This window comes from Trichococcus alkaliphilus, from assembly GCF_003008695.1.
GTDB classification, from domain to species: Bacteria; Bacillota; Bacilli; order Lactobacillales; family Aerococcaceae; genus Trichococcus; species Trichococcus alkaliphilus.
Map to the genome: position 1 here is coordinate 1 of NZ_PXZT01000017.1, position 55,805 is coordinate 55,805.

At 46.5% G+C, this 55,805-nt stretch carries 51 protein-coding genes, 1 tRNA gene and 1 pseudogene; 43 read left to right on the forward strand and 10 right to left on the reverse strand.

From position 1 onward, the window contains the following. Positions 1-190: 190 nt before the first annotated feature. The gene (locus C7R73_RS11900) at positions 191-553 is read right to left on the reverse strand and encodes a DUF4828 domain-containing protein (protein WP_161525939.1); all 363 of its coding nucleotides are present in this window, start codon (positions 551-553) and stop codon (positions 191-193) included. Between the two features lie 212 nt (positions 554-765). Between C7R73_RS11900 and C7R73_RS11905 the strand changes: the two genes are divergently transcribed. After that, entirely contained in the window at positions 766-2,127 is a 1,362-nt protein-coding gene (locus tag C7R73_RS11905) for an aspartate kinase (protein WP_106450716.1), read from the forward strand. A gap of 81 nt (positions 2,128-2,208) precedes the next feature. On the opposite strand, the gene C7R73_RS11910 is transcribed toward C7R73_RS11905, so the two are convergent. Together C7R73_RS11910 and C7R73_RS11915 are read right to left on the reverse strand one after the other, a co-directional pair. Further along, on the reverse strand, positions 2,209-4,152 hold the full coding sequence (locus C7R73_RS11910) for a heavy metal translocating P-type ATPase (protein ID WP_106450717.1): 1,944 nt from the start codon (positions 4,150-4,152) through the stop codon (positions 2,209-2,211). A 260-nt stretch (positions 4,153-4,412) separates the two neighbouring features. After that, positions 4,413-5,234, reverse strand: coding sequence for an undecaprenyl-diphosphate phosphatase (locus C7R73_RS11915; RefSeq protein ID WP_106450760.1), 822 nt, complete (start codon positions 5,232-5,234; stop codon positions 4,413-4,415). Positions 5,235-5,452: 218 nt separating this feature from the next. On the opposite strand from C7R73_RS11915, the gene C7R73_RS11920 reads away from it, so the two are divergent. Next, positions 5,453-5,962 (forward strand): PTS sugar transporter subunit IIA, encoded by a 510-nt coding sequence (locus tag C7R73_RS11920; protein WP_106450718.1) that lies wholly within the window; start codon positions 5,453-5,455, stop codon positions 5,960-5,962. 157 nt (positions 5,963-6,119) lie between these two features. Here C7R73_RS11920 and C7R73_RS11925 read toward each other — a convergent pair whose 3' ends face one another. From C7R73_RS11925 to C7R73_RS11935, 3 genes are all read right to left on the reverse strand, one after another. Then, positions 6,120-6,737, reverse strand: coding sequence for a flavin reductase family protein (locus C7R73_RS11925; RefSeq protein ID WP_106450719.1), 618 nt, complete (start codon positions 6,735-6,737; stop codon positions 6,120-6,122). A 4-nt stretch (positions 6,738-6,741) separates the two neighbouring features. After that, positions 6,742-7,644: a VOC family protein gene (locus tag C7R73_RS11930; protein WP_161525940.1), complete on the reverse strand. Its 903-nt coding sequence runs from the start codon at positions 7,642-7,644 to the stop codon at positions 6,742-6,744. Between the two features lie 184 nt (positions 7,645-7,828). After that, on the reverse strand, positions 7,829-8,860 hold the full coding sequence (locus C7R73_RS11935) for a lactonase family protein (RefSeq protein WP_106450721.1): 1,032 nt from the start codon (positions 8,858-8,860) through the stop codon (positions 7,829-7,831). A 174-nt stretch (positions 8,861-9,034) separates the two neighbouring features. Here C7R73_RS11935 and C7R73_RS11940 point away from each other — a divergent pair, with 174 nt between their 5' ends. The 6 genes from C7R73_RS11940 (at position 9,035) to C7R73_RS11965 (ending at position 14,100) form a co-directional block, all read left to right on the forward strand. Beyond that, complete coding sequence (locus C7R73_RS11940; protein ID WP_161525941.1) at positions 9,035-9,394, forward strand: PTS glucitol/sorbitol transporter subunit IIA; 360 nt, start codon at positions 9,035-9,037, stop codon at positions 9,392-9,394. Between the two features lie 11 nt (positions 9,395-9,405). Next, positions 9,406-10,605: an AI-2E family transporter gene (locus C7R73_RS11945; RefSeq protein ID WP_106450723.1), complete on the forward strand. Its 1,200-nt coding sequence runs from the start codon at positions 9,406-9,408 to the stop codon at positions 10,603-10,605. A 25-nt stretch (positions 10,606-10,630) separates the two neighbouring features. Next, complete coding sequence (gene sppA, locus C7R73_RS11950) at positions 10,631-11,671, forward strand: signal peptide peptidase SppA (protein ID WP_106450724.1); 1,041 nt, start codon at positions 10,631-10,633, stop codon at positions 11,669-11,671. After that, on the forward strand, positions 11,671-12,237 hold the full coding sequence (locus C7R73_RS11955) for an RDD family protein (protein WP_239992633.1): 567 nt from the start codon (positions 11,671-11,673) through the stop codon (positions 12,235-12,237). Before sppA ends, C7R73_RS11955 begins: the two co-directional genes overlap by 1 nt. Positions 12,238-12,575: 338 nt before the next feature. Continuing rightward, entirely contained in the window at positions 12,576-12,977 is a 402-nt protein-coding gene (locus C7R73_RS11960; protein ID WP_106450725.1) for a GntR family transcriptional regulator, read from the forward strand. Next, positions 12,964-14,100: a DUF1648 domain-containing protein gene (locus tag C7R73_RS11965; RefSeq protein ID WP_106450726.1), complete on the forward strand. Its 1,137-nt coding sequence runs from the start codon at positions 12,964-12,966 to the stop codon at positions 14,098-14,100. Before C7R73_RS11960 ends, C7R73_RS11965 begins: the two co-directional genes overlap by 14 nt. 58 nt (positions 14,101-14,158) lie before the next feature. On the opposite strand, the gene C7R73_RS13775 is transcribed toward C7R73_RS11965, so the two are convergent. Further along, a complete protein-coding gene (locus C7R73_RS13775) occupies positions 14,159-14,821 on the reverse strand; it encodes a type 1 glutamine amidotransferase (RefSeq protein ID WP_192875267.1) in 663 nt (220 codons plus the stop codon). Beyond that, the gene (locus C7R73_RS13780) at positions 14,822-16,174 is read right to left on the reverse strand and encodes a Mur ligase family protein (protein WP_192875268.1); all 1,353 of its coding nucleotides are present in this window, start codon (positions 16,172-16,174) and stop codon (positions 14,822-14,824) included. Positions 16,175-16,548: 374 nt separating this feature from the next. Between C7R73_RS13780 and C7R73_RS11975 the strand changes: the two genes are divergently transcribed. From C7R73_RS11975 to C7R73_RS12060, 18 genes and pseudogenes are all read left to right on the forward strand, one after another. After that, positions 16,549-17,121, forward strand: a complete 573-nt coding sequence (locus C7R73_RS11975; RefSeq protein ID WP_106450727.1) for a thymidine kinase — start codon at positions 16,549-16,551, stop codon at positions 17,119-17,121. A gap of 42 nt (positions 17,122-17,163) precedes the next feature. After that, positions 17,164-18,243 (forward strand): peptide chain release factor 1, encoded by a 1,080-nt coding sequence (prfA, locus tag C7R73_RS11980; protein WP_106450728.1) that lies wholly within the window; start codon positions 17,164-17,166, stop codon positions 18,241-18,243. Beyond that, positions 18,230-19,078 (forward strand): peptide chain release factor N(5)-glutamine methyltransferase, encoded by an 849-nt coding sequence (gene prmC, locus C7R73_RS11985; protein WP_106450729.1) that lies wholly within the window; start codon positions 18,230-18,232, stop codon positions 19,076-19,078. The genes prfA and prmC overlap by 14 nt, the downstream gene beginning before the upstream one ends. 116 nt (positions 19,079-19,194) lie before the next feature. Further along, on the forward strand, positions 19,195-20,223 hold the full coding sequence (locus C7R73_RS11990; RefSeq protein WP_106450730.1) for an L-threonylcarbamoyladenylate synthase: 1,029 nt from the start codon (positions 19,195-19,197) through the stop codon (positions 20,221-20,223). 149 nt (positions 20,224-20,372) lie between these two features. Next, positions 20,373-21,611 (forward strand): serine hydroxymethyltransferase, encoded by a 1,239-nt coding sequence (gene glyA / locus C7R73_RS11995; RefSeq protein ID WP_106450731.1) that lies wholly within the window; start codon positions 20,373-20,375, stop codon positions 21,609-21,611. A gap of 342 nt (positions 21,612-21,953) precedes the next feature. Continuing rightward, positions 21,954-22,589, forward strand: a complete 636-nt coding sequence (gene upp / locus C7R73_RS12000) for a uracil phosphoribosyltransferase (RefSeq protein WP_106450732.1) — start codon at positions 21,954-21,956, stop codon at positions 22,587-22,589. A 601-nt stretch (positions 22,590-23,190) separates the two neighbouring features. Beyond that, positions 23,191-23,907, forward strand: coding sequence for a F0F1 ATP synthase subunit A (gene atpB / locus C7R73_RS12005; RefSeq protein ID WP_106450733.1), 717 nt, complete (start codon positions 23,191-23,193; stop codon positions 23,905-23,907). 61 nt (positions 23,908-23,968) lie between these two features. Next, positions 23,969-24,181 (forward strand): F0F1 ATP synthase subunit C, encoded by a 213-nt coding sequence (gene atpE, locus C7R73_RS12010; RefSeq protein WP_086627433.1) that lies wholly within the window; start codon positions 23,969-23,971, stop codon positions 24,179-24,181. Positions 24,182-24,220: 39 nt separating this feature from the next. Continuing rightward, positions 24,221-24,724 carry a F0F1 ATP synthase subunit B gene (atpF, locus tag C7R73_RS12015; protein ID WP_161525942.1) on the forward strand — a complete coding sequence of 168 codons (504 nt, stop codon included), beginning with the start codon at positions 24,221-24,223 and terminating at the stop codon, positions 24,722-24,724. After that, on the forward strand, positions 24,717-25,244 hold the full coding sequence (locus tag C7R73_RS12020; protein WP_106450735.1) for a F0F1 ATP synthase subunit delta: 528 nt from the start codon (positions 24,717-24,719) through the stop codon (positions 25,242-25,244). The genes atpF and C7R73_RS12020 overlap by 8 nt, the downstream gene beginning before the upstream one ends. 22 nt (positions 25,245-25,266) lie before the next feature. Continuing rightward, positions 25,267-26,778, forward strand: coding sequence for a F0F1 ATP synthase subunit alpha (atpA, locus tag C7R73_RS12025; RefSeq protein WP_106450736.1), 1,512 nt, complete (start codon positions 25,267-25,269; stop codon positions 26,776-26,778). A gap of 37 nt (positions 26,779-26,815) precedes the next feature. Continuing rightward, on the forward strand, positions 26,816-27,736 hold the full coding sequence (locus tag C7R73_RS12030; protein WP_106450737.1) for a F0F1 ATP synthase subunit gamma: 921 nt from the start codon (positions 26,816-26,818) through the stop codon (positions 27,734-27,736). 18 nt (positions 27,737-27,754) lie between these two features. Beyond that, positions 27,755-29,188: a F0F1 ATP synthase subunit beta gene (gene atpD, locus C7R73_RS12035; RefSeq protein WP_106450738.1), complete on the forward strand. Its 1,434-nt coding sequence runs from the start codon at positions 27,755-27,757 to the stop codon at positions 29,186-29,188. Between the two features lies 1 nt (position 29,189). Continuing rightward, positions 29,190-29,615, forward strand: a complete 426-nt coding sequence (locus C7R73_RS12040; protein WP_106450739.1) for a F0F1 ATP synthase subunit epsilon — start codon at positions 29,190-29,192, stop codon at positions 29,613-29,615. A gap of 274 nt (positions 29,616-29,889) precedes the next feature. Next, positions 29,890-30,126, forward strand: a complete 237-nt coding sequence (locus C7R73_RS12045) for a DUF1146 family protein (protein WP_239992634.1) — start codon at positions 29,890-29,892, stop codon at positions 30,124-30,126. Between the two features lie 120 nt (positions 30,127-30,246). After that, positions 30,247-31,560, forward strand: a complete 1,314-nt coding sequence (gene murA, locus C7R73_RS12050) for a UDP-N-acetylglucosamine 1-carboxyvinyltransferase (RefSeq protein ID WP_106450740.1) — start codon at positions 30,247-30,249, stop codon at positions 31,558-31,560. Positions 31,561-31,624: 64 nt separating this feature from the next. Then, a pseudogene (gene mreB, locus C7R73_RS12055) lies at positions 31,625-32,596 on the forward strand (rod shape-determining protein MreB); the annotation flags it as partial. Between the two features lie 81 nt (positions 32,597-32,677). Further along, the gene (locus C7R73_RS12060; RefSeq protein ID WP_233436832.1) at positions 32,678-32,866 is read left to right on the forward strand and encodes a DNA-directed RNA polymerase subunit beta; all 189 of its coding nucleotides are present in this window, start codon (positions 32,678-32,680) and stop codon (positions 32,864-32,866) included. 387 nt (positions 32,867-33,253) lie between these two features. Here C7R73_RS12060 and clpP read toward each other — a convergent pair whose 3' ends face one another. Beyond that, positions 33,254-33,901: an ATP-dependent Clp endopeptidase proteolytic subunit ClpP gene (gene clpP, locus C7R73_RS12070; RefSeq protein ID WP_275658100.1), complete on the reverse strand. Its 648-nt coding sequence runs from the start codon at positions 33,899-33,901 to the stop codon at positions 33,254-33,256. 254 nt (positions 33,902-34,155) lie between these two features. Further along, positions 34,156-34,227 (reverse strand) — tRNA-Arg (locus C7R73_RS12075). Positions 34,228-34,461: 234 nt separating this feature from the next. On the opposite strand from C7R73_RS12075, the gene C7R73_RS12080 reads away from it, so the two are divergent. The 17 genes from C7R73_RS12080 to carB all read left to right on the forward strand — a co-directional run. After that, positions 34,462-35,547, forward strand: coding sequence for an RNA polymerase factor sigma-54 (locus tag C7R73_RS12080; protein ID WP_239992636.1), 1,086 nt, complete (start codon positions 34,462-34,464; stop codon positions 35,545-35,547). Positions 35,548-35,914: 367 nt separating this feature from the next. Continuing rightward, entirely contained in the window at positions 35,915-36,952 is a 1,038-nt protein-coding gene (locus tag C7R73_RS12085; protein ID WP_106450745.1) for a sugar-binding transcriptional regulator, read from the forward strand. A 39-nt stretch (positions 36,953-36,991) separates the two neighbouring features. Further along, on the forward strand, positions 36,992-37,993 hold the full coding sequence (gene gap, locus C7R73_RS12090; RefSeq protein ID WP_106450746.1) for a type I glyceraldehyde-3-phosphate dehydrogenase: 1,002 nt from the start codon (positions 36,992-36,994) through the stop codon (positions 37,991-37,993). Between the two features lie 110 nt (positions 37,994-38,103). Next, complete coding sequence (locus tag C7R73_RS12095; protein WP_106450747.1) at positions 38,104-39,294, forward strand: phosphoglycerate kinase; 1,191 nt, start codon at positions 38,104-38,106, stop codon at positions 39,292-39,294. Between the two features lie 27 nt (positions 39,295-39,321). Further along, on the forward strand, positions 39,322-40,077 hold the full coding sequence (gene tpiA / locus C7R73_RS12100) for a triose-phosphate isomerase (RefSeq protein WP_106450748.1): 756 nt from the start codon (positions 39,322-39,324) through the stop codon (positions 40,075-40,077). Further along, the gene (gene gpmI, locus C7R73_RS12105; protein ID WP_106450749.1) at positions 40,077-41,609 is read left to right on the forward strand and encodes a 2,3-bisphosphoglycerate-independent phosphoglycerate mutase; all 1,533 of its coding nucleotides are present in this window, start codon (positions 40,077-40,079) and stop codon (positions 41,607-41,609) included. Before tpiA ends, gpmI begins: the two co-directional genes overlap by 1 nt. A 94-nt stretch (positions 41,610-41,703) precedes the next feature. Further along, the gene (eno, locus tag C7R73_RS12110; RefSeq protein ID WP_106450750.1) at positions 41,704-43,002 is read left to right on the forward strand and encodes a phosphopyruvate hydratase; all 1,299 of its coding nucleotides are present in this window, start codon (positions 41,704-41,706) and stop codon (positions 43,000-43,002) included. Positions 43,003-43,326: 324 nt separating this feature from the next. Further along, positions 43,327-44,412: a 3-phosphoserine/phosphohydroxythreonine transaminase gene (gene serC / locus C7R73_RS12115; RefSeq protein ID WP_106450751.1), complete on the forward strand. Its 1,086-nt coding sequence runs from the start codon at positions 43,327-43,329 to the stop codon at positions 44,410-44,412. Continuing rightward, positions 44,412-45,581, forward strand: a complete 1,170-nt coding sequence (locus C7R73_RS12120) for a phosphoglycerate dehydrogenase (protein ID WP_106450752.1) — start codon at positions 44,412-44,414, stop codon at positions 45,579-45,581. Before serC ends, C7R73_RS12120 begins: the two co-directional genes overlap by 1 nt. Before the next feature lie 309 nt (positions 45,582-45,890). After that, positions 45,891-46,130 carry a preprotein translocase subunit SecG gene (secG, locus tag C7R73_RS12125; protein WP_068561081.1) on the forward strand — a complete coding sequence of 80 codons (240 nt, stop codon included), beginning with the start codon at positions 45,891-45,893 and terminating at the stop codon, positions 46,128-46,130. Between the two features lie 181 nt (positions 46,131-46,311). Further along, on the forward strand, positions 46,312-47,070 hold the full coding sequence (locus tag C7R73_RS12130) for an alpha/beta hydrolase (RefSeq protein WP_106450753.1): 759 nt from the start codon (positions 46,312-46,314) through the stop codon (positions 47,068-47,070). Between the two features lie 2 nt (positions 47,071-47,072). After that, the gene (gene rnr, locus C7R73_RS12135) at positions 47,073-49,439 is read left to right on the forward strand and encodes a ribonuclease R (protein WP_106450754.1); all 2,367 of its coding nucleotides are present in this window, start codon (positions 47,073-47,075) and stop codon (positions 49,437-49,439) included. Positions 49,440-49,464: 25 nt separating this feature from the next. After that, entirely contained in the window at positions 49,465-49,923 is a 459-nt protein-coding gene (smpB, locus tag C7R73_RS12140; protein ID WP_106450755.1) for an SsrA-binding protein SmpB, read from the forward strand. Between the two features lie 455 nt (positions 49,924-50,378). Next, entirely contained in the window at positions 50,379-52,364 is a 1,986-nt protein-coding gene (locus C7R73_RS12145; protein ID WP_106450756.1) for a fructose-1,6-bisphosphatase, read from the forward strand. 127 nt (positions 52,365-52,491) lie between these two features. After that, complete coding sequence (locus tag C7R73_RS12150) at positions 52,492-53,217, forward strand: histidine phosphatase family protein (RefSeq protein WP_319995894.1); 726 nt, start codon at positions 52,492-52,494, stop codon at positions 53,215-53,217. Between the two features lie 343 nt (positions 53,218-53,560). After that, positions 53,561-54,661: a glutamine-hydrolyzing carbamoyl-phosphate synthase small subunit gene (gene carA, locus C7R73_RS12155; protein WP_106450758.1), complete on the forward strand. Its 1,101-nt coding sequence runs from the start codon at positions 53,561-53,563 to the stop codon at positions 54,659-54,661. Continuing rightward, the coding region (gene carB / locus C7R73_RS12160) for a carbamoyl-phosphate synthase large subunit (protein ID WP_106450759.1) at positions 54,654-55,805 on the forward strand (1,152 nt) is incomplete at its 3' end. The genes carA and carB, both read left to right, overlap by 8 nt.

Here is a 55,805-nt window from a genome sequence, read left to right on the forward strand (position 1 = left end):
ATTTTTGTTAATCCTTTTATGTTATCTAAGCTACTTTTTCAGCAGCCTCAATAGGTTTTGGCGGGGTATCTCGTGTTGCCCTTGGACATTTTACCCCGCCAAATAGATTTTGACGGGGAATCTCTGAGCATACATTCAATTCCAAAAAAAAAGCCCTGATCAGGGGCGTCGGTGTGGCATTAACGATTCGTTATTTGTCGGTTTCGCGCTTGAAGTAGAATTCTTGCTCTTCCGCTTCATCGTAGAGGGTCAGCGTAGGCGATGTATCTTTTTTCAGTATCAGGTAATAGCCGAAATGGTCGCGGAAGACCAGTTCGTTGGGTTTGGCTTCTTCAAGGGTTGCTTTTAATTTTTTGTTGTTCAGGAGAATCTCCAGATTATCAGTAATTTCAACCTTCAAGGACTGTGCGTCGTTTTTCCATGTGCCGATGTAAGGGGTATACGATGTTGATTGGCTCTTACCGGCATTGCGATTTGACTTGAACAAAGCAGAGCTGATGCTTGCGATTACGGATAATCCGACTACGATCCTCCAAGGATTATTTTTTTTCACTGATTTGAAACCTCCCACATTAAGTTAACTCATAGTATATTCCTTTTTTTGCAAATGGCCATAGCATTAACAATACAAATATGTTACAAATGATGTAAAGTTTGAAAAGGTAATTGCCATAGCCATGATATGATGATATTCTAAAGCATAAATGAAAATACAATTACAAAATTAAAAAAAGATTAAAGAAATCAAGTGAGGAAGTGTTCGGTTTGAAGGTTATCAAATTTGGCGGGAGTTCCCTTGCGAATGGGACTCAATTGAAAAAAGTATTGCAGATTGTGAAAGATGACGCAGACAGAAGAATTGTGGTCGTTTCAGCACCCGGAAAGCGCAACGACTCGGACGAGAAGGTTACCGATCTGCTGATCAAGCTGGCCGATGAGGTACAAAATAAAGAAGATCACCAAAAAACCCTGAAGACGATCCTGAAAAGATATCAAGATATCGTCGATGAATTGGAGATCGATCCGAGCGTCATGGACATCATTTCCAAAAACTATAAGAAATTGATCCAGACGAAATTCTACAACGAATTGTATGCGCTGGATGCGTACAAAGCAAGCGGTGAAGACAACAGCGCCATCCTTGTAGCTGCATTTTTCAACAAAGAGGGAATCCCCGCCAAATACGTCAACCCGAAGGATGCAGGCCTTTTGGTCAGCGACAACCCAGGGAACGCACGCGTATTGCCGGAATCTTTCAAGAATCTATATGCATTGCGGGATTCGAAAGAAATCATCGTTTTCCCAGGATTCTTCGGTTATACGAAGGATGGACAATTACTTACCTTCTCAAGAGGGGGATCGGACATCTCCGGCGCAATCGTCGCAAATGGTGTCAAGGCCAGCCTGTATGAAAACTTTACGGACGTGGATGCCATTTATGTGGCAAACCCTAAAATGGTCAAACACCCGAAAAAAATCAAGCAATTGACCTATCGTGAAATGCGTGAATTATCCTACAGCGGATTCTCAGTCTTTCATGATGAAGCTTTGCAGCCGGCTTTCAGCGCCGGAATCCCTGTGGTCGTCAAAAACACAAACAACCCGGCTGCACCCGGTACGAGCATCACAAGAACGAAGCCTGAAAACAAACAGATCGTTTCCGGTATCGCAAGTTCGACCGGCTTCATGAGCATCTACATCGGCAAATATCTGATGAACCGAGAAGTCGGTTTCGGCCGCAGAGTGCTGCAGATCTTCGAAGATTTCAACCTGAACTTCGAGCACATGCCATCCGGTATCGACGATTTGTCGATCATCTTGCGCGCCAATCAGATGACGATGCAGCAGGAACAAGAGTTGCTGTATCGCTTGAAGAACGAATTGGAAGCGGACGACGTAAATGTCAAGGGCGGTATCTGCTTATTGATGATCGTCGGCGAAGGCATGGTCAATTCCGTCGGGACAGTAGCGAAAGCCTGTACCGCTCTAGCTGAAGCGGACATCAACCTGGAAATGATCAACCAAGGTTCATCAGAAGTCAGCATCATGTTCGGGATCGACGAAAAGGACGAAGCCAGAGCAGTCAAAGTGCTGTATGACGCATTCTTCCCAGCAAAAAAAGACTAGCATGAACAGAACAGGCATCGATGAATGACATCGATGCCTGTTTTTTTGTTTTGTTTTCAGCTGCCACTAGCATGAGCAAGATTATTTTTCGTTCACGAGTCCGGTGCTCGAAGTCTTTCCGTCCGATTTGGCAGTGCCCTGAAAGTGGTGGGTAGGTATGTTCGCCAACAGCCTCAAACTGTTCATGATAACCAGTATCGTGCTGCCTTCGTGTCCGACCACCCCGAGCGGAAGGTTGATGAGTTGGAACAGATTTGAAACGATCAGAATGAGAATGACGGTGATCGAAAAGATGATATTCTGCATGGTGATTTTTTTCAGCTTCTTCGACAATCCATAACAATATTCCAGTTTGTCCAGTTCACTCTTCATCAGCACCACATCTGCCGTTTCCATGGCGATGTCCGTTCCTTCTCCCATAGCGATGCCAATGTCGGCGTTTGCCAGTGCAGGGGCGTCGTTCACGCCGTCTCCGACCATGCCGACCAGTTTATATTTCTCCTGAAGATCTTTCAGGATGGTAGTCTTATCTTCGGGAAGACAATTTGCGCGGATTTCATCCACACCCAATTGATTACCGATCGTTTGCCCGGTTGCTTCATTGTCACCAGTAATCATGATTGTATGGACACCATTGGCTTTGAAAAAGGCGATCATATCTTTTGCCTCTGACTTAGGCGTATCCAATAAAGCGTAATAGGCCACGACCTTATCATCCTGCGAAACGTAAATGACGGTCTTTCCTTCGTTCTGGAGCGCGAAAGCCTCCTTCACGAACGACGGCTCGTTCAGTTCATCGGATACGACGAAGGTCTTTTTGCCGATTTTCCATTGGCTTCCGAATGCTTCACCGGCCAACCCGTAACCGGTAAGGTCCTGGATTGAATCCATCTGGGACTTCTCATATTCCTTCGTATCGAGATGTTGGACCAACGCGGAAGCGATCGGGTGGGTTGAAGAGTGCTCTAACGCATAGACAACGGACATGATGTGTTTTTCATCGGTGCCTGCCAGGTAGATGGCTTCCGTCACTACAGGTTTGCCTTCCGTCAGCGTGCCTGTTTTGTCGAATGCGATGCAATCCATGGCCGAGAAGTTCTCGATCGCGATGCCGCCTTTGAACAGGATGCCGCGCTTGGCTGCATTGGAAATGGCGGAAAGGACAGCAGGAGTGGCCGAAGCCACCAATGCGCAAGGGGAGGCGACCGTCAACAGCACCATGCCGCGATAGAATGATTCATTCCAACCCCAATCCAGGAGGAAATAAAAAACGGCGATCATGACCGGCACAAAAACGAGAACGATTTTGACATAGGTGTTTTCGATGCGGTTGATGAAGCTTGCCGTCTTCGAAGGGGTCTTTTGCGCTTCTTCCACCATGCGGATGATCTTGGCGAACAGGGTATCCTTGGATTCCTTCGAGACAGTCATGGTCAGCGCTTCGCTCAAGTTGATTGTGCTGCCGAAGATATCATCGCCAACAGTCTTTTCGACAGGGACGGATTCGCCGGAAATGGCGGCTTCATCAATCAGGCCTTGGCCCGATGCGATCGTGCCGTCGATAGGGATGCTGGCGCCTTTAGGTACCATTAATGTATCGCCGACTTTCAGATCCTTGACTGCAACGTCTTCGATTGAGCCATCCGGATTGATGCGTTTTGCGATTTCAGGGACAATGTTCATCAATGCTGTGATCGCTTGGGTACTTTTCTCGGTCGCATATTCCTCAAGTGAACCGGAGAGCGAGAAGATGAAGATGAGCAGTGCGCCTTCCATCCAGTAGCCGATCAGTGAGGCGCCTACTGCGGCAAGCACCATCAAGATATCGACGTTCAAGTGTTTATTTTCAACTGTATCGATGAAACCTTCTTTTGCTTGTTTATAGCCGCCTATGATGAATGATAACACGAAAATGATGGCTGCAGCTGTATCAAAGTTTTGCCATTGCAACACAATGCCAAGAATGATGAGAATGCCACTGATCGTGGTTGCGATCATCGCTTTATTCTTGAATAAGTCTTTCATGATTTGACACTCCTTCCTTATATGCCTTCATGATAGCACTAAAGAAATACAGATTATAATCATTACAATCAAACGGAAATGAATCTCATTCTCAATATCCATATGTCAGACACAATTTGAAAGGGCAGAAAATTACGTACAGCAATAAAATATGAAGAATCTCTAAAAAATGCAGATTATATTTATTATCAATAAGGACTCCGAATGTTTTGGATGACAAAATAAAAAGCCATCCCAAAAGGAATGGCGAAACTTAATTTTTAGACAAACAGGAAATAAACCAGGACGATTGCTCCAAGTACGATCCGGTACCAACCGAACGCTTTGAAGTCGTTGCGTTTCAGGTAGCCGATCAGGAACTTGATGGCGACGATCGAAACGAGGAAAGCAGTGATCATGCCTGACAAGAGAACGGCGAATTCAAGACCGGTAAAGTCGAAGCCGAATTTGATGATCTTCAAAAAGCTGATCCCGAACATGATCGGAATGCTCATGAAGAAGGAGAATTCAGTCGCGATAAAGCGGGAAGTCCCCAACACGATGCTCCCCAGAATGGAAGAACCGGAGCGCGATGTACCCGGAATGATCGAGAGCGCTTGGAACAAGCCGATCTGGAAAGCCTTCATATAGGTCAACTCGCTGAATTCGGTGATGCTTGGTTCGCGATCCTTATGCTTGTTTTCGATCACGATGAACAGAATCCCGTAGATGATCAGCGCCAAAGCCACAACTGTCGCGTTCAGGAGGTTTTCGTCCGCCCAATCGTTCAAGGGCAAGCCGATGACTCCAGCCGGAATGCACCCGATGACCACTTTTTTCCAGATATCCCAAGTCTGAGTCTTCTCTTCCTTCGTTTTGCTTGGGGAGAAGGGATTCAGTTTGTGAAAATAAATGACGACGACCGCGAGGATGGCACCTAGCTGAATGACGTAGAAGAACATCTCTTTGAATGCCTGCGAAAGATCCAATTGGATGAACTCTTCAACCAGGATCATGTGGCCCGTGCTGCTGATGGGCAGCCATTCAGTGATACCCTCAACAATGCCGAGGATGATTGCTTTCAGTATTTCCATAAATTCCATATAATATCCTTTCTGTTGTGCATTTTTTTGATACTCCACCATCTAGTATAGCGAAATGAAAAAGATTAGCCAATCCTTTTCATGGATTCTTAAGGAATTGTAGGAGCGCTTTTGGATGTAAGCGGTGCTAAAAAAATTCACAATGCTAGTCGGTTTATGTTAAAATGAAGTATACCAATTTTCACAAAAGCTCATTTACATAAGGAAGAGGCGATAGCATGTTTGGCTTTTTTAAGAAGGATGACAAAAAGGGAAAACTGCCGGTTGAGAAGGAAATCTTGTACTCACCAGCCAACGGTGTAGTGGTACCTGTTTCGGATGTTGCAGACCCAGTGTTTTCCCAAAAAATGATGGGTGACGGTTTCGCTGTCATTCCTGCAGACGGAAACATCTATTCTCCTGCAAAAGGAAAAGTGCTGAGTGTATTTCCGACAAAGCATGCGGTAGGCATTTTGTTGGACAGCGGATTGGAACTTTTATTGCACATGGGATTGGATACGGTTGAACTGAACGGGAAACCATTCGAAATCTTCGTGAAGGAAGGCCAAGCGTTGACTGCGGATACTCTGATCGCCAAAGTCGATCTGGCACAACTGCAGGAAGCCGGCAAAGACTCCGCGATGGTCGTCGTCATCACGAATATGGAGAAAGTAAAAAACTTCAGTTTGGATGTGACCGGTGAGGCTGCCGTAAAAGCAGAAATCGGAAGCGTCCTGCCGAAGGAATAACAGAATATATGCAAAAAAGCTTCATCCGGGGATTGCCGGATGAAGCTTTTTCGTCGCTATGCGTGTAAAGAGCCGACGCCACGCCGATCTGTCGGCTGAACGGAACCTGATATATTCTGAACAACCGAGACAACGGCTTTTGCCAACATTCAACCCGTTAAGGACGTTCCAGCGAAAAAATCTCCCCGAGCTTTGTATAGTCGTTGCCGGCCAGCCTTGCGACCGGCTCCAATTTGTCGGCCAAAACGTACTGTTTCTCTTGGTCGAACACCGATTCATCGAAAAGGAAATCTTCGACGCGCAGGATGAACAGGTCCGTCAGCACGTTGCCCTCAGCATCCGTCAGAGGTACATATTGGTGTACGGTTGTTTCCATGCGGATTTTCGCCTCTTTGATGGCGGGTACAGCGACTGTATGGCTGGCGGTCAACGTCAACTCGGTCAGATCGATTTCGCTCTCCGTATCCGGCAGTTGGGCGGCCGTCTTATTCATCTCCTCAACCAAGTCCTCGCTGACGATATGGACGACGCCTTGTCGGGAAGCCAGCAGGTTTTTGGCGGAATCTTTGATTTTTCCGTCATTCCTCAGAATGGCTACGCTGATCAGCGGCAGCACATTCGAAGCGACACTGAAAAAACTGAAGGGCGCGGCATTGACTACTTGCGTTTCCGGGTTCTGGGTGGTGATCCAGGCAATCGGGCGGGGAATGATGCTCCCGGTCAAAAATTTATACATCTGTTTCGTGTTGAGTTCTTCGGTATTGAAATGCTGCATGGGATCACTTCTTTCTGTTCAGGATAGTGGCTTCGATAGTCTTTCGTTTTGGTTCCAGAAAATCAGGAAGAGCAAACGTCTCGCCTAATTTTTCCAGTGGTTCATCAAGCGTGAAGCCTGGTTGTTCGGTTGCAATTTCGATGCGCAATCCGCTCGGTTCGCGCAGATACAGGCTTTGAAAGTAACCGCGGTCGATTATTTTTTCCACGGTAATATTATTTTCTTTTGCCTTTTCGAGGATCTGGTCCAGATCTTTGCGGTCCGACACGCTGTAGGCGATGTGATCGATGGCTCCTCTGCCGAGACGGGTAGGCTTCAGGCTAGCGGACTGGATCAGTCGACTTTCCTCTCCAGGCGCAAGGATTGGATGGGCAATACGGTCTTTCAGCAGCATGCCCAGCACATCATGGAGAAACGCCTTGGTTTTTTCCAGATCGGACACGGTATAATGGATGCCTTGGATTCCGATGATCTGGTATTCGGCGGGCACATCGCTATGACGCGTCGCCTGATCGGGCGCAATCATTCCCGGCATTTCGACCAAGCTGATTTTCATGTCGTCCGGATCCAGGAAAGTGCAGCTAGCTTCATCGTTTCCAATCAAACGAACGGCCCCCGCGGTCAGGCGTTTTTTCCAGAACGGCAGACTGCCTTGAGGGATCTTCAGCAGCACTTCATGGATGAAGCTGTCTTCTTCGTGACGTTGGCCGACTCTCGGCAACTCGAAAAAAGTCAATATCGTACCGGGAGTTCCCTTGTAGTCCCCATAAAAAAGGTGGGGATCTGTCAAATTATCCTGATTGACCGTCTGCTTGACGAGACGCAACCCTAGGATATCGGTGTAAAAAGTCTTATTCTTCTCCGCATCTTTGGTGATTGCGGTGAGATGGTGAAAACCAGTAATCATATTATCCCTAGCCTCCATTCAAATAATCCATAAGTCGAGTATACAGGAGAGTTCCTCAGCGAGGTAACTATTCTGCTCAGCGGGGGCGGAAGAACTGGACCCTTGGGTGGAAATAAATGAAACCAACGGAATGATATCAAAAAACCTCCACGTTCATCAGAACGGGAGGCTTATTGATATCATTTTAGTAGAAAACGCAAACGCACTCTGGCGCGTAGACGTCTTTTTGCAGCAACGTCAATTTGCCTGTTTCTGCATCGCGTTCGAACAAAGTCAGGTTGTCTGAATCCTGATGAGCCACGATCACAAATTGGCCGCTTGGATCCAAGTTGAAGTCACGCGGGATATTTCCTTCAGTAGGTACATATTCCACCAATGACAATGTTTCTCCGTCTTCGGATACCGCATAGACAACCAATGAATCATGACCTCGGTTGGAAGCATAAACGAACTTGCCATCAGCGGAAATGCGGATAGCCGCGCCGCCATTGAAACCGGTATGCTCTTCAGGGATAGTCGTGATGACTTGCAATAATGAGAAAGTGCCTGCTGCTGCATCATAAGCCAACACTTCGACATCGCTGCTCAATTCGCCGAACAAGTAAGCCACTTTGCCGTTCGGATGGAAAACCAAGTGACGCGGGCCAGTGCCAGGAGTCGCTTTATAGCGGGCAACTTCGGTCAGTTTGCCTTCATCGGAAACTGTGTAGGTATACACTTCATCGGTTCCCAAATCGCATGACAGCAAGTATTTTTTGTCCGGAGAAAGCGCGCTGTAATGTACATGCGGAATGTTTTGGTTTTCATGGATGCTTGAACCTTCATGTTGCGCACGGTCAGTCATCGTGAAGGAGCCGTCAGCATTCTCTTTGTAGACAGTCAAGTATCCGCCGTGGTAATTGGCAGTGAAGATCAATTTTTTGTCTTCGTCGAAGTAGATGTAGCAAGGCGCAGATCCTTCGGCAGAAATTTCGGCTACCTTGTCATAGGTTCCGTTTTCATTTTTCTTGAAAGAAGTGATGCCGCCGCCTTCGTCTGTTTTGGAAATCGCGTACAGTGTTTCTTTGTCCGCAGATAAGTCCAGATAAGTAGGGCTGTCGACTTCCGCAATCAAGCGATAATCACGCAATTCTTTTTTATCGGTGTCCAAAATGATTTGATGAACCCCTTTACTTTCTCTTTTCGTGTAAGAGCCAAGATATAAAACTTGTTCCATCCAAAGACCTCCTAAATATTATGATAATTCCATTATAACAAACGCCATTCACAATTACAGGGAAAAAAGCTTGTAAAGCAAATAAAGTTGGATTCAATGGCATAATCAATGGTTTGCCAAAAAAACTGTGATAGAATAGTAGTTGTAAAATGTGTCTGAAAAGGGGATATGTCAATGCAAAGCAAAGTAATTCAAATTGGAGAAAAAGCGATAGATATAAAGGAACCGATGATCATCCTGTTCGATGACAGCGCAACGGAACTGTTGCAGGAGGTTTCCGTCATCCATCGTTTTGTGGAGCCGCAGGAATGGTTCGAGCTGGCGGACGGTGACCGGATTTTGTTTGACGACCAGGAATACCGCATATCCTATGTCGGTTCGCATGTCCTGAAAAATCTGCAGTCGATCGGCCACACGACCATGATTTTCAAAAATTGGGATGATGAACGCCTGGAAACAAGCATCTATTTGACTCCTTACGTTTTGCCGGCAATAACGGACGGCACCACCATTACTTATAAGAAGAAAGATTGAAGGTGAGTCCCATGGAAAGAGCTCCGCGTAGAGGAACGAAATCCGGGAATCGGTTGTCGTGGTTCGAAAGATGGTTTCTGAACAATAAATTCGTGACTGTCCTGTTGATCACTTTACTGCTTCTCCTGATCGTTTTGGTATTTTCAAAAGTATCTTATCTTTTAGGGCCGATAGGCAGCTTCTTCAGTGTCATCGGCTTTCCGCTGATAATGGCGGGTATTTTTTATTACATGCTGAATCCGTTGGTTACGCTGATGGAGAAGCGGGGCATCAAGCGTTTTGCCGGAACGTGGATCGCTTTCGTGCTGGTTTTGCTGCTGATGATCTGGGGGTTTGCGATCTTGATTCCGATAATCCGTGATCAGACGATAGGCATTGTCCGCGAATTTCCGGCTTATTGGCAGGCGCTCGAGAGCATGACGATCGAATTGGTCAATTATGATTGGTTCACCTCCCTGCAGGATCAGATCAACGAAATCAATGCGGACATCTTCAACAGCGTTTCTGCGAAATTGAATGAAGTCTTGTCGAACACGGTCAGCGGCTTGGGCAGTGTCGTCGGATTGTTGACGAATGCGTTTGTGGGAATCATCACGATGCCGATCATTCTGTATTATCTGCTGAAAGAAGGAGAGAAGTTGCCGCTGACTTTTCTGCAATTCTTTCCCACAAATCTGAGGGAATCGATTGGGGAACTGTTGAAGAAAATCAATACACAGATTAGCCAATACGTGCGCGGCCAGATAATAGTTGCTTTCTTTGTCGGGCTGATGTTTGTCATCGGCTATGCCATCGTCGGAATGAAGTTCGGCATCGTCTTGGGGATACTCGCAGGTTTCCTGAACATCATCCCGTACATGGGGTCCTTCATTGCGATGATACCAGCGGTGATCGTTGCGATTGTGGATTCACCGCTGATGTTGGCAAAAGTGATGCTTGTTTTCTCGATTGAGCAATTCATCGAGGGGCGCGTCATTTCGCCGCAGGTACTCGGCAGCAATCTCGAGGTCCATCCCGTAACGATCATTTTCGTATTGCTTACGGCAGGAAAACTGTTCGGCCTGACCGGATTCATCTTGGGCATTCCCGGTTATGCTGTCCTCAAAGTGCTGTTCATGCATATTTTCGATTGGTACAAAGAGATTTCCGGATTGTATTTGGATGAACCTGAAGTCGAAGAAGAACCGGACGAAGATTATGTTCAAGAATAATCGAAACGAAAAGGGGTAATGCTTCATGAACAAAAAGAGATGGATTGCGGTGGCAATCGCGCTTGTGCTTTTCGTTGCATCACTTGGCTCGCAATTCCTGTCGACCCGGTTGGCTGATCAAACCGAAGATTCACTGAGCCAACTTACCGGCAACCTGATACCAGGGACGAGCCTGCAGGAAAGTGTTCTGGAAAGCGGCGATGCCAGCAACCGGATTGCGGTTCTGCATATCGAAGGCACGATCCAATCAGGTGCTGGCAGTATGCTGACGGACGGTTCCAGCTATGATCACGACCTTTTCTTGGAGCAGTTGAAAGCCATCGAAGAGGATGACACGATCAAAGGGATTTTCCTGATAGTGGACAGCCCGGGTGGTGGGGTATATGAAAGTGCGGAGGCGCACGATAAATTGTACCGCATCGCTGCTGAGAAGGAACTTCCGGTCTATGCTTCGATGCAAGGTACGGCCGCAAGCGGGGGCTACTACATTTCCGCTGGTGCGGACAAAATTTATGCTACAGCTGAAACGACTACCGGTTCGATCGGTGTCATCATGCAAGCAATCGAATACTCTGGCCTGCTTGAAAAATTGGGTATCGAATACAATACGATCAAGTCAGGCAGCCTCAAGGATATCGGGTCGCCGGATCGGGATATGACGGAAGAAGAACGTGCGTTGCTTCAGGCATACGTCGATGAGGCTTATCAGCGTTTCGTCACCGTCGTATCGACGGGAAGGGATATGCCGGAAGAAGAGGTCCGCGCTGTTGCGAACGGCATGATTTATTCGGGAACCCAAGCCCAGTCGCTAGGGTTGGTGGATGAGATAGCCTACACGGATGATGCCTTGAAAGCGATGAAAGCAGCTTATGACCTCGAGGATGCGGAAGTGTTCGACTATACTTCGACACCTGGCTTGTTTTCTGATTTTTCTTGGTTGTTCGCTCAGGCGGCTGCCAAACTGACTAGCCAGGACAACCAGACGCTTTCTGAACTGCAGCTGCTCCGTGACACTTTCGGGACAACTGCCGCTCCGAGATTGCTTTATCTCTACGGAGGTGAGTGATGATGGAAGAGCAAACCACTACGCATGAAGAACGCTTGGAAGAGATCCGGAAAAAGAAAGTAGCCTGGGAGGAAGCCGAGCGCTTTTCCGACCAGCAGGAACGCCCGTTTCACCGCTATCCGGATTACGTTTTCGCCGGTTTTTGGATCCGGTTCTTTGCCTACCTCGTCGACCTGCTTGTCGTGCAGGCTTTGGTGGCGATCCTGATCAAGCCAATCTTCGCTTTGGGCGGCATCAATATGCAAGGGAACGATCCCTTAAGCTTGTACGGATTTTTTCAGTTGCTTATCTTTGTCGGGTATTTCATATTGATGACGAAATATACGAACGGCCAAACACTTGGAAAAATGATCTTCGGCATCCGTGTCGTCTGCTTCAAGGAAGAAAAACTCAGTTGGCAGACTATCCTGATCCGCGAAGGCGTCGGCCGCTATATCGGCAAAGTCGTGGCTGTGATCTATCTGGTCGCTGCCTTCCAAAACAAGAAACAACATCCGATCGATATGCTTTGCGATACGTCGGTCGTGACTGAAAACAGCATCAGGGCTTTGCAAGAAAGTTACTAAAAGTTACTAGTAGAGAGAACAAATGTGGAAAAACGGCATGCGACCGGTGGTTATCGGTCGCATGCCGTTTTTGTGTTGTGGTAATTTTTTTGCGGGATGGTCGGAGGAGAACGTGAATAATAGTGTTGAACTCCGGCGACGCCGTCGTTCGCCGGAGAAGAGCGGTAAACCACAGAATGTCCTCCGGCGAGGACCTGCTCATCGGAAGACATATATCACTCTTCCCTCTCCTCCGGGGAAGCTTGCTTTAACCGAAGGAGGCGGCAGCGCACCGCTTTCTGCTTGCAAATTCCACCGCTAGTGTTATACTTGTTATATAACGAACAGGAGGGGTAAATATGTTCATCGAAATTCTCCCGAACAGCGATACGCCGATCTACACGCAACTGATGTACCAGATCAAAATTGGCATCCTCAAACGGGAATGGTCATATGGGGATGGATTGCCGAGCGTCCGGAGCCTGGCCAGTGAATTGGGCATCAACATGCATACCGTGAATAAAGCGTATAATCTATTGGCGGACGAAGGCGTGCTGGAAAAAAACCAGAAAGGCTATTTCGTCAGCGAACGCGCGACGATGGCATCCAATGATCGCACGAAAGCGGCGATGCAGGATAAGCTCAAGGAAATCCTGATCGACAAACAGATTTTTGAAGTCAATGAAGAAGCGTTCAACGGATGGCTGAACGAAATCGAGAAAGAATTGGAAGGGGAAGGGAAAGCAGATGCTGATATTTAGTTGGTTCATGGTGATCATGTTTTTGATTATTGGGGTTGTCAACGGCATTACGCCATATTATAGCCGGTTAGGTACGCCGTTTGGAGTTACCGTTCCGACATCGCATCAAAAGGACCCCTATGTTTTGAAGCTTAAAAAAGCCTACCTTTATCAAAATATATTTGGGAGTATACTGCTCGCTGCTCCAATCTTTTTCTTCCTTCTCTGGGATGATGAGGAGAAAGTGGAGATGGTCACCAGCATCTATGTGACGGTCGCGATGTTCGTTTTCATCTTCCTTTCGTTCCTGCTTTACCTGCAGAAAAGGAAGCAGCTCCGCAGTTGGAAAACAGCAAACGACATCACAATTGAACTGAAAAAACCCAAAATCGTCATCGATACCGCCTATCAAAAAGATCTGAAGGTGGTCTCCCATTCGGTCTTCGTTTCGGCTCAATTGTTCATCCTGTTGGTGACGGTGGCGGTCACGCTTTATTTCTATGACCTGATACCCGAGCGTTTCCCAGTTCACTGGAACAGCTCGAATGAACCGGATCGGATCGTCGATAAAACGTATGTGAATGTATTCATGTTGCCGGCGATACAATTGTTGATGATTCCGATGATGTTTTTCAGTCACTATTCCTTCATCAAATCGAAACAGAAGATTTCACCCTATCTGTCCGACCTCTCCAGCAAGCAGAGCAAATTGTTCCGTCAGGCTTGGTCCTATTACTTCCTCGTCGTGACGGTGCTGACGCAGCTCTTGTTGAGCGGCATCCATTTCTTTTCCTTGTTCTTCGCAGACAAGGGTGCCCAGTGGATCATCGGTATGACGATTCCGTTCGTGGTCATCATAGTTGGGTACAGCGTCTATCTGACCTGGAAATACGGCCAAGGCGGTGAAAAATTGTTCCTGAACGAAGCGGGTGAACTGCCGGATGAAGTGACGGAAGCGGACGAAGAGCGTTACTGGAAGTGGGGCGTATGGTATTACAACCCGGAAGATCCATCGATATTTGTCGAAAAACGCTTCGGCATCGGAAGCACACTGAATATGGCGAGATGGCAATCATGGGCTTTCGTCGCCGGTCTGTTGGCCTTTGTAGTGCTGACGATTGTGCTTTCGTTCGCGATGGAATAACGATAAGCATATACAAAAACAGAGGCCGGGACATTTGTCCCGACCTCTGTTTTTCAGTTTATTTTTTAATCTTTTTGTTATGTTGGGCAATGGCCATATCGACGATGCGGTTAGCCAGGTGGATGTTGCGGACCAACAGGGGCCCGTGGAAATAGGAACAGAAGACATTTTTGTAGCGGGCGCCTTCGGTCTTATCTTCCCCGTTATTGCCCATCCCTTTTTCGACTTTTCCGAGCGGGCGCATGTTTTCGCCAAGGAAGGTCCGTCCGTTATGGTTTTCGAATCCCTCATAGGTCTCATTGAATTCCTCGCTGCGGATCGTGATGTCGCCGATGAACCGGTTGTTGTCCTGGCTCAATGTATAGTGATCCAGGGCACTGATGCCGGAAATTTTGTTGCCGGAAGCATCCATATAATAGTGGCCCAACAATTGGTAGCCACCACAGATGGCCAATACCACGCCATCATTTTCGATATATTCCTTGATTCCTTCTGCTTTATCCTGAATGTCTTTGGAGACGATGTACTGTTCGTAATCCTGGCCGCCCCCGAAAAAGACGAGGTCATATTTTTCTGGATCGAAAGGCTGGTCCAAACTGATGATTTCCGTTTCGAAATCAACGCCTTTTTCACGGGCACAGTACTGGAGCATCAAGAGATTCCCATTGTCGCCGTATGTGTTCAGCAGGTTGCCGTACAAGTGGCAAATACGTAGTCGCATTTATTTCATCCTTTCCGCTATATAGCCTTGGTTCGCCAGCTCTTTACGGAGTTGCAGCACAGCGGTGTAAGTTGCCATCACATAGATTTTTTTCGTCGGAGACTTTTTGAAAGCTTTGATGACATCCGTGATTTCCGGCAAAACTTCCAGTTTTTCTTCCGGAATACCGGCAACCTTCATCCGTAAAGTCAACTCTTTTTGACGGATACCGCTGACAGTCACTTTTGGGATGTCAAAATCCAAAAACTTCTCGTAATTCCCGTCCCAGATCCAACTGACATCGGTTCCGTCTGCCGGGCGGTCATTCAGGATCGAGACGACGCTGAACGGTTCTTCTTCGTAATGCAGAAGATCGATGACCTGATTCAGACCGACCGGATTTTTGATCAGGTTCAGGATGATTTCCTTGTCATCGACGGTGATCGTTTCCTGACGGCCGAATTTTTGCTGGGCAGCCGAGAAACCGGCTTGGATCTCTTCCGGAGTCAAGCCGAAATGTTTGCCGACGGAATAGGCAGCCAAGGCGTTATAGACGTTATAGAGACCGGCGATATTCGTGTGGAACGGATGTCCATCGATTTCAAATGAAGAACTCTTGTGCGTCAATTTGTCCACTTTGGTGACAGCGTAAGCCAATTCCGGACGTTTGAAATCGCAATGAGCGCAGTAATATTTTCCTAGGTTGCTGTAGGTATTGAATTTGTAGCGCAATATGTGCTGGCATTTCGGACAAAGCACGCCGTCCGTGTTGTAATGCGCCAAGGTGTCGCCATCCGGTTCGTGATTGAAACCGAAATAGATTTGTTTGTTGACCAACTCTTTGGAGTTGAAGATCGGGCTGTCACCGTTCGCCAGGATGACGGCATCAGGTGCCAGAGCAGCGCCATCGACCATTTTTTGGTAGATTGTGTAGATTTCGCCGAATCGGTCCATCTGATCGCGGAAAACATTCGTGTTGACGATGACTTTCGGCTTGATGAACTTCGTCACCTTGACCAGGCTAGCTTCATCAACCTCAAGAACAGCAAAGGCTCTTTCCTTTTTTACTTTACGCGAATAGCCTTCCAGGAACGAGGAGATGATGCCTTGCTCCATGTTGGCGCCGGTAGGATTCGTCAAGATATGCGGGTATTTTTGCTGCAGGACATGATAAGTCAACGAAGTCGTCAGTGTTTTGCCGTTCGTGCCGGTGATGATGACGACATCAAAATTTTCAGAAAGGTGTTGCAACACGTCGGGATCCAATTTGACGGCCAGTTTGCCGGGCAGACTGGTTCCGCCTTTAGTGAAAGTCTGAAGACCCCACTGGGCGATTTTGCCGATATTGATTGCTAGTGAACCGCGGATAGTCAAATAAATTCGCTCCTTACTTATGTATCTCTTGCCATCATAGCATATAACAAGGCTTTTTTCGATAGCGTAAGTATAGCAGAATTTGCCTGGATTGAATATTTTTAGATGCCTTTGCATGTAAGGAATGGGTGTTACGATTGCCGGAGGACAGCTGATGATCGTGAATTTTATTGACTTTGGAGCTATTTCCTACTATCATTATACGGGATGTTATTCAGTTTTTTTATCATTCGGTAACCTTGCCGGAGCGGAATGATGAAGGTGAGATAATAGCGGGTCGGAAGCAGGATGACACAAGGGCATCCTTTCTTTTTGCAGGAAATTCCGACCGATTTATGAAAAATAGGCAAGACGCTGTTGGAAAGGTGGACATAATGGCACAGTTATTTTTTAAATATGGGGCGATGAACAGCGGGAAATCGATCGAGATCCTGAAGGTTGCCTACAATTATGAAGAGCAGAACAAATCGGTGATGATCTTTACGAGCGCGATAGATGACCGTGATGGTGTAGGCTATGTCTCGAGTCGGATCGGATTGAAGCGCGAAGCCATTCCGATTGCGGATGATACGGATGTATTCTTGGAAGTCAGCAAAAATCCGAAAAAGCCGGCCTGCATTTTGATAGATGAATCCCAATTCCTATCCAAAACGCATGTCATCCAACTAGCGCGTATCGTGGATGAATTGGCAATTCCGGTGATGGCGTTCGGATTGAAGAATGATTTCCAGAACGAGTTGTTTGAAGGCTCCAAATATCTGTTGCTTTACGCGGATAAGATAGAAGAAATCAAAACCATCTGCTGGTACTGTCACAAAAAAGCGATCATGAACATGCGTGTCGTGGACGGAAAACCAGTATATGCCGGCGAACAGATCCAGATCGGCGGAAACGAATCCTATCTTCCCGTCTGCCGTAACCATTACCACCATCCGCCCTTGTCCTAGAACAGATACTCAGAAACATAAAAAGAGGAGTTTGAAAAAATTATGTATGATCAATTAGATGCATTCATTATCCGTTATGAAGAGCTTTCCGAATTATTGAGTGATCCGGAAGTCCAGGCTGACACAAAACGGTTCTTGGGATTGACCAAAGAAGAAGCAGGGCTGCGCGAGAAAGTCGCGACCTTCAATCGCTATAAAGAGGTGGAAGGGGAAATTGCCGACACCGAAGAAATGTTGTCAGAAAATTTGGATGATGACATGGCTGCTATGGCTAAAGAGGAATTGAGCGATTTAAAGAAAGAGAAGACCGATCTTGAAGAGCGCATCAGAGTTTTGTTGCTCCCTACCGATCCGAACGATGACAAAAACATCATCATGGAGATCCGCGGGGCTGCCGGCGGGGATGAGGCTGCTTTATTCGCCGGAAAGCTGTTTGGGATGTACAGCAAATTCGCTGAAAACCAAGGCTGGCGTGTTGAGGTCATGGATGCGAACATTACCGGCATCGGCGGCTACAAAGAGATCATTCTTATGATCAGCGGAAACGGTGCCTACTCCAAACTGAAATATGAGAGCGGTGCACACCGTGTCCAACGTGTCCCGGAAACAGAATCTCAAGGACGTGTGCATACCTCCACTGCCACCGTTGTCGTCTTGCCTGAAGCGGAAGAGGTCGAATTGAACATCGAAGACAAAGACATCCGTACAGATATCTACCATGCCAGCGGAGCCGGCGGACAGCACGTCAACAAGACGGCATCCGCGGTCCGTTTGACCCACTTGCCGACCGGAATCGCCGTTGCCATGCAGGATGAGCGTTCCCAAATCAAAAACCGCGAGAAAGCGATGAAAATTTTACGCACGCGTGTCTACGACAAAATTTCTTCAGATGCACAATCAGAATACGATGCGACGCGTAAATCCGCAATCGGTACAGGCGATCGTTCCGAACGGATCCGCACCTACAACTTCCCGCAAAACCGTGTCACGGATCACCGTATCGGCTTGACCTTGCAAAAGTTGGATACGATTTTGAGCGGAAAATTGGATGATGTCATCGATGCGTTGATCATGGCAGATCAAACGCAAAAATTGGAGTCCTTGAACAATGGGTCAATCTAAGGAGCTCACTTACCAGCAAGCATTGCAGAATGGCGCGCTTTTTTTGGAACAAAACGAGAAAAGTCCGTTGGCTGCTGAAAGGCTGCTTTTGGATCGCTTGGGTTGGACGAAAACGGATCTGTTGATGCGTTTTGCCGAGACGATAACGGAGCAGGAATACAAGCAGTATTTCAGCGACATAAATGAGTATGTCGCTGGTAAACCGATCCAGTACATCGTAGGCGTCGAATGGTTCTATGGTTATCCCTTGAAAGTCACGGAAGCAACGTTGATTCCGCGTCCGGAAACGGAAGAGCTCGTGCAACGGGCGCTAAAATGCCTGGAAGGGAAAGGGCCGCAGAAGGTCCTCGACATCGGGACAGGGTCAGGCGCCATTGCCATTGCGATGAAAAAGGAACGCCCGCAGGATGAAGTGACAGCCACCGACCTTTCTGAAGAAGCGTTGGCCGTCGCGAAAGAGAACGCGGAGCAATTGGATGCCGACATCCGCTTCCTGCAAGGGGATCTGCTGGAACCTGTGCAGCTGGAAACGTTCGACTGTATCCTCAGCAATCCGCCTTACATCAGCGAAGATGAAATCGGCTTGATGGACCGCTCCGTTTTGGAGTACGAACCGCATTCGGCTTTGTTCGCCGATCATGACGGGTTGGACCTATACCAAAAGATGGCCTTCACGCTGCCGTTCCATTTGAAAACGGACGGGTGCCTTTTCATGGAAATCGGGTTCAGCCAAGGTGAAAAATTATTGGAACTCTACAAAAAAGCTTTCCCGGATAAAACGGTCACGATCGAAAAAGATCTGTCCGGCCTCGATCGCATGCTGATAGTCAAATAAGAAAAGAGTCGCCTGTTATCCATGGGCAAAAAATGGCTGCGGGCAATTGCCCCGGCTATTTTTTTAACCTGAACAGCGACGCTGCGTGCCAAACCATTCAGAAAGGAGCATTTATTATGGAAACAAAAATATACGAAACAGCAACAATCGATGAGGCAGCCGAATTGCTGAAAGCCGGACAATTGATCGCCTTCCCGACAGAGACTGTCTACGGTCTGGGCGCTATCGCATCAAATGACGAAGCCGTCAAAAATGTATATAAAGTAAAAGGAAGACCCAGCGATAATCCGTTGATCGTTCATGTATCCGATCGGGAGATTGCTGAATATGTAGCCTTTGTACCGCAACAAGCAGAAGCCTTGATGGAGGCTTTTTGGCCAGGGCCTTTGACATTGATTTTCCCGATGAAAGAAGGGGTTTTTGCGCCTACCGTCACTGCAGGCCACAATACCGTCGCGTTGCGCATGCCCGCGCAAGAACAGACGCTGGAATTGATCAGAAAAACCGGTTTTCCTTTGGTCGGACCAAGTGCGAACACATCAGGAAAACCGAGCCCTACGACAGCCCAACACGTGATGCATGACCTTGCGGGCAAGATTGCGGGCATACTGGATGGAGGGGAAACCCAGATCGGTTTGGAATCAACCGTGCTGGACTTGACCAATGCTGAAGGACCCGTCATTTTGCGCCCGGGTGCCATCACGGAAGTGCAGCTGGAGCCGATCATCGGTAAACTGGCAGGCAGTGCGCAATCAACAAATGAAGCAGAGGCTCCGAAAGCCCCAGGGATGAAGTACCAACATTATGCCCCCGCGCAACCGGTCGTCCTTATTGATGGAACGGCCGCCGATTGGGCAGCCGTTATTGAAGCGTATAGCGGTGAAGGCAAGCAAATCGGCATTTTGGCATCGGAAGAACAGCTGGCTGTGCATAAGGATGCAGCGCTAGCTACCTATTCATTGGGATCGAAGGATGATGTGGCGGCTGCATCGCAGCGCCTCTATGCTGGATTGCGTTATCTCGATGAACAGCCGGTCGATGTGATTTTGGCGGAAGCCTATGACCTTGCCGGCCTCGGGAAGGCATTCATGAATCGTCTGGAAAAAGCGGCTTCTTCAAAATATCCGAAAAAACAGGCGGAATAATCGCCTAATATCCGTCTTTAGCTTACTTTTTACACAAAATATTCAAATCCAGGGGCTTATATGTTTTATTTCTGAAAATTTATGCTATACTCAACTTACATTTTTTATATGTTTAAAATTTTGGAATAATGTGATGGAAGGGTGCAAACATGGATAAAGAATTATTTGCAGCAATTGAAAAAGAACGCGAAAGACAAGAGAACGGAATCGAGCTGATTGCTTCCGAAAACTTTGTATCTGAAGATGTTATGAGAGCGCAAGGCAGCATCTTGACCAACAAATATGCTGAAGGCTACCCTGGTCGTCGTTACTACGGTGGTTGCGAGTTTATCGATATCATCGAAAATTTGGCGATCGATCGTATAAAAGCTATTTTTGGTGCAGAATACGCCAACGTACAACCGCATTCCGGTTCGCAAGCAAATATGGCAGCTTACCGTGCATTAGTTCAACCAGGCGACAAAATTTTGGGTATGGATCTGAGCCACGGCGGTCACTTGACGCATGGTGCATCCGTGAACTTCAGCGGTCAGACATATGACTTCGTTGCTTATGGTGTGGAAAAAGAATCAGAAACAATCAATTATGACACTGTCAGAGAGATTGCCCTGAAAGAACAACCAAAATTGATCGTTGGCGGCGCCAGCGCTTACTCGCGCGCAATCGATTTCAAACGTTTGAGAGAAATAGCTGATGAAGTCGGCGCTTACTTCATGGTGGATATGGCTCATATCGCAGGACTTTGCGCAACAGGACATCACCAAAATCCGGTTGAATATGCCCACATCGTAACCACAACAACACACAAAACACTTCGCGGCCCGCGCGGCGGCGTCATCTTAGCCAAAGAAGAATTCGGCAAAAAGTTGAACAGCGCTGTCTTCCCAGGCATCCAAGGCGGCCCTCTGGAGCACGTCATTGCCGCTAAAGCTGTATCATTCTTTGAAGCTGCAACACCAGAATACACGGAATATATCGGACAAGTCATCAAAAATGCCCAAGCAATGGCTGATGTCTTCAATGCATCCGACCTGCGCGTCATCAGCGGCGGAACAGACAATCACCTATTATTGTTGGATGTTACAAGCAGCGGCTTGAACGGAAAACAAGTAGAAAAATTGTTGGATACCGTTGAGATCACTGTCAACAAAAATACGATTCCTTTCGAAACGCTTGGCGCCAACAAAGCCAGCGGCATCCGTATCGGCACACCTGCCATCACAACAAGAGGCCTGAAGGAAGCAGAAGCACGCAAGATTGCTGAATTGATCGTGGAGACTATCCAAAACCACACAGATGAAGCGAAATTGGATGAAGTCCGTGCGGCTGTCAAAGCCATCACTCAAGGTTTCCCATTGCACAAAAAATTAGCTGCAACTGAAGCTTAATAGATTATCGAAGAGCTGTCCCTGGTGGGCAGCTCTTTTCTTCGGTCGGAGCAGATCGTAGAGTTGAAAATAGCGAACAGCCGACGAAAGACCGCTATGTCGGCTGAACAGAGTACAAAGGTTACCGAAGAGCAAACGAACGACCACTATGTCAGCTGAACGTAAAGTGAACAACACCGAACAGCCGACGACCGCATCCCTCATCCTAAAAACAAGAATAACCGGAGTTGGTCCATCTCTAAACTTAGCTTTCAGTGTTTTCTCATCGTTTTATTTCTGGTATTTGTAGCGGTTTTCCATTACAATAGGTTGAGCAAAAATAGGAAAGTGGGGCAAAAGTATATGGGAGAATTCCATGTAATGAATCACCCGTTGATTCAACACAAATTAACAATCATCCGCGAGAAAGACTGTGGTACAAAGGTATTCCGTGAAGTAGTAAGCGAAATCGCGATGTTGATGGCTTATGAAGTAACAAGGGACATGCCTTTGGAAGACATCGAGATCGAAACGCCATTGGTGAAGACGACTCAAAAAACATTATCAGGTAAAAAGGTTGCCATCATTCCGATCTTGCGTGCAGGTTTAGGGATGGTAGACGGTTTCTTGGCGATGCTCCCTGCTGCAAAAGTTGGCCATATCGGCATGTACCGTGACCATGAAACATTGGAACCAGTCGAGTATTTCGTGAAATTACCGACAGACATCCAAGAACGTCAATTGTTCATCGTTGACCCTATGTTGGCGACAGGCGGATCAGCTATCGCAGCCATCGAAGCTTTGGAAAAGAGAGGCGCATCGCCATCATCCATGAAGTTCATCTGTCTTGTGGCAGCTCCAGAAGGAATGGAAGCATTGCATGCAGCTTATCCGGATGTGGATATCTATGCAGCATCTTTGGATGAAAGATTGGACGAAAACAGCTACATCCTGCCTGGGTTAGGTGACGCTGGCGACCGGTTGTTCGGCACAAAATAAGCGTTCAAAATGGCATCGAGGCAATTGTGTCCATAATTGTCGAACAGTCAATATTATCATGAGAACGATCTTCCCATTTACACAATCTTGAAAAATGAATATAAAGAGCTGAGCCGGAAATCCGATGGGTATTTCTGGCTCAGTTTTTTTTGTGCAAGTTAAGTTTGTTATACTTCAATCGCTTAATGTTACAGTGCCGACGGGTTTGAAGGGTAGTATGAAAGGCAATAAATTTGCTTTTATTTCCCCAGTCGAATCACTTTTTGATCAGCCATCGAATTTTCATAATTCTATAAATATATTTATGTATTGAGTATCTTTGATTATGAAGGCGGTATCTTTTCATCATTTTCATAAAAAGGCCGAAAATATCCTTATATTCTGTAGATTTGCTTTGAATTTAGATAAACTTGGTGTTATGATTAGCGATGTTGAACAGATGTGCAAAGAAACTTATGAAATAGCCACTTATTGTGACTAGAGTATGGGAGGTCCAGCTGAATTAGTTGTCTACTTTTACGAATGTCTTTTAAAATAGTGTAGCATGGACTAGGTTTGGCGTAGCTGTTTTTTTTATTTGTATTGAAAAGAGGTGAAAATATTGGAAGCTGAATCTAAAGTCATCCATATTATGGGATTGGGTTTCAGTTTGAATATCATCATAAGTGTATTGGCGACTTGCATCATTGTTTTTTTATTTTGTTTTATTGCTACCCGGAAACTGGCGGTGAGGCCAACATCCAAAAGCCAATTGGCGATTGAATATTTGGTTGATTTTATCCGGAACATGATTTCCAGCTCGCTTCACTGGAAAGTTGGGCAACAATTCCACTTGTTGGGATTCACTTTGTTCCTATTTGTATGGGTTGCCAATATGTTGGGGCTTGTGTTCATCTTGAACATCGATGGACATTCCTATTGGAAGAGTCCAACAGCCAGTCCGATCGTCACATTAGGCTTGGCCTTGATGGTGATTTTGCTGACGCATTACTTTGGTATTAAAGAAAATGGGTTCAAGGAATATTTCATGAACAGCTATGTTCGCCCAGTCGCACCTCTCATGCCGATCAAAATTTTGGAGGAATTCACGAACACTTTGACATTGGCGTTGCGTCTTTACGGAAATATTTATGCCGGTGAAATTTTGTTGGGGTTGATTGCTTCATTAGCGAATTCTTACGGCTTGTTGACTTGGGTGGTCGGGATTCCACTCCAAATGGTTTGGCAAGGATTTTCCATCTTTATCGGTTCCATCCAAGCTTTCGTCTTCACTACGTTGACCATGGTTTACCTCGCTCATAAAATCGAAGCGGAATAAACTGCTGATCCATGAGCTTAATAAGTGTGTATTATTATATGAGAAAAAGGAGATTATTATTATGAACTTTATAGGAGCTGCTATTGCGGTTGCCGGTGCGGCCATCGGAGCATCATTAGGAAACGGAAAGGTTATTTCTACTACAATCGAAGCGATTGCCAGACAACCAGAATTGCAAAGCAAATTACAAACTTTGATGTTTATCGGTGTCGGCTTGATTGAAGCTGTTCCCATCATGGCGGTAGTTATAGCTTTCTTACTGATTTTCCAATAATAGGGACCAGAAAGACAGATAACTACAGGAGGGATGATAATGACAGCCAATCTCGTATTGGGAGAGATCACCGCTTTAGGTGATACGATTGTCACGCTGTTGTCATTTCTGATATTGATGGCTCTTATCAAGAAATTCGCATGGAAGCCTTTGATGAAGATCTTAACGGATCGGGAAGAAATGATACACACAAATATTGATAAAGCAGCAACAGCGCGCGAGAATGCCGAGAAGAAACACGCGGAAGTCGATGCGCAGCTGATAGAAGTCAGAACAACAGCGAGCGATATTTTGAACAGGGCTCAAGCGGAAGGCAATGAAATACAAAAGAACATCATCAAAGAAGCAAAAGAAGATGCACTACGGATCAAACAAGTGACCCAAAAAGAGCTCGAACTCGAAAGAAAACAAGCTCTTGAAGGATTGCGCGCCGAAATTGGAGTCATATCATTGGAAATTGCTGAAAAGATCCTCGACAAGGAGATCAATCATGAAGACCAACAAACTTTGATCGAAGCATTCATTGAAGGGCTGGATGATTGATATGGACAAGGACGTCAAAGCAAACGCTACTGTAGAAGCCTACGTGCAAGCCTACTATAACCGCCTGACAGATTCGAAGACTGCAGATAGACTCTATCTTGATCTGTCCCAGTTAAAGGATGCCTTCAATCATGCAGACGCCGCAGCGGGCGAGAAGCCGAATCTTGATTTGGCAGTGAAGTATCTCGCTCCTGAGACGCTTCAGTTTCTCGAGGGACTCCAAGATAACCTTGATAACGAAGGTATCTTGGCTTCCATCAAAGCGTTCAATGGACTGTATGAAAATAAAAAAGAGTTCGTGAATATGAAGTTGATTTCTGCGGTTCCTTTAACAGCGGAACAAAAAACGCGCATCATGGACAAAATGGAAAAAAGAATCGGGGAAGCGACCTTCTTTGTGACTGAAGTGATCGATCCCACGGTGATGGGCGGCGTCCGGTTGGAGTCAGAGAACCACTATTTCGACAATACCATCGCTACAAAGTTGAAAGAAATGAAGAGACATATCCTGAAAGATTAATAGGGTTGAAGAGGTGAATAATGTGGCTACTGAAAACGAAGATTTAAGTTCATTGATCAAAAATAGGATCAACACTTTTCAATCTGTATCAGAGTTTGAAGAAATTGGAAAAGTTACCTACATCGGTGATGGAATCGCACGCGCGAAAGGTTTGGAGAACGTTATGTCCGGTGAATTGTTGGAGTTCTCCAACGGTTCCATCGGTATGGCCCAAAACCTGGAGATGACTGATGTCGGTATCATCATTTTTGGAGCTTATGAAAACATCCATGAGGGCGATATCGTCAAACGTACAGGCAAAATCATGGAAGTACCGGTCGGAGATGCTTTGATCGGGCGCGTTGTAGATGCGTTAGGCAGCCCGGTGGATGGCTTAGGCAGCATCGAAACAACCGGCACAAGACCGGTTGAAAATGCAGCGCCGGGCGTCATGGATCGTCAATCCGTCAGACAACCTCTTCAGACCGGCCTTAAAGCATTGGATGCTTTGGTGCCTATAGGTCGAGGCCAACGTGAGCTGATCATCGGCGACCGCAAAACCGGGAAAACAAGCATCGCAATCGATGCCATCATCAACCAACGCGGCAAGGATGTTATCTGCATCTACGTCGCAATCGGACAAAAGGAATCGACAGTCCGTAATATGACGGAAACGTTGAAAAAATATCATGCGATGGATTATACGATTGTCGTGACTGCCAGTGCCTCGCAATCCGCGCCGATGCTCTACATCGCGCCTTACGCTGCTACAGCGATGGCAGAAGAGTTTATGCACAAAGGCAAACACGTCCTTATCGTGTACGATGATCTTTCCAAACAGGCGGCTGCTTACCGTGAAATGTCCTTGCTGTTGCGCCGTCCGCCAGGCCGCGAGGCGTATCCAGGGGATGTCTTCTACTTGCATTCCCGTCTGTTGGAACGCTCAGCAAAATTGAACGATGAATTGGGCGGCGGTTCCATCACCTCCCTGCCGATCGTTGAAACGCAAGCGGGAGATATCTCAGCTTATATTCCGACGAACGTCATCTCCATTACGGATGGCCAGATCTTCTTGGAAAGCGATCTATTCTTCTCGGGAATCCGTCCGGCACTATCTGCCGGTCTGTCGGTTTCCCGTGTCGGCGGTTCTGCTCAAATCAAAGCTATGAAAAAAGTATCCGGCACGCTGCGTATCGATTTGGCAAGTTATCGCGAACTGGAGGCATTCACTCAGTTCGGTTCGGACTTGGATGTTTCCACACAGAAACGTCTTAGCCGCGGCCGCAGAACCGTGGAAATACTGAAGCAGGACTTGCACAAGACCTTGGATGTCGAAAAACAAGTTCTCATTCTCTATGCATTGACGCACGGATTTATCGATTCCATTCCGGTGCAGGACATCGAGCGATATGAGTCCGAGTTATTCAAATTCGTCAAAATGTCCTATCCTGAACTGTTCTCCATCATTGCGGAGACAAAAGACTTACCACCTGCGGAAGACCTGGATGAAGCGCTTAGTGCATTCGCGGGCATCTTTATTCCGCACGTCGAGTAGATTGGATAGCATGTACAGATAATATTGAGGTGATAATATGGCAGAGTCTTTAATAGACATCCGGAAACGCATTGCTTCCACAAAGAAGACAAGTCAAATAACAAGCGCCATGCAAATGGTATCTGCCTCCAAACTGATCCGCGCCGAGCAAAAGGTGCGGGGATATCAGCTTTATGCAGCAAAAATACGCGAAATCGTAACACACATAGCCAGCACGCAATTATCTCTGCTTGAGGAGCATGGCCATGTGTCAGCAAGCGATCAAGTTCTGGTCGACTTTCACGATATGTTGATTGAACGCCCGATCCGCAAAACAGGCTATCTGATCATTTCCTCCGATAAAGGTTTAGCTGGAGGCTACAACAGTTCGATACTGAAAGCGACAAAAGATATGCTTGCGATCGACCATGCTTCAAACGATGAGTTTGTCGTGTTGTCGGTCGGCGGAGCGGTCGCTGATGATCTCAGAAAGAGCGGCATCGAAGTTGCATTCGAAATCAGGGATCTCAATGACCAACCCAGCTTCACGGAAGTCAGTGATATCGTAGTGAAGGCAATCCAGCTTTATCGTGATGGTGCTTTTGATGAGTTGTACGTTTGTTACAAACATCATGTCAACGCTTTGATCTCAGAGTATCGGGCTGAAAAAATGCTGCCGTTGACGGACTTGGATTCCCATGAAGCGGTCGGTTACGAAGTCGATTATCTTTTTGAACCAAACAAAGAAGAAATTTTGGAAATTTTACTTCCGCAATATGCGGAAAGTTTGATTTACGGCGCCATTATCGATGCTAAATCATCCGAGCATGCTTCACGCATGACGGCCATGAAGAGTGCCACCGATAATGCGACCAATATGATCAACGATATGACGATTCAGTACAATCGAGTGAGACAGACTGCGATCACGCAAGAAATCACCGAAATTGTCGGTGGAGCTTCTGCTCTTGAAAATTAGAAAATGGGAGGAAAAGGCATGAAAAAAGGTCATATTGTACAAGTAATCGGGCCGGTAGTCGACATTGGCTTCCCATTGGAAGAAGGTGTGCCGGACATCCGCAATGCGCTGATTGTACACAAGGCACCCGCAGCTGGGAGTAATGAAGAAGGGGAAACCATCGTTTTGGAGGTTTCGCTTGAACTGGGTAATGGTATTGTTCGCGCAATCGCAATGGAATCGACAGATGGCCTGCAAAGAGGCTTGACAGTCGTAGATACCGGCGCACCCATCAAAGTTCCAGTTGGTTTAGGCACCCTTGGTCGTGTGTTCAACGTGTTGGGTGAAGCGATTGATCTGAAGGGCGCTGTCCCTGCTGATTTCCGTCGTGAATCCATTCACAGAAAAGCACCGACATTTGATCAGTTGAGCAGTAACTTTGAAATCCTGGAAACAGGCATCAAGGTCATCGATTTACTGGCGCCGTATCTGAAAGGCGGTAAAATCGGTCTTTTCGGTGGAGCCGGTGTCGGTAAGACGGTACTGATCCAAGAATTGATCCATAACGTAGCAGAACAGCATGGGGGCATCTCGGTCTTCACGGGTGTTGGTGAGCGTACGCGTGAAGGAAACGACCTTTACCACGAAATGCAGGAATCCGGCGTCGGTGAAAAGACCGCTATGGTATTCGGTCAAATGAATGAGCCGCCTGGTGCACGTATGCGTGTCGCTTTGTCCGGTTTGACGATGGCGGAACATTTCCGTGATGAAGAAAAACAGGATGTTCTTTTGTTCATCGATAATATTTATCGGTTCACCCAAGCTGGTTCTGAAGTTTCCGCGCTATTGGGCCGGATGCCTTCAGCAGTAGGGTATCAACCGACATTGGCGACAGAGATGGGCCAGCTTCAGGAACGGATCAGTTCCACAAAAGATGGTTCGATCACTTCCATCCAAGCAATCTATGTACCGGCGGATGACTATACCGATCCAGCACCGGCAACAACCTTTGCCCATCTGGATGCAACCACCAACTTGGAGCGTAAACTGACCGAGCAGGGGATTTATCCCGCTGTGGACCCGTTGGCTTCCTCATCCAGTGCTTTATCTCCGGAAATCGTTGGGGATGAACATTATGATGTGGCCACAAAAGTGCAACGCATCTTGCAACGTTACCGCGAACTGCAGGACATCATCGCTATCCTTGGGATGGACGAACTGTCCGATTCCGAAAAAATCACTGTTAACCGCGCAAGAAGAATCCAATTCTTCCTGTCCCAAAACTTCCATGTGGCCGAAGCCTTTACCGGCGTTCCCGGATCATATGTTCCTGTAGCTGAAACCGTACGCGGCTTCAAAGGAATCGTGGAAGGTAAATACGACGGAGTACCGGAAGAAGCTTTCCGCAACGTCGGTACGATTGAAGAAGTTCTGAACAAAGCGAAAGAACTAGGCTATAAAGGAGGGGAATAAGATGGCATACCTGCAAGTCAACGTAGTGACGCCGGATGGCATCGCCTTTCAGCATCGCGCTAAAGCGGTGACCGCCAAGACAACGGACGGCGGCATTACCATCATGCCAAACCATACCCCAATCATTGTGCCTTTGGCGATTGCCGATCTGATCGTAACGCGTGTGACCGATGAGTTGGCGCAGAACCATATTGCCGTCAACGGTGGCATCATGGAAGTGCGAGACAACATCGTCAACATCATTGCGAACAGTGCGGAACGCGAAAAAGATATCGATATCGACCGTGCTGAAGTCGCGAAAGAACGCGCCGAAAGACGAATGGTGGAAGCGCGTGACATCAAAAATGAAAAAGAATTCCAACGCGCGAAGATCTCGCTATCGAAAGCCATCAACCGTATCGGCGTCTCGAAGAACAGATCCAGCTGAAAAAAGAGGCCAGAGATGGCCTCTTTTTTTTGTAGCCAATTATTTCCTGACAACTAATTAGTGAATGAGATAATATGCACAAATTATCTACAGAAATAGCCCGCAATTTCATTTTGATGTATTGTAACATATTATTATACATGATTAGGAAAACAAATGTAAACGATTTTCTTAGTAAATTCTTAGCAGATGGTCGGATAAAAACGAGCTTCCTGGTTTTTTTTTCACAATATTTATGTTAGTATAGTTTGAGAATATGGGAGGAGTGCGTCGCTTGGACATAACGATGTTTAACGGTATAATAGTATTGCTATCCCATATGATATTCATTTTCATTTCTTTCTGGTCGATGAAAGCCATCAGATTGGAGAAATGGATAAGGAAGGGGCACGTACGCGAAGCACGGGTGCTCTATTTCTTTCTGTCGATTGCTTTAGGCTACACAGTAAGTACGTTTCTGCTCGAGTTGGTGACGACTTCGCGGAACATCAGTTACTTATTGTTATCATGATCCGCTCACGGTTGCGCAAGAGATTGTCACTGTGCGGGCAGGTCAGAGTTCCAGTTTTATCAAATAGTTGCATACAAACATACAAATGAAATCACAATTGACTTTCGGAGGGATTTTTTTATGGAAAAAATAATTGTTCGCGGCGGTAACCGTCTTGAAGGAACAGTTAAAGTTGAAGGCGCAAAAAACGCAGTTTTGCCGATTTTGGCTGCTACACTTTTGGCAAGCGAAGGGCAATCTGTATTGACGAACGTTCCGATACTGTCTGATGTTTTCACAATGAATAATGTTCTGAAACATCTGAATGTCGGCGTTGAATTTCAAGAAAACAACAACACCATCTTAGCGGATGCATCAAACGACATTAATTTTGAAGCACCATTTGCTTATGTCAGCAAAATGCGTGCATCGATCGTCGTAATGGGTCCGCTTTTGGCACGTCTGGGGCATGCGCGCATTGCTTTGCCGGGCGGCTGTGCCATCGGAACACGTCCTATCGACCTTCACCTGAAAGGGTTTGAAGCGATGGGAGCTGACATCAAAATCGAAAATGGTTTTGTTGAAGCAAAAGTCGACAGATTAGTCGGCGCACGCATCTACTTGGACTTCCCAAGCGTCGGTGCTACCCAGAACATCATGATGGGTGCTACTTTGGCTGAAGGAACCACTATTATCGAAAACGTCGCACGCGAACCTGAAATCGTCGATCTGGCGAATTTCTTGAACCGCATGGGCGCGAAAGTTGTCGGAGCCGGAACAGAAACAATCCGTATCGAAGGTGTTTCATCCATGAAAGCAACAGAACATTCGATCATCCCAGACCGTATCGAGGCAGGGACATTCATGATCGCGGCTGCAGTCACGAACGGAAATGTGTTCATTGAAGATGCGATTGCCGAACACAACAAACCGCTGATTTCAAAACTGAAGGAAATGCACGTTGCCTTCCAGGAAGAAGAAAATGGCCTGCGCGTTATCGGTCCGCGTACTTTGAAAGCGACTGACGTCAAAACGATGCCGCATCCAGGGTTCCCTACAGATATGCAAGCACAAATGACGATTGCGCAATTGGTGTCCCAAGGTACCAGCACGATGACCGAAACGGTATTCGAAAACCGATTCATGCACTTGGAAGAGATGCGCCGTATGAACGCTGATTTTAAAGTCGAAGGGCAGACAGTCCTTATTCATGGCAATACAGACTTGCAAGGGGCAGAAGTAGCCGCATCGGATTTACGTGCAGCAGCTGCTTTGATCATCGCTGGTCTTGTTTCCAAAGGCTATACGCGCGTCACAAACCTATCGCATTTGGATCGCGGTTATTATGAATTCGATAAAAAGCTACAGGCATTAGGGGCTGACGTCGAACGTGTAATGGAAGACGAAATGAAGGCTTTCAGCGATTCAGATGTGGAAGCACTTTTTGCAAAATAAGTCGGACAACTGTCGTCCGCAAGATAGCTATCGCTAAATGATGAATGTTTGAGAGGGGAACAACGTGGCCAGAGATATAGGAATCGATTTAGGTACAGCTAACGTACTGATTCACGTTAAAGGGAAAGGTATCGTTTTGAATGAGCCTTCCGTCGTAGCAGTAGACACAAAAACCGGAAAAGTTTTAGCAGTTGGGGAAGAAGCCTATATGATGGTCGGGCGTACGCCGGCAAACATCAGAGTGATCCGTCCGTTGAAAGGCGGCGTCATCGCAGACTTTGACATCACAGAAGCAATGCTGACCCACTTTATTGATCGTTTGAATGTAAAGGGCTTTTTGACCAAGCCGAATATTTTGATCTGTTGTCCGACGAACATCACAACGATCGAACAAAAAGCAATCATCCAAGCCGCGGAAAAGAGCGGCGGCAAAAATGTGTATCTGGAGGAAGAACCGAAAGTTGCGGCTGTCGGAGCCGGTCTTGACATTTTTCAGCCGAACGGAAACATGGTAATCGATATGGGTGGCGGAACGAGTGATATCGCAGTCTTATCATTGGGCGGCATTGTAACGAGCAGCTCGATCAAAACAGCCGGCGATAAACTGGATGCCGACATCATGAACTTCGTAAAAAAGGAACACAAATTGTTGATCGGCGAGCGGACAGCTGAAAAGATCAAAATCACGATCGGAACCGCTTTGGAGCCTGAAAAGGAAGAAAAAATGGAAATCCGCGGACGTGACATGGTGACGGGCCTTCCGCGCACCATCTACATCACTTCCAAAGAAATATATGAAGCGATGCACGAAACCTTGGTGCTCGTCGTGGAACAAGCGAAGGAAGTATTGGAAATGACGCCTCCTGAATTGGCTGCGGACATCATCAATACCGGAATCGTTTTGACAGGCGGGGGTGCATTGATCAGCGGAATCGAGAAGCTTTTCTCGAACGAGTTGAAAGTTCCTGTCTTCGCTGCGGAAAAACCTTTGGATGCTGTTGCATTAGGGACAGGTATCCTCTTGAATAACATCGACCAAAAGAACCGTCCATCCGGTGGGATTTTCGGATTGTTGGCACGATTGATCCAAAAAACAAAAATCAAAAAAGGAAGATAGGTGATCGCTGTGAAATTTGATTTCAAACCTGTACTGTCAACAGTGATGTGGGTTTTGATTTTCATGTTGATGGCCTTCATCCTGTTCGGAGCCGGTCTGATGGTCGGGTATGGCGTCCTCGGTGACGGCAATCCGATGTTGGTTTTCAGTAAACAGACCTGGGAACATATCTTCAATTATATCCGTTAAGCAAACAAGAAAGGCAGACTGGAGCGATTACGTTCCGTCTGCCTTTCTTGTTTTTTTGAATAGGTTCGAGTGGGTGGGGGTTCGGTTTATTTCTTTCTCATTCATTTGCTGTGCTCCGGTGGGCGAAGGCTTCACCAGAGCACAGACGCAATTTGGCGAGCGAACTCCTGCGAGGATGGCCTCGCAGGAGTTCGCCCCGATATCAACTAGTCTCCTCCGGCAAGCGGATGCCTTGCCGGAGCTGGGGATCGTTTCCGCAGTTGTGTTCAGGGGGAAAGCGGAAAAGGCCACATCCTGGCTGCCCAAGCACCACAAAATAACTCCAAAATAAAAAGCGAAGACAATCAGCATCACTCTGCTGGTCGCCTTCGCTTTTTTCGTATATTTTTATTTCAATGATTTTGAGTTGACCATGACTTCGTCGATCAAACCGTAATCTTTGGCTTGTTGGGCTGTCATGTAGTTGTCGCGATCGGTATCGCGTTCGATGATTTCCATCGGTTGTCCTGTGCGTTCCGCCAAAATTTTGTTCAAGCGTTCGCGGGTCTGCAGGATGTGGCGGGCTGCGATTTCGATTTCGGTTGCTTGACCTTGTGCGCCGCCAAGCGGTTGGTGGATCATGATCTCAGCATTCGGCAATGCGAAACGTTTGCCTTTTTCACCGGCAGTCAGCAAGAAGCTGCCCATGGATGCTGCCATACCCATTGCGATGGTCTGAACGTCGGCTTTGATGAAGTTCATTGTATCGAAGATGGCCAAACCGGCAGAGACGCTGCCGCCTGGAGAGTTGATGTAGATGTAGATATCTTTTTCTGAATCTTGTGCATCCAAGAATAGTAATTGGGCGATGACCGAGTTTGCCGTATAATCGTCGATCGGGCCGCTCAACATGATGATGCGATCCTTCAGAAGACGGGAATAAATATCATACGCACGTTCACCACGGGATGATTGTTCGATTACTGTAGGGATTAAATTCATATATGTTTCCTCCTCGTTCGTTTTGAATGAACAGTTTTTCTTTACAAGGTTTATTTTAACTCATTGGTCAGAAAAGGTCAATTGTAATGTTTGACCTTTAGCCTCGCGTTTTCTGGTGAAATATACCTTAGTCAATCATATCGTTTCAGTCAGCAAATGTCCAAAAATAGATTTTGAAAATGCAGATCAGATTCAGGGTGAGGCAAGAAGGAAATAAAAAAAATCTCCGCTTCCGCTTGGGAAAGGAGATCTTTTGCATTTGTTTTGCATTTAAAGTCCGAAAACGTTGATGCATCAATAAAATAGTACGTCTCCTGAGGGAATCGAACCCCCATCTCAAGAACCGGAATCTTACGTGATATCCATTACACCAAGGAGACAAGCAACATCAAAAATTATAACCCATAGCGTGAAAGATAGCAAGAGGAAAATTAAATCCCGAACCGCACGATGGTTTTGGCTCTTAGTCTACTTTGCAGAACCTCTAAGGTCCTGTCAGAACAACAGTCCCATTCCTCCTTAAATTAACTTCCTAACATTGAAAACGATTTCAATAAAAGCCTGTGTGTGATAAAATGATTCTGAAAAGGTGAGGAGGGATTAGCGTGTCGGTTATGCCAAGTATGCATATGGATAAGGAAAGCTTGGAGGAATCGCTGAGGCTGGTGGGATACGACAATGAAGAATTGTTCGCTTATTTTCAACAAAAAGCGTTAGGCAATCCTTTGATTGAAGTGAAAATCAATAAAGAATTCGATGAACGCGCTGTAAAAGAAAAAACGGTAGTGTATAAGCCGGATAAAGATGATTCGATGGACACGGTTTCCGCTATGGATCAGGTCTTTGAAGAAGTGCCGGCGTTGGATACATTCTTATTGGAACAAATCTATGCAAATATGCGGGACACGCCCTTGCGCGACTTGGTTTTATTTTTGGTGGCATTCATCAATCCGGAGGGGTACGTCACTATCGATCTGGATGAAGCCGCGGAACAGAAGGGTGTCGAACCGATCGTGATGCTGGATGCGTTGACGCTGCTGCATCAATTGGATCCCCCTGGTATCGGGGCCCGAAATCTGCAGGAATGTCTGATGCTGCAAACGGAACGCGATGAATATGCGCCGGAAATAGCCTATTATATTCTGGAGAATTACTTTACGGCTTTCAGTGACAAAAACTGGCAAGCAATTGCGGACGAGATGGATGTGGAACTGACTGACGTGAAGGCGGTATTTGAGTATGCCCAAACCTTGGACCCGACACCTGGATCAGCATTCGGCGATAACAGCATTTCATTGCCCAGGCCGGATCTTTACCTACAACTGGTGGATGGGCATCTGACAGTGAAATACAATGAGTGGGCTTCTCCTTTCATTGTTTTCCAAAAAGAATATTATGAAGAGATGATGCAGCACGAAGATGAGGATGTGCAACAATTTCTGGCAGCGAAGAAAACGGAGTGGGAGCAACTGCGGTCGGCAGTTGCATTCAGAAAAGAGTTGTTACTTGCAGCGGGAGAATTGATCTGCGGTTTGCAGAAAGGCTTTTTCCTTGAAGGCCAGGAATTGGAGCCGCTCGATGTGACACGTTTGGCAGAAGATTTGGCGGTCCCGGTGACTGTTATGCGCGAAGAAATATTGGAGAAAACGATTGAAACGGACCGCGGGACATTTTTGTTGCACCAGTTATGCGGTGAATAGGCTGTGAATCGACAATAATAAATGAAAAAGATGCGAAACGCTAAACAATAACGGGACGATTTTCGACCCTTATCAAAAAGTTGCTGTATCAAGGTTTTCTGAAAGCGTACGTCTAAAAGGCAATCGGATTATAGGTTACTCGTGATATATTGAACGAATCTATTTTGAGGGAAATCGAATTTATTTGCCAAAACGCTTGAAACGTCTAGTGTTTACTGTTAAAATGATGAAGTAAAGACGAGGGAGAATAGACGGATGCAAAAATTATTTGCAGTCCTATTCCATCTCTCCTGATATGAAATAAACGAGGACCGCCTAAGATTGCAGCGGGGCGAAAAGCGTCCACGTGCAAATGAAGAGGGTTTTTATGGAAGAGTCTATTTCGGTCTTGCAGCAAATAGTCCCGGACATTATGTCAGTCCTTCAAAATCGTTACCATATCATGCGTAATATCCAAATGTATGCTCCAGTGGGAAGACGCGTCCTGGCCGATAAAGTTTCCTTATCAGAAAGAACTTTGCGGACTGAGACAGATTTTTTGCGGAAACAAGGTCTTCTTTCCAGTTCGAAGAACGGGATGGAATTGACTGAGGAAGGCGAAGATATCTTTCGTCAACTGGAAAGGTTCATGCGGTTATTGCTGAATATGAATGCGAAAGAAAAGGCGTTAGCGGATTATCTGAACATTCAGTTTTGTAGGATTGTTTCTGGCGATAGTGATGAAGATGCATCCGTTTTGGATGAAATCGGAAAAACTGCAGCCAAAGAATTGCATGCGTTATTGCCGGCAGGCGAATTTATCGTTGCTGTTGCTGGTGGAAGTACAATGGCACAGGCTGCCGAACATTTTTCACCCGAATTGTCACATAACAGGGAGTTCATTTTTGTCCCGACACGAGGCGGTTTAGGCGAATCTATGTCGATACAGGCCAACAGTGTCAGCGATCGTATGGCGCAATTGGTCGGCGGTGAGAACATGGCACTTTTCGTTCCCGATAATTTGAGCGATAAAGCTTATGCATCCATGAAATCCGAGCCATCAATCAAACATACTTTATCCGTCATGAAAAAGGCAAACTGCTTGTTATATAGTATCGGTAATGCTAAAGTAATGATGGAAAGACGCAGGATGTCGCACGGGTTGATTTCGTCCCTGGAAGCGCATAATGCGGTAGGTGAAGCCTTTGGTTGTTACTTCAATGAGAACGGTGAAATCGTCTATCGATTGTCCCGGTTCGGACTCCAGATTGAAGATATCGAAAAGATCCCGTACGCAATGGCCATTGCAGGGGGAAGCACGAAAGCCAAGGCTATTAAAGCGTTCATGAAATATGCCCCGCATCAAACATGGCTGATTACGGATGAGGGCGCAGCTAATCTGATTTTAAAAGGGGTAACCCTTTAAAATAAAAATTTTGACTTATCCTAAGGAGGAAATCTCAGTATGACAGTAAAAGTTGGTATTAACGGTTTTGGACGTATTGGACGTTTAGCATTCCGCCGTATTCAAGAAGTAGAAGGAATCGAAGTTGTAGCAATCAATGACTTGACTGACGCTAAAATGTTAGCTCACTTATTGAAATATGATACAACTCAAGGCAGATTCAATGGTGATGTAGAAGTTAATGACGGATTCTTCACTGTAAACGGAAAAGACATCAAAGTGTTATCACAACGTAACCCAGCAGATCTTCCATGGGCAGAACTTGGCGTAGAGTTCGTATTGGAATGTACTGGTTTCTTCATGAGCAAAGCAGGAGCTCAAGCTCACGTTGATGCAGGCGCTAAACGTGTTCTTTTATCTGCTCCAGCTGGTAGCGACGTTAAAACAATCGTTTATAACGTTAACCATAACGAATTAAATGCTGAAGATGTTATCGTTTCAGGCGCATCTTGCACAACTAACTGCTTGGCTCCAATGGCTAAAGTATTGAACGACGAATACGGAATCATTGAAGGCTTAATGACTACAATCCACGCTTACACTGGCGACCAAAATACTTTGGATGCTCCACATCCTAAAGGTGACTTCCGTCGTGCACGTGCTGCTGCTGCAAACATCGTTCCTAACACAACTGGTGCTGCTAAAGCTATCGGCGACGTATTGCCTGAATTGAAAGGCAAATTAGATGGAGCTGCTCAACGTGTTCCAGTTCCAACCGGTTCATTGACTGAATTAGTCACTGTATTGGAAAAAACTGTAACTGTTGAAGAAATCAATGCTGCTATGAAAGCTGCTTCTAACGAGTCTTACGGCTACACTGAAGACGAAATCGTTTCAAGCGACATCGTAGGCATCAACTTCGGTTCTTTATTCGATGCTACACAAACTAAAGTAATGACAGTTGGAGACAAACAATTAGTTAAAACTGTTGCTTGGTATGACAATGAAATGTCTTACGCTTCACAATTAGTACGTACTTTAGTAGAATTTGCTAGCTTATAAGATCAAGTCTTTCATCTAATGAAAGCTGAATCGTAGAAGATAACAAAAGCGGGGAGGCAACGCGCTTCCTCGCTTTTCTTATGTAGATACACATATCAGGAGGCGACGTAATGACAAAGAAAGTTGTAACAGATTTAGATGTAGCTGGAAAAAAAGTATTGGTTCGTGCTGATTTCAATGTTCCCATGAAAGATGGAGCAATCACTAACGACAACCGTATCGTTCAAGCTCTTCCTACAATCAACTACTTGATCGAAAATAACGCAAAAGTCATCCTTTTCTCTCACTTAGGAAAAGTAAAAACTGAAGAAGACAAAGCGAAGTTGAGCTTGAAGCCTGTAGCTGACCGTTTGGCTGAATTGTTGGGCAAAGAAGTCACTTTCGTTCCTGAAACACGCGGAGAAGCTTTGGAAACTGCTATCGCAGCATTGAAAGACGGAGATGTTTTAGTATTCGAAAACACTCGTTTCGAAGATGTTGACGGCAAAAAAGAAAGCAAAAACGATGCTGAATTGGGCAAATACTGGGCTAGCCTGGGCGACCTGTTCGTAAACGATGCATTCGGTACGGCTCACCGTGCACATGCTTCCAACGTCGGAATCGCTTCTAACCTTGAAAGCGCAGCTGGATTCTTGATGGAGAAAGAAATCAAGTTCATCGGCGGAGCTGTTGATGAGCCTGTTCGTCCATTCGTAGCTATCTTAGGCGGAGCGAAAGTAAGCGACAAAATCGGTGTTATCAAACACTTATTGAACAAAGCCGACAAAGTACTTATCGGCGGCGGTATGGCTTACACATTCATGAAAGCACAAGGCCTGGAAATCGGTAAATCCTTATTGGAAGCTGATAAAGTTGAATTGGCTAAAGAATTGTTGGAGAGCGCTGGCGACAAATTGATCTTGCCTATCGATGCTAAAATGGCACACGAGTTCGGCAACGATGGAGAAATCACAATCGCCAAAAACGAAGCATTCCCTGCTGACCAAATGGCATTGGATATCGGACCTGCTTCCGTCGAATTGTTCACTAAAGAGCTTGAAGGCGCGAAAACTGTCGTATGGAACGGACCTATGGGTGTGTTCGAATTATCTAACTTTGCTCAAGGAACAATCGGTGTCTGCGAAGCAATCGCTAAATTAAGCGATGCTGTAACAATCATCGGCGGCGGAGACTCAGCTGCAGCTGCAATGCAATTAGGCTTTGCTGATGATTTCACGCACATCTCAACAGGTGGCGGAGCATCATTGGAATACCTTGAAGGTAAAGAATTACCAGGTGTAGCATCAATTTCTGACAAATAAGCAACCTATTCTTAAGGAGTGATTATATTGCGTAAACCGATTATTGCCGGTAACTGGAAAATGAACAAAACAGCTAAGGAAGCACAAGCATTCATCGAGGCTGTAAAAACTAAGGTTCCTGCTTTTGATAAAGTAGAAGCTGTTATTGGATCACCGGCTTTATTTTTAGAAAAAATGGTAGAAGCTACAGAGGGAACTGATTTGAAAGTTGCCGCGCAAAACTGTTACTTTGAAGAAGAGGGTGCCTTCACTGGTGAAATCAGCCCGAAAGCTTTAGGGGACTTAGGCGTCGACTACGTCATTATCGGACACTCTGAAAGACGTGAGTACTTCCACGAAACAGATGAAGATATCAATAAAAAAGCACATGCTATTTTGCGTAATGGTATGACTCCTATCGTTTGCTGTGGCGAAACGTTGGAACAACGTGAATCAGGCGTAACAAACGAGTGGGTATCAGGACAAATTACGGCTGCTTTGAAAGATTTAACTGCAGACCAAGTTGCTAACCTGGTTATCGCTTATGAGCCAATCTGGGCAATCGGTACTGGCAAATCTTCTACTGCAAAAGATGCGAACGACACTTGCGGCGTAGTGCGCGCAACTGTTGCTACTATCTTCGGACAAGAAGTGGCTGACAAAGTCCGCGTTCAATACGGCGGCAGCGTTAAACCTGAAAACATTGCAGAATACATGGCTGAAGAACATATTGATGGCGCGTTGGTCGGTGGTGCTAGTTTAGTTCCTGAGTCATTCTTAGCATTATTGGAGGCTATTAAATAATGAGTAAAACACCGGTAGCAATAATTATTTTAGACGGTTTCGGCTGGAGAAACGAAATGATGGGCAATGCGGTTAAGCTAGCAAAGAAACCGAACTTTGACCGTTATTGGAACAATTTTCCGCATGCAACGATGCTAGCTTCCGGATTTGCTGTTGGACTGCCTGAAGGTCAAATGGGTAATTCCGAAGTAGGGCATACAAACATTGGTGCCGGACGAGTTGTCTACCAAAGTTTGACCAGAATCGACAAAGCCATCATCGATGGCGAATTCTTGACGAACGAAGCGCTGGTTGGTGCTTACGATCACGCCAACAATAACGATTCTGCTTTGCACCTTTTCGGTCTGCTTTCTGACGGTGGTGTGCACAGTCATATCAACCATATCATTGCTTTGATCAAGAGCGCAAAAGAAAAAGGCGTCAAAAAACTTTATCTGCATGCTTTCCTTGACGGCCGCGACGTGGATCCTCACGCTGCACCAGGCTACATCGAAACAGTGGAAAAAGCGATGGAAGAAATCGGACTTGGCGAAATTGCGACTGTTTCAGGTCGTTACTATGCTATGGACCGTGACAACCGTTGGGAACGTGTGGAATTGGCTTACAACGCAATCGCACACGGCGAAGGCGAAAAATTTGAATCTGCGCAAGCTGTTGTAGAAGCAAGCTATGCAGATGGCAAAACGGATGAATTTGTATTGCCGACTGTCATCGTCAAAGATGGCGAACCGATCGGAACTTTGAAAGATAATGATTCCATCATCTTCTTCAACTTCCGCCCGGACCGTGCAATCCAACTTTCAAATGCCTTCACTAACGAAGAGTGGACGAACTTCGAACGCGGGGAACGCGCTAAAAATGTGAAATTTGTGACGATGACTTCTTACCAAGATACTGTAATCGCGGATATCGCCTTCAAGCCGATCCCGATGACAAACGTTCTGGGTGAAGTTCTGGCGCAACACAAACTTTCACAATTGCGTATCGCGGAAACCGAAAAATATCCGCATGTAACTTTCTTCATGAACGGCGGACGTCACGAGCCTTTCGAAGGCGAAGGACGCATCCTGATCCCTTCACCGAAAGTTGCAACCTATGATTTGAAACCTGAAATGAGCGCTTATGAAGTGGGCGAAGCATTAGTGAAAGAGATCAATGACGACAAATACGACGCCATCATCCTTAACTTTGCGAACCCTGACATGGTAGGCCATTCCGGTATGTTGGAACCTACAATCAAAGCAATCGAAGCAGTTGACGAGAACCTTGGAGCAGTCGTGGATGCAATCCTTGCAAAAGATGGTTATGCAATCATTTTTGCTGACCATGGTAACGCGGATACTATGTCTACCGAAGACGGACAACCGCATACTGCGCACACAACCGTGCCAGTTCCAGTGATTGTAACGAAAAAAGGCGTCACGTTGCGCACAGACGGCAAATTGGCCGATGTTGCTCCAACTATGCTTGATTTATTGAACGTAGAAAAACCAGCAGAAATGACAGGCGAATCGCTGATCGTTAAAGCGTAAGCAAAACGGTTCAGCTATTGCATAAAGTAAGAAAATTGTCTAAAATGATACTTGGTAACACAAGTAATTCAGCCAACTAAAAGGAGAGAAAACCATGCCATACATTACAGATATTTTAGCTAGAGAAGTACTAGATTCACGCGGTAACCCAACTATTGAAGTTGAAGTCTACACAGAGAGCGGCGCTTTCGGACGCGGAATGGTTCCTTCAGGAGCTTCCACTGGCGAACACGAAGCAATCGAATTACGTGACGGAGACAAAGCGCGTTACCTTGGAAAAGGTGTTTTGAAAGCTGTAGAAAACGTAAACGACATCATTGCTGACGCTATCTTAGGTTTCGATGTACGTGACCAATTAGCTATCGACAAAACAATGATCGACTTAGATGGCACTCCTAACAAAGAAAAATTAGGCGCAAACGCAATCTTGGCAGTATCTATCGCAGTAGCTCGCGCTGCAGCAGATTACTTAGATATCCCATTGTACCAATACTTAGGCGGATTCAACGCTAAAACATTGCCAACTCCAATGATGAACATCATCAACGGCGGATCACATGCTGACAACAGCATCGACTTCCAAGAATTCATGATCATGCCAGTAGGCGCGCCTACTTTCAAAGAAGCTCTACGTATGGGTGCTGAAGTATTCCACGCATTGGCTGCAATCTTGAAATCTAAAGGTTACTCTACTGCTGTAGGTGACGAGGGTGGATTCGCTCCTAACTTGGGTTCAAACGAAGAAGGTTTCGAAGTAATCATCGAAGCTATCGAAAAAGCTGGCTATGTACCTGGTAAAGACGTTGTTCTTGCTATGGATGCTGCTTCTTCAGAATTCTACAACAAAGAAAAAGGTGTTTACGACTTAGCTGATTCAGGCGAAGGCGAAAAGACTGTCGATGAAATGATCGAATTCTACGCTGACCTATGCAAAAAATACCCAATCATCTCCATCGAAGATGGCTTGGATGAAAATGACTGGGAAGGTACTAAGAAATTAACTGAAGTTTTAGGCGACAAAGTTCAAATCGTAGGTGACGACTTGTTCGTTACAAACACTGAAAAACTTTCTAAAGCTATCGAATTAGGCGTTGCTAACTCAATCCTGATCAAAGTTAACCAAATCGGTTCATTGACTGAAACTTTTGAAGCTATCGAAATGGCTAAAAAAGCTGGTTACACTGCAGTTGTTTCTCACCGTTCAGGCGAAACAGAAGATGCTACAATCGCTGACATCGCTGTTGCAACAAACGCTGGACAAATCAAAACTGGTTCATTGAGCCGTACTGACCGTATCGCTAAGTACAACCAATTGTTACGCATCGAAGATCAATTAGGCGAATTGGCTGTATACGATGGCTTGAAATCTTTCTACAACCTAAAAAACAAATAATTTTAATTGATTAACAGGAAGACAGCTGCTTGGAACACTGTCTTCACATAAAGACCGTCTGGAACAACCAGATGCGAAAGAAAGTCCGGCGCTTGGAACGCCGGACTTTTTTTGTTTTCCAAACCTTTAATGTTCGGATTTAAGGCGAAAAAGTTGGATTGAGTTCCAATATAATCATAATTTTGAGGTTTGTTCCTAACATCCGCATGTAATTATTTTTGAGAAATAGGCATTTTCGCTTTCATTCGCCGCGGAATCTGCTATAATAAGATTAAATTATTATTAATAATTAATGAGGACAATTGATAAGGGGGAGACAAAAGGATGAAAAGAGCAAGAAATTTTTCCGCTGGTCCAGCAATACTACCAGAATCAGTCTTAGAGAAAGTACAGAGTGAAATGCTATCCTACAGAGATAGTGGCATGTCAGTTATGGAGATGAGTCACCGCTCCTCCTTGTTCGAAGAGATCATTTCAGACGCAGAGCAATTATTAAGGGAATTGATGAATATCCCTGAAGGCTATAAAGTCTTGTTCTTGCAAGGTGGCGCAAGCCTGCAGTTCTCCATGATTCCGATGAATCTTGGAAAAGGCGGCAAAGTCGGTTACATCAACTCCGGATCATGGGCTAAGAAAGCCATCTCTGAAGCTAAAATCTTAAAAGTACCGAATATGGAAGTATTGGCTAGTTCCGAAGAGGATAATTTCACTTACATTCCTGAAATTCCGGAAACAGACGAAGCCTACGATTACATCCACATCACAACAAACAACACAATCGAAGGTACAGCTTTCCAAACAATCCCTCGTTTCGTGAATGCACCGATCGTTGCCGATATGTCTTCCAACATTTTGTCCAACCGTTACGATGTCAATGACTTCGGTTTGATCTATGCTGGCGCACAAAAAAATATTGGGCCTGCAGGATTGACGATCGTGATCGTGAAAGAAGATCTGATCCAGACCGAGAATAAATTGCCAAGCATGCTTGATTACCGTACACACATCAAAAATGATTCGTTATATAACACACCACCAAGCTTCTCCATCTACGTAGCAAAACTGGTCTTCGAATGGTTGAAGGATCTGGGCGGCGTGGAAGCGATGACGAAAATGAATGAAGAAAAAGCAGGCTTACTGTACCGCACAATCGAAGAATCAGACTTGTTCTCTTCCCCTGTTGCAGTCAAATCCCGTTCATTGACGAATATCCCATTCGTTACCGGAAACAAAGACTTGGATGCGAAGTTCGTCAAAGAAGCAACAGCACTAGGCTTCCTGAACTTGAAAGGCCACCGTTCCGTTGGCGGTATGCGCGCAAGTATCTACAATGCATTCCCTTATGAAGGCGTGAAAGAATTAACAGAATTTATGAAAGCTTTTGAAGCTAAAGAAGGGAAATTCAAATAATGTTCGAGATTAAAACTTACAATGCGATTGCTCCAGAAGGCTTAAATTTACTGAACGCAGATCAATTCGTCCTTAACTCAGGCGCAAATCCTGACGGCATCATCCTGCGCAGCGAAAAACTGCATGGCATGGAATTCCCTGAAAGTCTAAAAGGCATCGCTCGTGCCGGCGCAGGCGTCAACAATGTACCGGTTGAAGAATGTTCCGAAGCAGGCGTGGTTGTCTTCAATACGCCTGGTGCGAATGCAAATGCGGTTAAAGAACTTGTTTTGGCTGCTATGATCATGGCTGCCCGTCCGATCAAAGAAGGAATGGAATGGGTCCAAACATTAAGCGGTGACGATGTAGAGAAGCAAGTTGAAAAAGGCAAGAGCCAATTTGCGGGGACAGAAATCTCCGGAAAAACATTGGGTGTCATCGGCCTTGGTGCTATCGGCGCGATGTTGGCCAATGACGGATTCCGTCTAGGCATGGAAGTCATCGGTTATGACCCGTATGTTTCTGTGGAAACAGCATGGAACATCAACCGTCGTGTCCAAAAAGCCTCTTCAATCGCTGAAGTATTGGCAAAAGCGGACTACATTTCGATTCACGTACCTGTCAACGCCGAAACAAAAGGTATGGTTGATGCAGCCTTCCTGGCTCAAATGAAAGACAACGCTGTTCTTTTGAACTTTGCCCGCGGCGAATTGGTCAACACGGCTGATATGTTGGCAGCATTGAAAGAAAAGAGCATCCGCAAATACGTAACGGATTTCGCTGATGAAGCTTTGCTTCACAACGATGCTATCATTGTATTGCCTCACTTAGGAGCTTCTACAGAAGAAGCTGAAGTGAACTGCGCAATCATGGCAGCCCAAACATTGAAATACTTCCTGGAAACAGGGAACATCGTGAATTCCGTGAACTTCCCAGGAGTCGATATCGCGATGCAATCACCGATCCGTTTGACGATCATCAACAAGAACATCCCGAACATGGTCGGCCAAATTTCTTCCGGCTTGGCTAAATACTTTATCAACATCGAAGATATCCTGAACCGCAGCCGTGGCAACTATGCCTACACTGTCATCGATATCGCCGAAACAGATGAAGCAGTACTGGCTGAAGTTGTCGAAAATTTCAAAAAAATCGACGGCATCGTAAACGTCCGCGTCATCAGAAGATAAGAGTGCGATGATTCGCGTTTAGACACCCGTACGTTGGAGAAACCAGCTGCCGTTCACCTCTTTTGTGGACGACAGCTGGTTTCGAAACGGTAGTGGTGTCTGCGAATCAGAACACGTTTCAAAAAGAGTGTGAGGGATCCCATTTTAAAAGTGTGACATCCCACTAAAAAGCACGGTAAAAGCGTTCGGACTGTTCCCTCCAGTGGAGGTGAGCGGGTCCGGGCGCTTTTCTTTTCTGAAATTGCTAGCAAAACCCTATAGTTTGTGCTAAAGTTAGTAGTAGAAAATTATTATAGGGAGGTCCATCCTTTGTCATTATACGATGTACTATTAACGGCCCTGTTGGTTGTTTCTGTGCTGTTGATCATTGTTGTGCTGATGCAGCCATCAAAAACAAATGCAGCCAGCACACTTACAGGTGGAGCGGAGCAATTATTCGGCAAACAAAAGGCAAGAGGCTTTGAAGCAGTATTGCGTCAGATCACAGTCGTTCTGGGAGCACTGTTCATCCTGATCGCCCTAGCTTTAACCTATCTATCCTCAAATTAACTATTGCAGGCAGAAACCACATTTCCGGGTTCTGCTTTTTTTTCGCCTGAAAAGAGAGCTAGTCGAAATTATGCGGCGAAGCTTATGAATTGCTAAAAAATTTCGTCCGCAAATATCTGATATATTAGGAAAAAAGCTGTAAATACAGTAAAATGAAGATGAACGAGTTGGGAGGAATTTTATGAAAGCAATCAATTTACCAGAACCCTTTTTCTTCGAAGCTGGTCCGCGCGCCGTCCTTTTGCTGCATGCCTATACCGGCAGCGCAAATGATGTGCGTTTGTTGGGACGCTTTTTGGAACGGAACGGGTATACTGTATATGCACCGAATTTTACGGGGCATGCGACCGGCCGTTTTGAGGACATCCTTGATTTGGGAGGGCCGGATGTCTGGTTCGCTGATGCCATGCGCGCAAAAGAAGAACTGATGGAAAAGGGCTACGATCAGCTTGCCGTATTCGGGTTGTCAATGGGCGGCATTATGGCGACAAGAGCCATCGAAACCGGCGGATTCATCGGAGGAGGCTCCTTCAATTCACCGATCATCAGTTTTGAGGAATCGCGGGTGCCGATCAGTTTTATGCATTTCGCCAAGCTGGCGAAAAAGAAACTTGGCATGGCAAATCTGGAAATCGAGCACGAACTGGCGTTGATGAAGCCAAAATTGAATGCCCAGCTTGCCCAAATTGATGAGTTTACGGAACTGATCAAGGCGAATCTTGCCGACATCACCGTTCCCTATTACATCGCGCAATCCGGCAAGGATGAAATGATCAGCGCTGACTGCGGGAAATTGTTGGCGGACCGCATCCAAGATGCTGAAGTGGATTATCATTTCTTCCCGGAAGCAACGCATGTCATCACCGTTGGGAAAGACAGAAACGTATTTGAAGAAACAGTATTGGCATTTTTGAACCGACTAAATTGGAATGAGGGATAAGTATGAGAAAGATAGATCAGATCCAAATTGACGTTCTTGCCTATTTTCAGGAGCATGCCGCAAAGAGCATGACGTTGAAGGAAGTAAGTGAAGCGTTGGGCTACACGGATTCCGAAGAATTCAAAGCATTGGTCAAAGTCTTTGCACAGTTGGAAGAAAGAGGCATCCTGTTGCTGAATAAGACCGGACAATTCCGTCTGAAAGTGCAAAGCGCCACTTTGACAGGTACTTTCCGCAGCAATGATCGCGGCTTTGGCTTTGTTACGGTCGATCCGAACGAAAGTGACCTCTTTGTCCCGCGCGGCAGAACCGGCAGCGCGATGGACGGCGATACGGTCGAGGTGAAGATTACCCGTGAGGCGGAGCCTTGGAATGACAAAGGAGTCGAAGCCGAGGTAACAGCTGTTCTGACGCGCAAATCGAATCAGGTTGTAGGCGAATTTGTTCCTTACGATTCCGATCGCCGTGAAGAGACCGGCTTCTTGGGGTTCGTTGTCCCGCAAGATACGAAAATCAACAGTATCGTTGTCTACATCAAACCGGAAGGCATCCATCCTGTTGAAGGCAGTGTCTGTCTGGTGGAAATCACCAGCTATCCGACACCTGAGAATCCGGTCAAGATGGAAGGGTTGGTCACGAAAGAAATTGGCCACAAAGATGCACCAGGCGTTGATATTCTTGCCATTCTTTATAAGTTCGGCATTCCTTCCGAATTCCCGGAAGATGTGTTGGCCCAGGCTGAAAGTATTCCATTGGAGATTCCAGCCGAGGCGTTGGAAGGCAGACGTGATTTGCGTTCGGAACAGATCGTCACGATCGATGGCGCTGACGCCAAAGACTTGGATGATGCGATTTCCTTGAAGAAACTAGAAAATGGCAATTATCTGCTGGGCGTTCACATCGCGGATGTTTCCTACTATGTGACGGAGAATTCCCCGATCGATCGCGAAGCCTATGAGCGCGGCACCAGTGTCTATTTGACGGACCGTGTCGTGCCGATGTTGCCTCAGAAATTATCGAACGGCATCTGTTCCTTGTTGCCGCATGAAGACCGTTTGACGATGTCTTGTGAAATGGAATTGGATGCGGATGGGGAAGTGGTCGCCTATGATATTTTCCCGAGCATCATCGAGTCAAAACAACGGATGACTTATTCCGATGTCAATGCGATTTTGACGGACCACGACAAGAAACTGCGCGAAAAATACAGCGATTTTGTGCCGATGTTCGAAGAAATGGCCATCCTGCATGAGATCCTCCTGAAGAAACGCCAAAAACGCGGCGCCATCGATTTCGAATCCGATGAAGCGAAAATCATCGTGGACGAAAACGGGCACCCGTTGGACATCTATGTGACGGATCGCGGTGTCGGCGAGCGCCTCATCGAGTCCTTCATGTTGAGCGCGAATGAAACGATCGCCCATCATTTCACGAAGGCGAACTTGCCGTTCATCTACCGGATCCACGATCAACCGGACCCGACCAAAATGATGCGCTTCCTGGAATTCGTGACGACGTTCGGAATTCTGGTGAGCGGAACGCATGAAAACGTCAAGCCGAAGCAATTGCAGGCAGTTTTGGCGAAAGTCAAGGACGAACCATATGAAGCCGTTGTTTCGACCACACTGTTGCGCAGCATGCAGCAAGCGAAATATGATGCTGTACCGGTCGGCCACTATGGTTTGGCTGCGAAAGATTATACCCATTTCACTTCACCGATCAGAAGATATCCCGATTTGATTGTCCACCGCTTGATCCGCACGTATGGAAAAGGCGTCGTCGATCCGAAGTTGGTTGAGAAATGGAAAGGGCAATTGCCGGATATCGCCGTTCAGAGTTCGCAGATGGAACGCCGCTCGGTTGATGCGGAACGCGAAACTGAATCGCTCAAGAAGGCAGAGTTCATGATGGACAAAATCGGCCAAGAGTTCGAGGGCGTCATCAGTTCCGTCACGAAATTCGGCATCTTTGTACAGTTGCCCAACACAGTGGAGGGTCTCGTGCACATCTCGAAAATGACGGAAGATTATTTCAACTACATCGAAAGCCATCTGCTTCTGATGGGTGAACGCACCGGCGTTATCTATCGTATCGGCCAAAAGGTCAAAATAAAAGTAGAAAATTCGGATCCTGTCACGCGCGCTATCGATTTCTCGCTGGTCATCGACAAGGAAAAGACCCAGAGCCAGAGCGACCAGGATCTGGTCAAACAGATCCGCTCGAAGATTCCGAAGGGCAAAAAACGGAAACCGGGCCAATCCGATCGCGACAGCGGACCTCGCAAAAAGACCGAAAAAGGAAAAGAGCCGTTCTATTCCCGTCCAGGTAAAAAAGCCAAAGGGAAAAAGGAAAGAGGCAAAAAGAAGTAAGCTAACGAAATGAAGGTGTCCGACTATGCCAAAAGGCGAAGGAAAAGTTTTAGCGCAGAACAGAAAAGCCAGCCATGATTACATCATCCTCGACACGATAGAAGCCGGGATGGTGCTGACCGGAACGGAAATCAAATCCGTCCGCAAAGCGAAAATCAACCTGAAGGACGGCTACGCAAGCATCCGGAACGGGGAAGTGTTCCTGCAGAATGTGCATATTAGCCCATTCGAACAGGGCAATATCTTCAACCATGATCCGCTGCGCACCAAGAAGTTATTGCTGCACAAAAAGCAGATCAAGTACCTGATTGAGGAGACGAAGACGACCGGTGTTACATTGGTGCCGTTGCGGGTTTACCTCAAGAATGGTGTCGCGAAAGTACTCATCGGACTCGCAAAAGGGAAGAAGAGCTACGACAAGCGTGACGCATTGAAACAAAAGGATATGAAACGCGAAATCGACAGAGCAATGAAGGAAAGATAAGCATAAATGTGAATAACGATCGCGCCTGCATTCCTGATGGAGTGCAGGCGCGTTTTTTTGCGGTTTTGGCGTCTGTATGGCGGTAGGATAACCTCAGCTCCGGCGAAGCCGCCCTTCACAGGAGGAGAACGGAGGATTTCGCAATCACCTCCGGAGAGGCAGTCTTCGCAGGAGGAGAGCGGCGGAATCCACATTCAACTCCGACGAGGCAATCCTCGCCGGAGTTGGCAACCAGAACGGAGCTGGCTTGATCCAAAGAAACCACTCCGGACAGGTACACAGTCGAAGTTGTGACCAATTGTGTAACTTTTGCATCTTGTCTATCATTTTTTTTTAATTCAAGCTATGATATAAGTAATCATCTTGTCAGGAAAAATAAAGATAATCCTGTGAGCAACGTTTGCCTTGCGGGGTTCCGTTCTAAGTGAAATGACAAAAGTAGGGGTGTAATTGTAATGATAACGAAAGACAAGTATCTTCGATTGCTGGCAAAGGAATATCCGACAGCAGCAAAAACAGTAACCGAAATCATCAACTTGGAAGCCATCATGAACTTGCCGAAAGCAACCGAGCACTTCATCAGCGATCTGCACGGGGAATATGACGCCGTGCAGCATGTACTCAGGAATGGATCCGGGAACGTCAAAGAAAAGATCCGGGAGATTTTTCAAGGGAGATTGAGCACCCGCGAGATGAACCAGCTTGCGACGATCGTCTACTATCCGGAAGACAAAATCGATATGATCGTGGACAGTCTGGACTCCGAAGAGGAAATCAATGAATTTTACTCCTTGACCTTGCTGCGCATCACGGAATTGTGCGCCTTCACCGTTTCGAAATACACGCGCTCGAAAGTCAGAAAGGCAATCCCGGCCGATTATGCCTACATCATCGAAGAGCTGCTTTTCAAAGACACGATCATGACGAACAAAGAGGATTATTACGAAAAGATCATCAAGACCGTCATTTCCTTGGACCGCGCGACAGAGCTCATTGCTGCCATCTCGCATGTCATCCAACGGCTGGTGGTCGATCACCTGCATGTTGTCGGTGACATCTACGACAGAGGCCCATTCCCCGACAAAATCATCGATACCTTCATGGATGGCCACGAGCTGGATATCCAATGGGGCAACCATGATGTCCTCTGGATGGGCGCTGCGAGCGGCTCAGCAGCCTGTATGGCCAATGTGATCCGCATCTCTGCCCGCTACAACAACTTGGAAATCATCGAGGATGCTTATGGCATCTCTTTGCGTCCGCTGATCACGTTTGCCGAAATGATCTACAAAGAGGACCGCTATGATCCGTTCATGCCGAAAATCAACACCGAGGACGAAAGCAAAATCTTCCCGGAAGAAATCCGTCAGATCGCCAAAATGAACCAAGCCATTTCGATCATCCAGTTCAAGCTCGAAGGGGAAATCATCAAACGCCACCCTGAATTCGACATGGCCGACCGGATGGTGCTGGACTTTATCGACTACGAAAAAGGCACGGTGAAGTTGGACGGGAAGGAATATCCGATGCTGTGTGACTATTTTCCGACGGTAGATCCAGCCGATCCTTACCGCTTGACTGAAGAGGAGATACTGGTTGTCGAAAGGCTCATGACCGGGTTCCTGAATTCGGAAAGGCTGCAAAAGCATGTCCAGTTCCTTTTCAGCAAAGGCAGCATGTATTTGAGCTACAATGACAATCTGTTGTTCCATGGTTGCGTGCCTCTGAATCCGGATGGCAGCTTCATGGAGATGGCGATCGCCAACGTCAAGTACAGCGGCAAAGCCCTCTTGGACAAATACGAAGAAGTGCTGCGCCGAGGCTATCTGAACCGCGAAGCAACGAGGCACAACACCCGCACACTCGATCTGATCTGGTACTTGTGGGAAGGCAAAGCTTCGTCCTTGTTCGGCAAGGATAAGATGACGACTTTCGAGCGTCTTTATGTCGCCGACAAAGAGACCCATGTCGAGAAGAAGAACCTGTATTACGAGCAGCGCGACAATGTGGAGCTGTCCTACAAAATACTGAAGGAATTCGGCCTGGATCCGAAGAAAGGCCATATCATAAACGGCCACACGCCTGTCAAAGAAAAGATCGGCGAGAATCCATTAAAGGCGGACGGCAAACTGATCGTCATCGACGGCGGCTTTTCGAAAGCCTACCAAAATACGACAGGGTTGGCCGGCTATACGCTGCTGTACAACTCGTTCGGGATGCAGTTGGTTTCGCATCAGCCGTTCACTTCCCGTCAGGATGCCATCGAAAATGAAAAGGATATCGTTTCGACCCGACGCATCGTCGACAAGGAATTGGAGCGCAAAACGGTAAGGCAAACGGATGTCGGCAAGAGGCTGACCCAACAAGTCATCGACTTGCAGCAGCTGCTGCGTGCCTACAAATCCGGCGAAATCGTGGAAGATCTGCTCAGCGACAAATAGTTGCATGAAAATAGATGCAATCAGCCGCCGGAATTGTTAAGATAAGAGAAGGAAAGCAAGTATCCTAATGCGAAAGTAGCTTGAGAGAGGCGGGTTAACCTTGAAAAAGGGAGTAACGTTTTATTTTATGCGACACGGAGAAACTTATCTTAATAAATACAATCGGATGCAAGGCTGGTCCGACACACCATTGACGCCCAGAGGCAGACGCGATGTCATGAGAAGCGGAGCAGGCTTGGGCGATGTCAAGTTCGATGCGGTCTATTGCAGTGACTTGAGACGGACATTTGAAACAGCGCAGATCATTTTGAAGGAAAACCAGCATGCTGACCATTTGAAAGTGGTGGCCATGCCTGAATTCAGGGAGATATTCTTTGGCTCTTTTGAAGGGCTGGATGCGAGCGAAACTTGGGGGAACCTGAATAAATTTTTGGGTAGCGCAGATGGCGAGCCTAATTATGATGCCCACCGTTCCGTCATCGAAGAGTTGAACGGATTGAAGGAAATGGATCCTTACCATGAAGCAGAAGACTATATGACTTTCTGGCTACGCGTCGAACGCGGCTTGATCAAACTGATCAGTGAGCATCGTGATTCCGAAAGAAACATTCTGATCGTTTCCCACGGGATGACGATCCGTAACATGATCCATGCCGTCATTCCTGATTTCTCGATCGACCGCCATCTGGATAATGCCAGCATTTCGGTCGTCCGCTATGAGGATGGCTTCTATCACTTGGACCTTTACAACGGGACCGACCATTTTGTCGATGACTTCACACCTGGCGATGAGCAGGAACCGGAAGTCCATAAAGTGACGCCTGCCGATAAAGTCGAAGAGGACGTCAAATAAATTAAAGTAGTGCCCTTGGAACAAAACCCTTTGATTCCAAGGGTTTTTCTGTATTTTAGAGTCAAGAACAATTAAAAATCACATCTTTTTTTCATTTTTTGGAAATATCAATTGAAAATTCCGTCCGGATAGTCTAAAATTAACGTAATCCACAATACTGTACGGGATACAGCGTGGCTAGAACGTCTTTAAATTAGCACAGAGAGGCTAACAAGGCATGTGAAACGATTAATGTAAACAACCGTTGAAACACGCCCAATAATAGGTGTGTTTTTTTTACATTTTCCTATTTTTCATGCAAGTGAGGTACGTACCTTGTCAATCAGAAATCAGGAGGAACAACATGAAACAACGTAGATTTTTAGTTTTAGAAGATGGCAGCTGCTATCCAGGATATGCTTTCGGATCAGAAAAGGATGCAATCGGGGAGATCGTATTCAACACAGGGATGACAGGTTACCAAGAAACTTTGTCAGACCCTTCCTACACAGGCCAAATCATCACTTTCACGTATCCGTTGATCGGCAACTATGGCATCAACATAGATGACTATGAAGGCGTGCAACCGGGCTTGAAAGGGATGGTCGTGCATGAAGTAGCGGAACATCCAAGCAACTTCCGCTCCACCAAAACATTGGATGAAGCTTTGAAGGGCTTTGATGTACCAGGAATCTACGGCGTGGACACACGCAGCATCACCAAAAAAATCCGCAATGCCGGCGTTATGCGCGGCACAATGGTAAACAATGCGGACAACTTGGATGAGATTGTCGCATCGTTGAAAGCCTACGAATTACCGGTTGACGAAATCCAATTGAATTCAACAAAAGAAATCAAAATATTTGCGGGTGAAGGCCCACGCGTCGTCTTGCTTGACTTCGGCTTCAAAGACAATATCCTTGCAGAATTATTGAAAAGAGGCTGCGAAGTCATTCTGGCTCCTTGGAACACAAGTGCAGACGAAATTTTAGCTTTCAATCCGGCCGGCATCATGTTGAGCAATGGACCTGGAGATCCGACATCCGTTCCGGAAGCCATCGAAACGATCAAGCAATTGATTGCGCAGGATAATCTGCCGATGTTCGGTATTTGCTTAGGCCACCAGCTGATCTCATTAGCCGGCGGTGCGACAACCTACAAAATGAAATTCGGTCACCGCGGCGCAAATCATCCGGTGAAGGATCTTGCAACCGGAAAAGTCAGCCTGACGAGCCAAAATCATGGCTATGCCGTGGATGAGGACAGCCTGAGCCAAACAGACTTGGTCGCAACTCACCGCGCCCTGAACGACGGCACGAACGAAGGCGTCAAACACAAAACCAAACCGGTCTTCTCGGTTCAATACCATCCGGAAGCAGCGCCCGGACCGCACGATGCCAATTACTTGTTCGATCATTTTGTGAATATGATGAAAGCAGTCCAAGGAGGAAAACAACATGCCTAAACGTACCGACATTCAATCCATCTTAGTGATCGGCTCAGGCCCCATCATCATCGGCCAAGCCGCTGAATTTGACTATGCCGGAACGCAAGCATGTTTGGCTTTAAGAGAAGAAGGATACAAAGTCATTTTGGTCAACTCCAACCCAGCCACAATCATGACGGACGTTGAGATCGCTGATAAAGTCTACATGGAGCCACTCACTGTAGAATTCATCACGAACATCATCCGCAAAGAGCGCCCGGATGCCTTATTGCCGACATTGGGCGGCCAGACCGGTCTGAACATGGCCGTGGAATTGGATAAAGCAGGCGTATTGGAAGAATTCAATGTCGAGCTGTTGGGAACAAAATTGAGTTCCATCCAGCAAGCCGAAGATCGTGATCTGTTCCGTCAATTGATGGCGGAATTGAATCAGCCGGTTCCCGAGAGCGACATCGTCCACACAGTGGACGAGGCACTTCGCTTCGCAGCGGAAATCGGTTATCCTCTGATCGTCCGTCCCGCCTTCACAATGGGCGGCACCGGCGGCGGAATCTGCCATAATGAAGCTGACCTGCGTGAAATCGTGGCGAACGGCTTGCGCTACTCACCAGTAACACAATGTTTGTTGGAAAAATCAATCGCCGGCTTCAAGGAAATCGAATACGAAGTAATGCGCGACAGCAACGATAACGCCATCGTTGTCTGCAACATGGAAAACATCGATCCGGTCGGTGTCCACACAGGCGATTCCATCGTCGTGGCGCCTTCCCAAACCTTGTCCGACAAAGAGTACCAAATGTTGCGTGATGTCTCCCTGCAGATCATCCGCGCCTTGAAAATCGAAGGCGGCTGCAATGTCCAGTTGGCATTGGATCCTTACTCGTTCGACTACTACATCATCGAAGTGAACCCGCGTGTCAGCCGTTCTTCGGCTTTGGCGAGTAAAGCGACCGGTTACCCGATTGCGAAGATGGCGGCGAAGATCGCTGTCGGCCTGACCTTGGATGAAATGAAGAACCCGGTTACCGGCACTTCCTATGCGGCTTTCGAGCCTGCTTTGGACTACATCGTTTCCAAAATCCCGCGTTTCCCGTTCGATAAATTCGAAAAGGGCGACCGGACCCTCGGAACACAGATGAAAGCGACAGGCGAAGTCATGGCC

What these genes read in the sequence shown, in the direction of transcription:
- prmC (WP_106450729.1), top strand. Translation starts at nt 18,230, where the DNA reads ATGGGTCAATCTAAGGAGCTCACTTACCAGCAAGCATTGCAGAATGGC.
- rnr (WP_106450754.1), top strand. Translation starts at nt 47,073, where the DNA reads ATGAGAAAGATAGATCAGATCCAAATTGACGTTCTTGCCTATTTTCAG.
- upp (WP_106450732.1), top strand. Translation starts at nt 21,954, where the DNA reads ATGGGAGAATTCCATGTAATGAATCACCCGTTGATTCAACACAAATTA.
- C7R73_RS12145 (WP_106450756.1), top strand. Translation starts at nt 50,379, where the DNA reads ATGATAACGAAAGACAAGTATCTTCGATTGCTGGCAAAGGAATATCCG.
- C7R73_RS11920 (WP_106450718.1), top strand. Translation starts at nt 5,453, where the DNA reads ATGTTTGGCTTTTTTAAGAAGGATGACAAAAAGGGAAAACTGCCGGTT.
- atpD (WP_106450738.1), top strand. Translation starts at nt 27,755, where the DNA reads ATGAAAAAAGGTCATATTGTACAAGTAATCGGGCCGGTAGTCGACATT.
- gap (WP_106450746.1), top strand. Translation starts at nt 36,992, where the DNA reads ATGACAGTAAAAGTTGGTATTAACGGTTTTGGACGTATTGGACGTTTA.
- C7R73_RS12040 (WP_106450739.1), top strand. Translation starts at nt 29,190, where the DNA reads ATGGCATACCTGCAAGTCAACGTAGTGACGCCGGATGGCATCGCCTTT.
- C7R73_RS13775 (WP_192875267.1), bottom strand. Translation starts at nt 14,821, where the DNA reads ATGCGACTACGTATTTGCCACTTGTACGGCAACCTGCTGAACACATAC.
- C7R73_RS11975 (WP_106450727.1), top strand. Translation starts at nt 16,549, where the DNA reads ATGGCACAGTTATTTTTTAAATATGGGGCGATGAACAGCGGGAAATCG.
- C7R73_RS11910 (WP_106450717.1), bottom strand. Translation starts at nt 4,152, where the DNA reads ATGAAAGACTTATTCAAGAATAAAGCGATGATCGCAACCACGATCAGT.
- C7R73_RS12095 (WP_106450747.1), top strand. Translation starts at nt 38,104, where the DNA reads ATGACAAAGAAAGTTGTAACAGATTTAGATGTAGCTGGAAAAAAAGTA.
- gpmI (WP_106450749.1), top strand. Translation starts at nt 40,077, where the DNA reads ATGAGTAAAACACCGGTAGCAATAATTATTTTAGACGGTTTCGGCTGG.
- serC (WP_106450751.1), top strand. Translation starts at nt 43,327, where the DNA reads ATGAAAAGAGCAAGAAATTTTTCCGCTGGTCCAGCAATACTACCAGAA.
- C7R73_RS11990 (WP_106450730.1), top strand. Translation starts at nt 19,195, where the DNA reads ATGGAAACAAAAATATACGAAACAGCAACAATCGATGAGGCAGCCGAA.
- C7R73_RS12085 (WP_106450745.1), top strand. Translation starts at nt 35,915, where the DNA reads ATGGAAGAGTCTATTTCGGTCTTGCAGCAAATAGTCCCGGACATTATG.
- C7R73_RS12080 (WP_239992636.1), top strand. Translation starts at nt 34,462, where the DNA reads ATGCCAAGTATGCATATGGATAAGGAAAGCTTGGAGGAATCGCTGAGG.
- C7R73_RS11955 (WP_239992633.1), top strand. Translation starts at nt 11,671, where the DNA reads ATGATGGAAGAGCAAACCACTACGCATGAAGAACGCTTGGAAGAGATC.
- prfA (WP_106450728.1), top strand. Translation starts at nt 17,164, where the DNA reads ATGTATGATCAATTAGATGCATTCATTATCCGTTATGAAGAGCTTTCC.
- glyA (WP_106450731.1), top strand. Translation starts at nt 20,373, where the DNA reads ATGGATAAAGAATTATTTGCAGCAATTGAAAAAGAACGCGAAAGACAA.
- C7R73_RS12130 (WP_106450753.1), top strand. Translation starts at nt 46,312, where the DNA reads ATGAAAGCAATCAATTTACCAGAACCCTTTTTCTTCGAAGCTGGTCCG.
- C7R73_RS11930 (WP_161525940.1), bottom strand. Translation starts at nt 7,644, where the DNA reads ATGATTACTGGTTTTCACCATCTCACCGCAATCACCAAAGATGCGGAG.
- sppA (WP_106450724.1), top strand. Translation starts at nt 10,631, where the DNA reads ATGAACAAAAAGAGATGGATTGCGGTGGCAATCGCGCTTGTGCTTTTC.
- C7R73_RS11915 (WP_106450760.1), bottom strand. Translation starts at nt 5,234, where the DNA reads ATGGAATTTATGGAAATACTGAAAGCAATCATCCTCGGCATTGTTGAG.
- eno (WP_106450750.1), top strand. Translation starts at nt 41,704, where the DNA reads ATGCCATACATTACAGATATTTTAGCTAGAGAAGTACTAGATTCACGC.
- C7R73_RS12120 (WP_106450752.1), top strand. Translation starts at nt 44,412, where the DNA reads ATGTTCGAGATTAAAACTTACAATGCGATTGCTCCAGAAGGCTTAAAT.
- C7R73_RS11965 (WP_106450726.1), top strand. Translation starts at nt 12,964, where the DNA reads ATGCTGATATTTAGTTGGTTCATGGTGATCATGTTTTTGATTATTGGG.
- C7R73_RS11925 (WP_106450719.1), bottom strand. Translation starts at nt 6,737, where the DNA reads ATGCAGCATTTCAATACCGAAGAACTCAACACGAAACAGATGTATAAA.
- C7R73_RS11940 (WP_161525941.1), top strand. Translation starts at nt 9,035, where the DNA reads ATGCAAAGCAAAGTAATTCAAATTGGAGAAAAAGCGATAGATATAAAG.
- C7R73_RS12030 (WP_106450737.1), top strand. Translation starts at nt 26,816, where the DNA reads ATGGCAGAGTCTTTAATAGACATCCGGAAACGCATTGCTTCCACAAAG.
- C7R73_RS11960 (WP_106450725.1), top strand. Translation starts at nt 12,576, where the DNA reads ATGTTCATCGAAATTCTCCCGAACAGCGATACGCCGATCTACACGCAA.
- C7R73_RS11935 (WP_106450721.1), bottom strand. Translation starts at nt 8,860, where the DNA reads ATGGAACAAGTTTTATATCTTGGCTCTTACACGAAAAGAGAAAGTAAA.
- smpB (WP_106450755.1), top strand. Translation starts at nt 49,465, where the DNA reads ATGCCAAAAGGCGAAGGAAAAGTTTTAGCGCAGAACAGAAAAGCCAGC.
- carA (WP_106450758.1), top strand. Translation starts at nt 53,561, where the DNA reads ATGAAACAACGTAGATTTTTAGTTTTAGAAGATGGCAGCTGCTATCCA.
- atpE (WP_086627433.1), top strand. Translation starts at nt 23,969, where the DNA reads ATGAACTTTATAGGAGCTGCTATTGCGGTTGCCGGTGCGGCCATCGGA.
- C7R73_RS12150 (WP_319995894.1), top strand. Translation starts at nt 52,492, where the DNA reads ATGCGACACGGAGAAACTTATCTTAATAAATACAATCGGATGCAAGGC.
- C7R73_RS12020 (WP_106450735.1), top strand. Translation starts at nt 24,717, where the DNA reads ATGATTGATATGGACAAGGACGTCAAAGCAAACGCTACTGTAGAAGCC.
- C7R73_RS11945 (WP_106450723.1), top strand. Translation starts at nt 9,406, where the DNA reads ATGGAAAGAGCTCCGCGTAGAGGAACGAAATCCGGGAATCGGTTGTCG.
- atpF (WP_161525942.1), top strand. Translation starts at nt 24,221, where the DNA reads ATGACAGCCAATCTCGTATTGGGAGAGATCACCGCTTTAGGTGATACG.
- murA (WP_106450740.1), top strand. Translation starts at nt 30,247, where the DNA reads ATGGAAAAAATAATTGTTCGCGGCGGTAACCGTCTTGAAGGAACAGTT.